Origin of the sequence: Helicobacter enhydrae, from assembly GCF_001693335.1 — a bacterium.
GTDB classification, from domain to species: Bacteria; Campylobacterota; Campylobacteria; order Campylobacterales; family Helicobacteraceae; genus Helicobacter_G; species Helicobacter_G enhydrae.
The window spans coordinates 1,384,114-1,441,784 of record NZ_CP016503.1 but is presented as its reverse complement, the minus strand read 5'-3'; the positions used below and the strand labels follow the sequence as shown (position 1 = coordinate 1,441,784).

General features: G+C 41.6%; 58 protein-coding genes and 5 tRNA genes (2 of these 63 only partly in view). 36 read left to right on the top strand and 27 right to left on the bottom strand.

The window, feature by feature from the left end; genetic code table 11:
• Positions 1-22, top strand: the end of a protein-coding gene (locus tag BBW65_RS06915; RefSeq protein WP_066341394.1) for a hypothetical protein. The gene continues 389 nt to the left of window position 1, outside the view; only the last 22 of its 411 coding nucleotides appear in the window; its start codon lies beyond the left edge, outside the window; the stop codon is at positions 20-22.
• Positions 23-62: 40 nt separating this feature from the next.
• Positions 63-140, top strand: a tRNA-Met gene (locus BBW65_RS06910).
• Here BBW65_RS06910 and BBW65_RS08175 read toward each other — a convergent pair.
• The gene (locus BBW65_RS08175; protein WP_083986202.1) at positions 97-708 is read right to left on the bottom strand and encodes an exonuclease domain-containing protein; all 612 of its coding nucleotides are present in this window, start codon (positions 706-708) and stop codon (positions 97-99) included. The two genes, BBW65_RS06910 and BBW65_RS08175, sit on opposite strands and share 44 nt — an antisense overlap.
• 257 nt (positions 709-965) lie before the next feature.
• Positions 966-1,610 (bottom strand): ribulose-phosphate 3-epimerase, encoded by a 645-nt coding sequence (gene rpe / locus BBW65_RS06900; protein WP_066341390.1) that lies wholly within the window; start codon positions 1,608-1,610, stop codon positions 966-968.
• Positions 1,611-1,690: 80 nt separating this feature from the next.
• Here rpe and BBW65_RS06895 point away from each other — a divergent pair, with 80 nt between their 5' ends.
• From BBW65_RS06895 to BBW65_RS06885, 3 genes are read left to right on the top strand one after another with little or no spacing between them, the layout of a single operon-like run.
• Positions 1,691-2,563: a class 1 fructose-bisphosphatase gene (locus BBW65_RS06895; protein WP_066341388.1), complete on the top strand. Its 873-nt coding sequence runs from the start codon at positions 1,691-1,693 to the stop codon at positions 2,561-2,563.
• Positions 2,545-2,754: a hypothetical protein gene (locus tag BBW65_RS06890; protein ID WP_066341387.1), complete on the top strand. Its 210-nt coding sequence runs from the start codon at positions 2,545-2,547 to the stop codon at positions 2,752-2,754. Before BBW65_RS06895 ends, BBW65_RS06890 begins: the two co-directional genes overlap by 19 nt.
• On the top strand, positions 2,735-3,271 hold the full coding sequence (locus BBW65_RS06885) for a hypothetical protein (protein WP_066341385.1): 537 nt from the start codon (positions 2,735-2,737) through the stop codon (positions 3,269-3,271). The genes BBW65_RS06890 and BBW65_RS06885 overlap by 20 nt, the downstream gene beginning before the upstream one ends.
• Here the strand turns inward: BBW65_RS06885 and flgK are convergent.
• The 4 genes from flgK to BBW65_RS06865 all read right to left on the bottom strand — a co-directional run bounded on the left by flgK (position 3,261) and on the right by BBW65_RS06865 (position 6,054).
• Positions 3,261-5,078 carry a flagellar hook-associated protein FlgK gene (flgK, locus tag BBW65_RS06880; RefSeq protein WP_066341383.1) on the bottom strand — a complete coding sequence of 606 codons (1,818 nt, stop codon included), beginning with the start codon at positions 5,076-5,078 and terminating at the stop codon, positions 3,261-3,263. The genes BBW65_RS06885 and flgK overlap by 11 nt on opposite strands.
• Before the next feature lie 2 nt (positions 5,079-5,080).
• Positions 5,081-5,509, bottom strand: coding sequence for a hypothetical protein (locus BBW65_RS06875; RefSeq protein WP_066341381.1), 429 nt, complete (start codon positions 5,507-5,509; stop codon positions 5,081-5,083).
• Positions 5,510-5,554: 45 nt separating this feature from the next.
• Positions 5,555-5,785, bottom strand: a complete 231-nt coding sequence (locus BBW65_RS06870; RefSeq protein ID WP_083986138.1) for a flagellar biosynthesis anti-sigma factor FlgM — start codon at positions 5,783-5,785, stop codon at positions 5,555-5,557.
• 65 nt (positions 5,786-5,850) lie between these two features.
• Positions 5,851-6,054 carry a hypothetical protein gene (locus BBW65_RS06865; protein ID WP_066341379.1) on the bottom strand — a complete coding sequence of 68 codons (204 nt, stop codon included), beginning with the start codon at positions 6,052-6,054 and terminating at the stop codon, positions 5,851-5,853.
• Positions 6,055-6,205: 151 nt separating this feature from the next.
• Between BBW65_RS06865 and BBW65_RS06860 the strand changes: the two genes are divergently transcribed.
• The 6 genes from BBW65_RS06860 to BBW65_RS06835 are packed head-to-tail and all read left to right on the top strand — an operon-like array spanning position 6,206 to position 10,758.
• The gene (locus BBW65_RS06860) at positions 6,206-6,673 is read left to right on the top strand and encodes an RNA pyrophosphohydrolase (protein ID WP_066341377.1); all 468 of its coding nucleotides are present in this window, start codon (positions 6,206-6,208) and stop codon (positions 6,671-6,673) included.
• Positions 6,674-7,891: an aspartate kinase gene (locus BBW65_RS06855; protein ID WP_066341371.1), complete on the top strand. Its 1,218-nt coding sequence runs from the start codon at positions 6,674-6,676 to the stop codon at positions 7,889-7,891.
• Complete coding sequence (locus tag BBW65_RS06850) at positions 7,833-8,456, top strand: HobA family DNA replication regulator (RefSeq protein WP_083986136.1); 624 nt, start codon at positions 7,833-7,835, stop codon at positions 8,454-8,456. Before BBW65_RS06855 ends, BBW65_RS06850 begins: the two co-directional genes overlap by 59 nt.
• Positions 8,457-9,062, top strand: a complete 606-nt coding sequence (locus BBW65_RS06845) for a DNA polymerase III subunit delta' (protein ID WP_066341365.1) — start codon at positions 8,457-8,459, stop codon at positions 9,060-9,062.
• Positions 9,062-10,192, top strand: coding sequence for a dihydropteroate synthase (gene folP / locus BBW65_RS06840; RefSeq protein WP_066341363.1), 1,131 nt, complete (start codon positions 9,062-9,064; stop codon positions 10,190-10,192). Before BBW65_RS06845 ends, folP begins: the two co-directional genes overlap by 1 nt.
• Positions 10,192-10,758, top strand: a complete 567-nt coding sequence (locus BBW65_RS06835) for a hypothetical protein (RefSeq protein WP_066341361.1) — start codon at positions 10,192-10,194, stop codon at positions 10,756-10,758. The genes folP and BBW65_RS06835 overlap by 1 nt, the downstream gene beginning before the upstream one ends.
• A gap of 1,039 nt (positions 10,759-11,797) precedes the next feature.
• Here BBW65_RS06835 and dnaK read toward each other — a convergent pair.
• The 3 genes from dnaK to BBW65_RS06820 are packed head-to-tail and all read right to left on the bottom strand — an operon-like array spanning position 11,798 to position 14,983.
• Positions 11,798-13,660, bottom strand: a complete 1,863-nt coding sequence (dnaK, locus tag BBW65_RS06830; protein WP_066341358.1) for a molecular chaperone DnaK — start codon at positions 13,658-13,660, stop codon at positions 11,798-11,800.
• Between the two features lie 15 nt (positions 13,661-13,675).
• Positions 13,676-14,182 (bottom strand): nucleotide exchange factor GrpE, encoded by a 507-nt coding sequence (gene grpE, locus BBW65_RS06825; protein WP_066341356.1) that lies wholly within the window; start codon positions 14,180-14,182, stop codon positions 13,676-13,678.
• 9 nt (positions 14,183-14,191) lie between these two features.
• The gene (locus BBW65_RS06820) at positions 14,192-14,983 is read right to left on the bottom strand and encodes a hypothetical protein (protein ID WP_066341353.1); all 792 of its coding nucleotides are present in this window, start codon (positions 14,981-14,983) and stop codon (positions 14,192-14,194) included.
• A gap of 229 nt (positions 14,984-15,212) precedes the next feature.
• On the opposite strand from BBW65_RS06820, the gene BBW65_RS06815 reads away from it, so the two are divergent.
• Entirely contained in the window at positions 15,213-15,815 is a 603-nt protein-coding gene (locus BBW65_RS06815; protein WP_066341351.1) for a class II aldolase and adducin N-terminal domain-containing protein, read from the top strand.
• 57 nt (positions 15,816-15,872) lie between these two features.
• Here the strand turns inward: BBW65_RS06815 and BBW65_RS06810 are convergent, their stop codons facing one another.
• Positions 15,873-16,469: a peroxiredoxin gene (locus BBW65_RS06810; RefSeq protein ID WP_066341349.1), complete on the bottom strand. Its 597-nt coding sequence runs from the start codon at positions 16,467-16,469 to the stop codon at positions 15,873-15,875.
• 197 nt (positions 16,470-16,666) lie between these two features.
• On the opposite strand from BBW65_RS06810, the gene metK reads away from it, so the two are divergent.
• The 12 genes from metK (at position 16,667) to BBW65_RS06750 (ending at position 26,147) form a co-directional block, all read left to right on the top strand.
• The gene (gene metK / locus BBW65_RS06805; protein WP_066341346.1) at positions 16,667-17,824 is read left to right on the top strand and encodes a methionine adenosyltransferase; all 1,158 of its coding nucleotides are present in this window, start codon (positions 16,667-16,669) and stop codon (positions 17,822-17,824) included.
• Between the two features lie 95 nt (positions 17,825-17,919).
• On the top strand, positions 17,920-18,198 hold the full coding sequence (locus BBW65_RS06800) for a DUF362 domain-containing protein (RefSeq protein ID WP_066341344.1): 279 nt from the start codon (positions 17,920-17,922) through the stop codon (positions 18,196-18,198).
• A gap of 134 nt (positions 18,199-18,332) precedes the next feature.
• Positions 18,333-18,746: a nucleoside-diphosphate kinase gene (gene ndk / locus BBW65_RS06795; RefSeq protein WP_066341342.1), complete on the top strand. Its 414-nt coding sequence runs from the start codon at positions 18,333-18,335 to the stop codon at positions 18,744-18,746.
• Positions 18,747-18,754: 8 nt separating this feature from the next.
• Positions 18,755-19,108: a DUF177 domain-containing protein gene (locus tag BBW65_RS06790; RefSeq protein ID WP_066341341.1), complete on the top strand. Its 354-nt coding sequence runs from the start codon at positions 18,755-18,757 to the stop codon at positions 19,106-19,108.
• Position 19,109: 1 nt separating this feature from the next.
• Positions 19,110-19,256 (top strand): 50S ribosomal protein L32, encoded by a 147-nt coding sequence (gene rpmF / locus BBW65_RS06785; protein ID WP_066341339.1) that lies wholly within the window; start codon positions 19,110-19,112, stop codon positions 19,254-19,256.
• Between the two features lie 6 nt (positions 19,257-19,262).
• Entirely contained in the window at positions 19,263-20,243 is a 981-nt protein-coding gene (gene plsX, locus BBW65_RS06780; protein WP_066341337.1) for a phosphate acyltransferase PlsX, read from the top strand.
• Between the two features lie 15 nt (positions 20,244-20,258).
• Positions 20,259-21,254: a beta-ketoacyl-ACP synthase III gene (locus tag BBW65_RS06775; RefSeq protein ID WP_066341335.1), complete on the top strand. Its 996-nt coding sequence runs from the start codon at positions 20,259-20,261 to the stop codon at positions 21,252-21,254.
• 62 nt (positions 21,255-21,316) lie between these two features.
• A complete protein-coding gene (gene hemJ, locus BBW65_RS06770) occupies positions 21,317-21,769 on the top strand; it encodes a protoporphyrinogen oxidase HemJ (RefSeq protein WP_066341334.1) in 453 nt (150 codons plus the stop codon).
• A gap of 1 nt (position 21,770) precedes the next feature.
• The gene (gene argH, locus BBW65_RS06765; protein WP_066341332.1) at positions 21,771-23,168 is read left to right on the top strand and encodes an argininosuccinate lyase; all 1,398 of its coding nucleotides are present in this window, start codon (positions 21,771-21,773) and stop codon (positions 23,166-23,168) included.
• Positions 23,165-23,860, top strand: a complete 696-nt coding sequence (gene ubiE, locus BBW65_RS06760; RefSeq protein WP_066341330.1) for a bifunctional demethylmenaquinone methyltransferase/2-methoxy-6-polyprenyl-1,4-benzoquinol methylase UbiE — start codon at positions 23,165-23,167, stop codon at positions 23,858-23,860. The genes argH and ubiE overlap by 4 nt, the downstream gene beginning before the upstream one ends.
• Before the next feature lie 2 nt (positions 23,861-23,862).
• Positions 23,863-24,471 carry an outer membrane beta-barrel protein gene (locus BBW65_RS06755; RefSeq protein ID WP_066341328.1) on the top strand — a complete coding sequence of 203 codons (609 nt, stop codon included), beginning with the start codon at positions 23,863-23,865 and terminating at the stop codon, positions 24,469-24,471.
• Positions 24,465-26,147, top strand: a complete 1,683-nt coding sequence (locus tag BBW65_RS06750) for a DEAD/DEAH box helicase family protein (protein ID WP_066341326.1) — start codon at positions 24,465-24,467, stop codon at positions 26,145-26,147. The genes BBW65_RS06755 and BBW65_RS06750 overlap by 7 nt, the downstream gene beginning before the upstream one ends.
• Here the strand turns inward: BBW65_RS06750 and BBW65_RS06745 are convergent.
• Entirely contained in the window at positions 26,136-27,959 is a 1,824-nt protein-coding gene (locus BBW65_RS06745; protein WP_199919419.1) for a mechanosensitive ion channel family protein, read from the bottom strand. The two genes, BBW65_RS06750 and BBW65_RS06745, sit on opposite strands and share 12 nt — an antisense overlap.
• Before the next feature lie 319 nt (positions 27,960-28,278).
• Between BBW65_RS06745 and BBW65_RS06740 the strand changes: the two genes are divergently transcribed.
• From BBW65_RS06740 to BBW65_RS06710, 7 genes are all read left to right on the top strand, one after another.
• Positions 28,279-29,952: a hypothetical protein gene (locus tag BBW65_RS06740; protein WP_066341322.1), complete on the top strand. Its 1,674-nt coding sequence runs from the start codon at positions 28,279-28,281 to the stop codon at positions 29,950-29,952.
• Complete coding sequence (locus tag BBW65_RS06735; RefSeq protein ID WP_066341321.1) at positions 29,927-31,375, top strand: autotransporter outer membrane beta-barrel domain-containing protein; 1,449 nt, start codon at positions 29,927-29,929, stop codon at positions 31,373-31,375. The genes BBW65_RS06740 and BBW65_RS06735 overlap by 26 nt, the downstream gene beginning before the upstream one ends.
• Positions 31,376-31,637: 262 nt before the next feature.
• Complete coding sequence (locus BBW65_RS06730) at positions 31,638-32,843, top strand: 2,3,4,5-tetrahydropyridine-2,6-carboxylate N-succinyltransferase (RefSeq protein WP_066341319.1); 1,206 nt, start codon at positions 31,638-31,640, stop codon at positions 32,841-32,843.
• A gap of 54 nt (positions 32,844-32,897) precedes the next feature.
• Entirely contained in the window at positions 32,898-34,040 is a 1,143-nt protein-coding gene (locus BBW65_RS06725) for an SEL1-like repeat protein (protein WP_066341317.1), read from the top strand.
• An 81-nt stretch (positions 34,041-34,121) separates the two neighbouring features.
• Positions 34,122-35,219 carry an NAD(P)-dependent alcohol dehydrogenase gene (locus BBW65_RS06720; RefSeq protein WP_066341315.1) on the top strand — a complete coding sequence of 366 codons (1,098 nt, stop codon included), beginning with the start codon at positions 34,122-34,124 and terminating at the stop codon, positions 35,217-35,219.
• A gap of 107 nt (positions 35,220-35,326) precedes the next feature.
• The gene (locus BBW65_RS08170; protein WP_199919418.1) at positions 35,327-35,521 is read left to right on the top strand and encodes a hypothetical protein; all 195 of its coding nucleotides are present in this window, start codon (positions 35,327-35,329) and stop codon (positions 35,519-35,521) included.
• A gap of 43 nt (positions 35,522-35,564) precedes the next feature.
• On the top strand, positions 35,565-36,665 hold the full coding sequence (locus tag BBW65_RS06710) for an NAD(P)-dependent alcohol dehydrogenase (protein WP_066341313.1): 1,101 nt from the start codon (positions 35,565-35,567) through the stop codon (positions 36,663-36,665).
• A gap of 38 nt (positions 36,666-36,703) precedes the next feature.
• Here BBW65_RS06710 and tmk read toward each other — a convergent pair whose 3' ends face one another.
• The 11 genes from tmk to cas9 form a co-directional block, all read right to left on the bottom strand.
• A complete protein-coding gene (tmk, locus tag BBW65_RS06705; protein WP_066341311.1) occupies positions 36,704-37,285 on the bottom strand; it encodes a dTMP kinase in 582 nt (193 codons plus the stop codon).
• Entirely contained in the window at positions 37,276-37,758 is a 483-nt protein-coding gene (gene coaD / locus BBW65_RS06700) for a pantetheine-phosphate adenylyltransferase (RefSeq protein ID WP_066341310.1), read from the bottom strand. Before coaD ends, tmk begins: the two co-directional genes overlap by 10 nt.
• Entirely contained in the window at positions 37,755-38,315 is a 561-nt protein-coding gene (locus BBW65_RS06695) for a UbiX family flavin prenyltransferase (protein ID WP_066341308.1), read from the bottom strand. The genes coaD and BBW65_RS06695 overlap by 4 nt, the downstream gene beginning before the upstream one ends.
• Positions 38,312-39,163 (bottom strand): flagellar basal body P-ring formation chaperone FlgA, encoded by an 852-nt coding sequence (gene flgA / locus BBW65_RS06690; protein WP_066341307.1) that lies wholly within the window; start codon positions 39,161-39,163, stop codon positions 38,312-38,314. The genes BBW65_RS06695 and flgA overlap by 4 nt, the downstream gene beginning before the upstream one ends.
• Positions 39,160-41,223: an ATP-dependent helicase gene (locus tag BBW65_RS06685; protein WP_066341864.1), complete on the bottom strand. Its 2,064-nt coding sequence runs from the start codon at positions 41,221-41,223 to the stop codon at positions 39,160-39,162. Before BBW65_RS06685 ends, flgA begins: the two co-directional genes overlap by 4 nt.
• A gap of 1 nt (position 41,224) precedes the next feature.
• Positions 41,225-43,678 carry a tetratricopeptide repeat protein gene (locus BBW65_RS06680; RefSeq protein ID WP_066341306.1) on the bottom strand — a complete coding sequence of 818 codons (2,454 nt, stop codon included), beginning with the start codon at positions 43,676-43,678 and terminating at the stop codon, positions 41,225-41,227.
• Positions 43,679-43,680: 2 nt separating this feature from the next.
• Positions 43,681-44,958 carry a serine--tRNA ligase gene (serS, locus tag BBW65_RS06675; protein WP_066341304.1) on the bottom strand — a complete coding sequence of 426 codons (1,278 nt, stop codon included), beginning with the start codon at positions 44,956-44,958 and terminating at the stop codon, positions 43,681-43,683.
• 324 nt (positions 44,959-45,282) lie between these two features.
• Entirely contained in the window at positions 45,283-45,606 is a 324-nt protein-coding gene (cas2, locus tag BBW65_RS06670) for a CRISPR-associated endonuclease Cas2 (RefSeq protein ID WP_066341302.1), read from the bottom strand.
• Complete coding sequence (gene cas1, locus BBW65_RS06665) at positions 45,569-46,495, bottom strand: type II CRISPR-associated endonuclease Cas1 (RefSeq protein WP_066341301.1); 927 nt, start codon at positions 46,493-46,495, stop codon at positions 45,569-45,571. Before cas1 ends, cas2 begins: the two co-directional genes overlap by 38 nt.
• Positions 46,488-46,718 (bottom strand): hypothetical protein, encoded by a 231-nt coding sequence (locus BBW65_RS07800; RefSeq protein WP_083986132.1) that lies wholly within the window; start codon positions 46,716-46,718, stop codon positions 46,488-46,490. Before BBW65_RS07800 ends, cas1 begins: the two co-directional genes overlap by 8 nt.
• Positions 46,708-49,575: a type II CRISPR RNA-guided endonuclease Cas9 gene (gene cas9 / locus BBW65_RS06660; RefSeq protein ID WP_199919417.1), complete on the bottom strand. Its 2,868-nt coding sequence runs from the start codon at positions 49,573-49,575 to the stop codon at positions 46,708-46,710. The genes BBW65_RS07800 and cas9 overlap by 11 nt, the downstream gene beginning before the upstream one ends.
• Positions 49,576-49,759: 184 nt before the next feature.
• On the opposite strand from cas9, the gene BBW65_RS06655 reads away from it, so the two are divergent.
• Positions 49,760-51,268 (top strand): sensor histidine kinase, encoded by a 1,509-nt coding sequence (locus BBW65_RS06655; protein WP_083986128.1) that lies wholly within the window; start codon positions 49,760-49,762, stop codon positions 51,266-51,268.
• Positions 51,268-51,921, top strand: coding sequence for a response regulator (locus BBW65_RS06650; RefSeq protein ID WP_066341299.1), 654 nt, complete (start codon positions 51,268-51,270; stop codon positions 51,919-51,921). Before BBW65_RS06655 ends, BBW65_RS06650 begins: the two co-directional genes overlap by 1 nt.
• A gap of 27 nt (positions 51,922-51,948) precedes the next feature.
• On the opposite strand, the gene mnmA is transcribed toward BBW65_RS06650, so the two are convergent.
• The 5 genes from mnmA to BBW65_RS06625 form a co-directional block, all read right to left on the bottom strand.
• Positions 51,949-52,974, bottom strand: a complete 1,026-nt coding sequence (gene mnmA, locus BBW65_RS06645) for a tRNA 2-thiouridine(34) synthase MnmA (protein WP_066341297.1) — start codon at positions 52,972-52,974, stop codon at positions 51,949-51,951.
• 88 nt (positions 52,975-53,062) lie between these two features.
• Positions 53,063-53,150, bottom strand: a tRNA-Ser gene (locus BBW65_RS06640).
• Between the two features lie 9 nt (positions 53,151-53,159).
• Positions 53,160-53,234: transfer RNA gene (locus BBW65_RS06635), tRNA-Cys, on the bottom strand.
• A gap of 4 nt (positions 53,235-53,238) precedes the next feature.
• A tRNA-Leu gene (locus tag BBW65_RS06630) sits at positions 53,239-53,325 on the bottom strand.
• Between the two features lie 45 nt (positions 53,326-53,370).
• Positions 53,371-53,445: transfer RNA gene (locus BBW65_RS06625), tRNA-Gly, on the bottom strand.
• 148 nt (positions 53,446-53,593) lie between these two features.
• Here BBW65_RS06625 and BBW65_RS06620 point away from each other — a divergent pair.
• The 3 genes in view from BBW65_RS06620 to BBW65_RS06610 are tightly spaced (each overlapping or abutting the next) and all read left to right on the top strand, a layout consistent with a single transcriptional unit that may run on beyond the window.
• Positions 53,594-54,718, top strand: a complete 1,125-nt coding sequence (locus tag BBW65_RS06620) for a succinyldiaminopimelate transaminase (RefSeq protein WP_066341295.1) — start codon at positions 53,594-53,596, stop codon at positions 54,716-54,718.
• Positions 54,718-56,037 (top strand): UDP-N-acetylmuramate--L-alanine ligase, encoded by a 1,320-nt coding sequence (gene murC, locus BBW65_RS06615; protein ID WP_066341293.1) that lies wholly within the window; start codon positions 54,718-54,720, stop codon positions 56,035-56,037. Before BBW65_RS06620 ends, murC begins: the two co-directional genes overlap by 1 nt.
• Positions 55,994-57,671, top strand: the 5' portion of a protein-coding gene (locus BBW65_RS06610; RefSeq protein ID WP_233702021.1) for an endonuclease MutS2. Its footprint extends 563 nt past the window's final position; only the first 1,678 of its 2,241 coding nucleotides appear in the window; it begins with the start codon at positions 55,994-55,996; the stop codon falls past the right edge of the window. Before murC ends, BBW65_RS06610 begins: the two co-directional genes overlap by 44 nt.

Genomic DNA, 57,671 nt, shown 5'->3' with positions numbered 1-57,671 from the left:
CAAAGCTATCGCAGGGATTTGACTTTTTGAAACAAATAATATACAATACGCCTTTTTCACAAGTCAAGGTAGCTCAGCTGGTTTAGAGCGCTGGTCTCATAAGCCGGAGGTCGGGGGTTCGAGTCCCCCTCTTGACACCAATTTCTGATTACCCTTTCTCACCCAAAATATCAAATCCCGTGTTGTTTTCACTTGACGAGGAACATTGACTATACATTTTTTAAATATCTCCAAACAAGTAGAGGCATCGGCATACGCACGATGATTGTTGGGAGTAAAAATCTGCAAATACTCATTCAAGAAGCTCAATCCATAACGCGGTGCGACAATCGTTTTGTGTGCCAATGCGATCGTGCAAAGAGTGGGATTATAAAGCCCGATTCCAAAAAACTTGATATAGCATTGATTCAAAAACTGATAATCAAACGCTGCATTGTGTGCCACAAACACATTATCTCCGATAAATGTTCTAAACTCCCCCAAAACTTCTTTGGCACTTGGAGCAAACCTCACATCCTCAAGCCCAATCCCTGTGATTTCTTCAATCACTTCAGGAATCACTTCCACATGCACCAAATGCTCAAAACGCCCCACCACCTCTCCACTACCTTTGCACAAAATCGCACCAATCTCAAGTAGCCCTCCACAATCAGGATTCACATCTGTTGTCTCAATATCAACAAAACAAAACACCGCATCACGCCACATCTGTTGATACCCCTTAAAAATAGCATTGCCCTCTTGCAAAACAACAGGCAAGCCCACATAATTCAAAAACTCAATACTCTCTTGAGAGATTTCCAAATGTGCCAAAGATATATCTTGTTTCACAAGTGCATCAAACTCTTGATAGGGTATTTTTCCCGCATTCTCAAGTTTTTGCAGAATAATGGGAGTTTGGCTTGATTTCTTGGATTTGGGGCGTTTGGCAGGAGGGGTGTGCGGATATGGGATCAAAATATGTTTCAAGATTTTCTCATTTTACACACAGCTTCTTGATAATCTGTGCTTCCAAAAATATAACTCCCTGCGACCAAAATATCTGCCCCTACATCAAACAACTCTCTAGCATTGAGATCGCTCACCCCCCCATCTACCTCAATCAAACATCGCAACGACGCATCATCAATCATCTCTCTAAGCTGACGCACTTTGTCCAAAGTCGCAGGGATAAATTTCTGCCCACCAAAACCGGGATTGACACTCATCAAAAGCACCATATCCACATCAGGCAAAATATACTTCAATAGCTCAAGAGGCGTATGGGGATTCACAACCACGGCAGGGGAGATACCATAGTCTCGAATCTTTTGCACGATTCTGTGGATATGCTTCTCCTCTTCGATATGAAAGCTCAAAAATCTTGGTGTAAGTAGGGCAAACAAATCTACAAAAAATGAAATATTCTCCACCATCAAATGAATATCTAATGGCAAAGTTGAAACTTGTTTGATTTGCTCCACAATAGCAGGTCCAAAAGTTAGATTTGGCACAAAATGCCCATCCATCACATCAATATGCAAAAAATCTGCCCCACTGACATTGATACGCGACACCTCCTCTTCTAGTTTCAAAAAATTTGCAGACAAAATACTCGGTGCGATTTTCATAAACTTCCTTTATATTTGAGTTTCAATCTCCACTTGATTAAAAGCAGTTATAATTTTGTATTTTATTGCAAGGATTTTAAATGCAGACTATTATCGATTGCTTTTCAGCCTTAGGCGTTCAAATCCGAGATCTTATTGCACAAGGCGACACCCACTACACGCAAACCCAAAACACAAGCGGAGATATTCAATTAGCCCTTGATATACAAAGCGATCAGCTCATCGCAGAGGCATTACTCAAGCTACCAAGTGTCAAAGCAATATGCTCTGAAGAAAATGGAGAAATCACTCCAGCCAACCCCCAAGCCAATCTTTTGGTCGCCTACGATCCTATCGATGGCTCTTCGCTTTTGCCGGGCAACTTGAGCGTTGGGACAATCTTTGGAATCTATCAAGACGCTTTTGAAGCTCAAAATCTCATCGCCAGTGGCTACATCCTCTATGGATTGCGACTAGAAATGGTGACTGCTTATAGACACCTTGAGGGTGCGTTTCTGCAAAGATATGATCTACAAAAACAAGCTTGGAGCGACAAGGAAACGCTCAAACTACAGACACAGGGTATCATCAATGCTTCAGGTGGGACACAAAAAGAATGGACAGACTACCACAAAGCAATGATTGATGAACTTTTCAATTGTGGGTATCGACTTCGCTATTGTGGAGGTATGGTCCCAGATTTGCACCAAATCCTTCTCAAAGGTGGTGGGCTTTTTAGCTACCCCACAACAGCCCAACAGCCGCAGGGCAAATTACGCAAACTCTTTGAGGTTTTTCCTTTTGCACTGATTTTCCAACAAGCAGGAGGAATGGCAACTGATGGAAGCCAAGAACTTTTGAGCCTACCCACACGGCACATACACGATACTTGTGGGTGCTTTTTTGGAAGCCAAAAAGAAATCCAATATGTTTATCAAATCTACAAGGAGCGTCAATGGCTACCCTTCCAATAGAACAAGAAAGACAGGAGCATTTTCAACAAATGCAAGACAAAAAACAAACCATGCAAGAATGCCAAGCCAAACAACAGCAAACTTCTTGCCTCACCTGCAAAGAAGCACCGCGATGCAAAATCCGCGAAGAATATGTTCAGGCAGTTTATTTGTTTTTGAACGAAGGTCAGAATGCGGACTTTTCTTTTTAGTCTCATCATTCTGATATTGCTCACCTCTTGCAGACAAGATCCATTTGCCAAAGCCCTAACACTCTACCAAGACAACAAAATCCAATCGAGCCTCCCCTACTTTCAAGAATCTTGCAAAAACGGCACACTCAAAGCTTGTAAAATCCTCTCTACGCTCCTGCTGCAAAACCATCAAAGCCCGCTCCAACCCCTACAATATGCTTGCAAACTCGGTGATGTCCCCTCTTGCCAAATGGGTGCCAAACTCTCCTACACTCAAGACAAACAACAATTTCTAGCCTTTGTGGATTCTGGGTGCAAATGGGGCAATCCGCAACTCTGCTTCACTCAATCTTGGTATCTTTACAATGCACACGATATAGACGCAAGCCTAAAATACGCAATCAAAGCCTGCTATGGTGGGATCATCAAAGCCTGTATTTTGGGGGCTTCCATCTATCGAGATCAAAAACTTGATGATGAAGCCCAAAAACTAGAAGCGCAAAGAAAAAAACTGCGATCTTTACCTACTGCTTAATCCCAAGCAAAGTATCAATCATTTTATCAATCGTGCTGACAACTTTTGCATTGGCTGCATATCCACTTTGGTATTTGATGAGATTGACCATCTCCTCATCGACGCTCACTTGTGAAATGCTTGTGTATTCATTTTTGACAGCTGAAAACAATGCCATTTTGGTATCTAGCGTCGTTTTGACTGCTTGAGTTTGTGAAGCCATTTCGCCCCCAAAAAGCTGGTAGCATTCGGCTAATTGCATTTGTTGGATCGAGTTTTTGGAAAATGCAAATGGCAACTCATCATATTGCATTTGTTGCATCATATTTGCCACATCGATATTTCCTTTTGAAGGAGAAACCCAGGGTCGGATTTTTGAAGGATCTTGAGAATAAACTGCATTGATAGAAATGTTCTGAGCATTGTTGCCATCAAAAAATCGATTCATACCCAAAGCACCGGGCAAATTGCTGCCATTATCCTGCAGTCCGATATAGATGTTGTCTTGTTTTTTGGGTGTGATTTGCAATTTCCCCGTTTGAGGATTGTAACTTGCCATAAAAAAGTCATCGATGTCATTTAGAGAATCTTTGTCTCCATTGTCATCTGTGTTGGCATTGATTTGTTGGACAATATCGCCAAGGGAGGTAGAAGGGGTGATGATGATACTCTTGGTCCCGATTTTATCGCCATCGGCATTGTAAATCACAATATCAAAAGATCCGGGGTGGATGTTGTATTGACTATCTGCCAAAGCTTGATCTTTGGTCAAGTTGAGTGCATTGCTCTCAAGGCGATTTGTTGCACTTTGGGCATAGATGTTGTTGGTCGCCTCAATGAAGCCATTGGCAAAGACATTGAGCAAATCAATATACTCTTGCATTTTTCCGGGCACACTTCCATCATTGCCATCAGCATACAATCGGATCAATCCACCGATCTTTCCATCGTAGAGATAGTTTGTAATATCCACAGGTCGATGATCTTGAGTTTGGAAAAACACATGATTGAGATTATTGCCCGTTGCAGATTGCTTGAAAGTGAGCGGGTGAAAATTCTTGCCATCGATGATATTAAACCCCTCTCCCACATTAAAAGCATAATTCTCTCCATAATCCACGCTTTGAGAATCAACGCCTATGTTGGTTTTGAGATTGGATTTGAAGACATTGCCACCAATCAATTCGCGTAGCTCAAACTCAAGTTTATCTCTTTGATCTCTCAAATCGTTAGCATAATTTAAGTCTTTGTGATTCTCTTTGATACTCAATTGTTCGTTGATCTTGGCGATTTGTGCCCCTATGCGATTGACTTCCTCAATCCTCAATCCCAACTCCTCACTTGCCTTTTTTTGCAAAGACGCCAAATTGTTGTAAGAAGAATGAATGTTTTTGAGCAATACATTTGTTTTTTCCAGCAAAAGTTGCTTTTGAGCAGGGTCATTGGCATTTTTAGCCAATTCTTTCCAAGCGTTGAAATAACTTTGCAAATCCTCATAAATCCCCACACCCTCCAAATCCGGAAACATCGCTGTCGCTTCCCTCAAGCGATCGTATTGGGTTTGATAGAACTCTTTTTCTTGAGCCACACGCTCATATCTTTGGAACACAAACTCATCGTGAGCGCGCATAATGCTCTCAACCTGCACCCCCGTTCCAATATGATAATCCCCTTTGTCCAAAGGTCTCTGTGGCTTGAGGATGACTTTTTGACGCGAATAAAACTCATCACTTGCATTGGCGATATTGTTCCCCGTAGTATCCACCATTGCCTGATGTGCCTGAAGTCCTGTGTAAGAGGTGTTAAGAGATGTCAGAATCCCACCCATTATCACACCTCAACCATCAAGAAGCTTTGCTGTGGCTTTGCATAGCCACCATATCCCGAACTCTCGTGTGGCACAATTTTCCTAAGCAATGAGGTATAAAACTCATTGACAGCATACACACTCTTGGCATAACCACTATTGATGTCTTTGAGGATTCTAAGTTTTTCTTTCATCACTTCTAGCAAATCCCTCACTTCACTATCAAGCAAATCAGCAAGAGATTTTTCTGGATTTTGATTACGCAAACGCAACATCTCACGATCAATCTGCCCTTTGGCATCCTCAAAAGATTTCACCAACGCATCTTTGATAGACACCCTTTTAAAAATTGCATCATTTCGTGCTTGGGATAGATCTTGAATATCCTCTTGTGTCAAAGCGATTAAATGTTCGATTTTGCTAATTGCGTCTTGTAAGTATTGATATAACATAACTCAAATCCTTTAGAAGCCCAAAGCGAGTGCTTATGGGTATTTCTAACGATTAAGCAAATTTAGTGCCATTTTTTCTGCGGTTTTTTGTGTATCGACTTTATATGTCCCTTCTTTGATTTGCTCTTTGATTTCTGCTGCACGATTGTTAATCTTTTCTTTTTGCTCAAGTTTTTCTGTTTTTTTCTCACTTGTCTCTGTTTTGTCTTTCAATCCAACCCTTGAAGCTTGTGCATAATTGCCGCCAACCCCAATCTTTGTGCGATCGCTAATCATTTTAGCCTCCTTAAAATATTGATAACACTAAAAAAGTTCTGCTCAAATATCGACGCTTTTTGAATTTATTTGAATTTTTTGTCCATTGCTTGTTGAAACTCTTGCATTGTTGCCACACCATTGGTGTCTGCATTGGGTGCAAAAAACAAGCGATCAATCGCTCCAGCACTATTTTGATCGCTATAAACATAAATCATCAATGCCAACATCAAAACACAAAAGCAACTAAAACAAACAAAAGGAATGATCCAAAATTTCACTTCGCTCAAACTCTAGTTCCCTCACATTCTTAAGTGTTATTGCAAAAACAATCCATATATAACTTGATTATAAAAATGCAATAGTATAAAATAATAACCAAAAATCATAAGAACTACGACATTTTCCCTAATTTGTCGCACAATCTCAAAAGGAGAAACTATGGAAGAGAAGAAATATCGCCCAAATGTTGCAGCAATCATATTGTCTTCTCAATATCCTAATGACTGCAAAATTTTTGTCGGACAACGCAAAGACTTGCACGATGTTTGGCAATTTCCACAAGGTGGTATCGATGAGGGAGAACAAGTCCGAGAGGCTCTTTTGAGAGAATTATGGGAAGAGATTGGCACACGAGAAGTTGAAATCTTAGGAGAATATCCCAAATGGCTCCAATACGATTTCCCACCCCAAGCTCTCAAAAAATTCTATCCCTTTCAAGGGCAACGCCAAAGGTATTTTTTGGTGCGTCTCAAATCAGACAGGCAAATCAACATTCACACAGAAAATCCAGAATTTGTGCGTTATGATTTCGTCCCATTGAGTCAAATCTTCAAAGTCATCAAGCACTTCAAAAAACCACTTTACAAAGAAGTGTTGGATTATTTCAAACAAGAGGGGTTTCTATAAATGCTAATCGTCCAAAAATATGGTGGAACCAGCGTTGGCAACTGCGAACGCATCAACAATATCACCCAAAAAATCATCAAAGCCAAAAAGGCAGGACACCAAGTTGTCGTTGTCGTTTCAGCGATGAGTGGAGATACAGATAAACTTGTGCAATTTATCCAGTATTTTCAACACACAGACTACCCTATCCCCAATCCAAGAGAGAGCGATGTGGTCTTGAGCAGTGGAGAGCAAATCACGCGCGCACTTGTGGCAATCGCCCTAGAATCCCAAGGATACAAAGCCATATCACTCAGTGGCAAGGAGGCAGGGATCATCACAGATGGCATCCACACAAAAGCTAGGATCGAACAAATCCAAACAGATAAGATTATAAATCTACTTCAAGAGGACTACATTGTGATTGTGGCAGGGTTTCAAGGAGCGACTACAAAGGGTGCAACCACGACTCTTGGAAGGGGTGGAAGTGATCTCTCAGCCGTGGCAATCGCAGGGGCGATCCAAGCAGATGTTTGTGAAATCTACACCGATGTTGATGGAGTCTATACCACAGATCCACGCATTGAGCCACAGGCAAAAAAACTAGACAAAATCAGCTATGAAGAAATGCTAGAGCTTGCAAGTATGGGGGCAAAAGTGCTTCTCAATCGTTCTGTAGAAATGGCTAAAAAACTCAATGTCAATCTCATCACACGCAACTCTTTTAATGACAATGAAGGAACTTTAATTACAAGTGAGGAAAACATTATGGAACAACCAATCGTTAGCGGCGTTGCTTTGGACAAAAACCAAGCGCGCATCAGTATCAGCAATCTCAATGATGAGCCCGGAATTGCTGCCAAGATCTTTGAATCCCTTTCAGCCCACAACATCAATGTGGATATGATTGTTCAAACCATCGGACGCGATGGCAAAACTGATCTAGATTTCACCATCCCCAAAACAGAAATCGCACTCACCCAACAAATCCTCAAAGATTTCTCCCATTTGTATGATCAGATTGACTGCGATTACAATATCGCCAAAGTGTCGATTGTCGGGGTGGGGATGAAATCACACTCTGGCGTTGCAAGTTCTTGTTTTAGCGCTATGGCAAAAGAAAATATCAATATTATGATGATTGGCACAAGCGAGATCAAAATCTCAATGATCATTAGCGATGAATACGCCCAAACAGCCGTGCGTGCATTGCACAAAACCTACAATTTGGATCGCTAATATGGAGGAGATTTCAGACTGGATTTTGCAGACGATTCGCAAAGAAAACGAGCTTCAGGGCAAAAAATACGGGTGGCTTGAAGAAAATTATCTCAATCTATCGCTTCTGTTTTCCAATGCCCTAAGTTTCATTTTGCGTGGCGGGACTTTTATCATTGTCACAGACAACCAAAGGCTTTGGTTCAAACACTATATGTTAGCCAACATCAACCACCCCAAAAACAATCGCCCCTTTTTGCCATTTGTGAGTATGGAGGGATTTGAAAATATTTTGCCGATACAAAACAGCAAATCAAGCCAAAATGTCCAACTTTTCAAAGATATGCTTGATATGACTTTCAAAGAATATGCGTTTTTTTATGTGGGCAAAAACAACCTCTCCCCAATCATTGATCTTGCATTGGAAAATGAAAATAGCTTTTTGTGGATGATTGGAGAATCTATCAGCAATTCTTTGAGGATTGATGAGGATGATATTTTGGATGTCAAGCTTTTGCAACTTTACAAACTCTTTGATCTGAGCCTTAGTGCAATGATTGTTGAAAAATTTTCACTTGAGTTTTAAATGACGATTGGGCAAATTTATCTCACACAAAATCCAAACGCTATCTTAGAATCTCTACAGATTCCCAAACACCAATTACGCGTGTTTCAAACCCAAGATTTCCAAATCACCCACGCCCACGAAGTCATCAATGAAGCCTATATCGCTGATGACCAGCTCAAAACCATCGCAATCATTGCAAACTCTTTCAACCTCCAGTCCCAAAACGCACTGCTCAAGATTCTAGAAGAGCCACCCCACAATACGCGATTTTTGATTTTTACGCCCAACAAAAATGCGTTGATTCCGACGATCCGTTCGCGTATGATGCTGACTAGAGAATCACACAGCACGCCACTCACCCCCCTTGATCTCAACCTCAAATCACTCAATTTCCAACAAATCCTAGATTTTCTCAAGCCCCTCAACTCTTACACCTCTAGGCAAGAAGGACAGATGCTCATCCAGCGTTTGCTCTACACCGCCCACACCCAGCACATCACACTCACACAAACCGAGCTTGATTTGTTTGACAAAGCCATCCAAGCCAACACACATTATGAAAAAATCACCCTCACACTCACACCACTACTCCTTGCATTTTTGCAAAAAACAAGGAAACGCTAATGTTTATCCAACGCATTCACCCCAAATCTTTTGCACATTTTTTGAACTCTATCCGACCTGATTCTACGGGCTACAAAATAATGGTGCAAAAATCTCACGAACTCGCCTTTGTCATCTTTGGCATTTCCCTTCCAGCGATGCATATTCTCAAGCAAGAAGCACTGAGTGCAGGAGCGGAACTTGCCACACCCAAAGATGCCATACTATGCCAAAAAGCAGAATTTGATGTTTTGCTTTTTGGCACACGCCCCCAGATTCTTAGAATCATTCGGAAATGCCAAATCCAACCATTCGATCTCAAATCCCTTGCCCACACCCTGACCCAACACCTCACCGCCCCCCATTACCCGCCTGAACTTATGGCTATCCTTAACCTCACGCCAGATAGCTTCTATAGCGGGAGTCGCTTCCAAGCACAAGAAGCCTTGCAACACATACAACAGCTCATCGCTTTGGGGGTGCAGATCATTGACATCGGTGCAGCAAGCTCAAGACCTGATAGCCCCTTGATCTCTAGCCACCAAGAGATAGAACGCCTCAAGCCTCTTTTGGATTTGTTGCCTGTGATTCCTAGCCATATCAAATTGAGCATTGACACCTACAACCCCCACACGGCAGAATACGCCTTGTCGCGGGGGTTCCACATCCTCAATGATATTTTTGGATTCAAAAATCCAGAGATGATTGCCATAGCCCAAGAGTTTGGAGCCAAAGTGGTTTTGATGCACTCCAAAGGCACACCCCAAACGATGCAAACGCTCACAAACTACAACAATCTTTTTGAAGAAATCGATACCTTTTTCACACAACAGATTCAAACCCTTCAAGCACACCACATCCACGATATTATTTTGGATATTGGTTTTGGGTTCGCCAAAGATTTGCATCAAAACATCGCACTCATTCAACACCTTGAGCATTTCAAACATTTCCACTTGCCACTCCTTGTGGGAGCAAGTCGCAAAAACACCATCGGACTTCTCACCCAGCAACCCGTGCATCAGCGTCTAAGCGGCACGCTTGCGCTGCACCAAATCGCCCTACAAAATGGAGCAAACATCCTAAGGATCCACGATGTGCAGGAGCATATCGATATGATCAAAATCCTTCAAGCATTGGGAGAAATCTAATGGCAAAAGTCTCCAAATCCATCATCAAAACCCTACTCAAGCACGGATTCACTCAAGAAGATCTAGACGCCAAAGACGCAGAGAGTATCCTCCAAATCTATAAAAAAGGGATAGAGGGCTATGTGCAAAACTTCTCAGCCCACCACAAAAAAGAGCACACACCACGCGAGACCAAAAGCCCTTTTGGACATCTTGAGAGACTAGAAGAAGTCTATGATCTCCCAACCAACTATTTCACCCACTTCAGCCAAGAAGACATCGTCCTGCTTTTGCACAAAAAATTCCGTTCTATCCCTATCAACAGGATCCAAAAAATTGTCAATATTTTGATGGTTTGTTTTCAAGAGAGGATTTTGGGTGAAATCTATGAAAAAACCCACGATCTGCCACGAGAAGAGCAAGAAAATATTATGGAAATCTATGAGATCCAAAAAGACAATATCGCACATTTGGTGCAAATCAATGACAGACTGCAATCTGCAAAATTCAGAAAACAACTCCAAGAAGTCATCTCTATCAAAAATCAAATCCAAAGAATCCAAAATACCGAGGAAGATGAGGATTGAGGCATCATCACGATGTATGAAGTAGATTTGGTTTAAAGGCTCTACGCTCTTTGGTATTTCTCTTGTTGTTAAATCTTGGTTTGAGTGAAGTCACACTTTTGGGTGACTCTAGAATCTGTGAGGATTTCTTTGCAAGTTGGCTTGAGAGACTCTATACTCTTTGGTGATTCTAGATTTGTTTTCTAGTTTTTGAGATTGGATTTGCACAAGCACGCTTCTTAGTCATTGAAACTTACTTTGCTTTTTTCTATAAGGGGGACAAGGGGGTTTATTGCGAGGCACCCCCCTTATCCCCCTTAAAATCCCCCAAACCCCTGCCCGCTTTTTGTGTGTTACCCAACGATAGAGTGCAATGTTTTTGTTTGATTGTGTTTGGTGGTTTTTTGATTTGAAACTAGATTCTAGTTTCTTGTTTTTGTTTAGATTCTTTAAATTCTTAGAATCTTTAGAATCTTTGTGAAAGCATTTTTGATTTTTGATTCTTTGGATTCTTAGATTCTTAGAATCTCTTTACAATCTTTTAAAACTCTAAAAAACACAAAAAACCTCACTATTTCAATATAAGCACAAACAACTGCTAACCAAACTAACATTGTAGAACCAAAAAAGATTCCAAGTCAATGTAATCTTGAACAAGCCTTGCTAATGCAATGCTGGGGTTATGGGGGTTGTTAAGGGGGATAAGGGGAACGCTTGCTATAAGTTCCCCTTGCCCCCCTTAAGAGAGATCCTAGGGGATTCTAGGATTGTATAAAGGGTGCTTTGCTCAAAGCCAACTCAAAGAAAGAGAATCCCAAGAGATTCTGGAATCGCCAAAAGTCACATTTTCCCAACCCAACTTCAAAAGAAAAAATCAAACCAAGCTTGAGAAAGTAGAAAGTGTGCTTTTGCAAAAGTAACTTGAAAAGAGAATCCAAGAGTTTCTAGAATCACTACAAAGTAGGTTTAAACATATAAAAAGGGATTTGGTGAGAAAGTGAGTGAGAAATGGAGAAAGGATGAGGGGGGGGGGAGAGTGGGATGAGAGGAAGCCTCCTCTTTATTCCACCTCTGCATCAATGACATCGTCGTCTTTTTTGCCCTGTTGTGCATTCCCCTGATTGTTTTGACTCGCTTGAGCAAGTTTTTGAGCCACTTGACTCAACGCTTGGATTTTTGCCTCGATCTCTTCTTTGGTGGCACCTTCATTTTTTGTCGCATCTTCTAGTGCTTTGATCGCCCCTTGGATCTCTTCGACCTCGTTGTTTGCAAGATTGGCTTTGTTTTCATCAAGGCTTTTTTGTGTCTGATGTGCCAAAGCATCTGCTTGATTTTTGAGCTCAATCAACTCCTTACGCTTCATATCTTCCTCTTTGTGAAGCTCTGCATCTTTTACCATTTTTTCAATCTCGCTATCACTCAATCCACTAGATCCACTGATTTTGATCTCTTGAGATTTGCCGGTATTTTTATCTTTGGCACTCACAGTCAAGATTCCATTGGCATCAATATCAAAGGTGACTTCGATTTGAGGGACACCACGAGGTGCAGCAGGGATCCCTGTCAAATCAAATCTTCCCAAAGATTTGTTGTCTTTTGCCAACTCCCTCTCACCCTGCAAAACATTAATAGAAACTGCAGGTTGATTATCCTCATAAGTTGAGAAAATTTGAGATTTTTTGGTGGGGATTGTCACACCACGCTCTACAATCTTGGTGCAAATCCCTCCAGCAGTTTCAATCCCCAAACTCAAAGGTGTCACATCAAGCAAGAGGACATCTTTCACATCTCCTTTAAGCACTCCACCCTGAATGGCTGCACCGATTGCAACAACTTCATCAGGATTGACAGATTTATTGAGCTCTTTTCCGATAAACTCTCTCACTCTTTCTTGCACCTTTGGAACGCGTGTAGAGCCACCCACCATCACAACTTCATTGATGTCACTCTTGCTCAACCCAGCATCTTTGATGACAAAATCAATCTTTTTGATCGTTTCTTCAACCAAGCCATCAATCAAACTCTCAAATTTTGCCCTTGTGAGTTTTTTGACAAAATGCTTAGGACCACTTGCATCAGCAGTGATAAAAGGCAAATTGATTTCTGTCTCATTTGCACTGCTAAGCTCTTTTTTGGCGTTCTCGCTTGCCTCTTTGAGTCTTTGGAGTGCCATCACATCAGATTTCAAATCAATCCCACTCTCGCTTTTGAACTCTTCAACTGCCCAATCAATGATTTTGTTATCAAAGTCATCTCCACCCAAAAAAGCATCTCCACCGGTTGCAAGCACCTCTACGACATTGTCCCCAGTTTCTAGCACAGTGACATCAAATGTCCCTCCACCCAAGTCATACACCACGATCTTTTCAGATTCTTTTTTGTCCAACCCATAAGCAAGAGCCGCACTTGTTGGCTCATTGATGATACGCAACACATTGAGACCGGCAATCGTTCCTGCCTCTTTTGTCGCCTTTCTTTGAGCATCATTGAAATAAGCAGGCACCGTGATGACAGCCTCGCTCACCTCTTCGCCAAGGTAACTCTCCGCATCTTCTTTGATTTTGCCTAGAATCTTGGCACTGATTTCTTGTGGTGTATAAACCTTATCTCCGATTTCTACAGCACACGCACCATTGCGATCTACGATCTTATAAGGCAATCGCTTCTCTGCCTCTTTTGCCTTGTCTTCATTAAACATCAAGCCCATAATTCTCTTGATCGAATAAATCGTTTTGAGAGGGTTGGTGACTGCCTGTCGTTTTGCCGGATCTCCGACTAAAATCTCGCCTTTATCAGTGAAAGCCACGATAGAAGGTGTTGTATTTTTTCCTTCTTTGTTGGCAATGATTTTTGCCTCATTGCCCTCATAAACTGCCATCGCCGAATTTGTTGTTCCCAAATCAATCCCAATTACTTTTGCCATTTTTTACTCCTTAATTTAATTTTTTGCCACACTTACCATTGCTGGTCGTAATGTGCGTTCTTTGTATTTGTAACCCTTTTGCAAGGTTTGGACAATATGCCCCTCTTCCACTTCCTCACTTGGCACTTGCATAATCGCATCGTGCAGTTGTGGATCAAACTCACCCTCTTGGGCAATCACCTCAATGCCGTGCTTTTGCACGACTTTGATTAGATTATCTAGCGTGAGCTTGATCCCCTCTCCAATCGCTTCTTGCTGTGCTTCTTTGGCAATCTCCAAAGCTTTTTCAAGTGTATCAATCACTGGGAGCAAATCCTTTGCTATCTCTTCATAGCAATACTCCAATGCCTGATATTTTTCACGCTCCAAACGCTTCTTGACATTTTCAAAATCTGCATAAACACGCAGATACTCTGACTCAAGAGCTTTGAACTTTTCTTCAAAGTTTTCTTGCTCCACTTCAGCTTCTGCTTGAGACTCTTTTGGTGCAGTCTCTAGTTCTTGATTCTCATCTGTTTGCATTCTACCTCCTTATAAAATTGAAGAATAATCACACTCAAGCTTTCCACAATAAAGCATTTTGACTTTTTCTCCTGCCACAAAGGCTTCTCGCACAAAAGTAACATAGCCTTTTGGGAAGATTTCATCAAAATAAACTCCATTCCTCAAACGATTGAAGATTTCCCCACGACTCAGCTCAAAAAACAACCTCTCGCCGTGAGAGTTTTGGAGAAAACTAGCAATATGCTTAACACCCAAAAAGATGAAATGCTTTTCAAGCAAAGAATCCAAAGATCTCAAAAACTCATTTGCCTGCACTTGTGAAGCAAATGATTTGATATCTTCAAGCCTCATCCCCACAAGCTCTTCAGCGAAACGATGCAATGGTGCTCGATAACGCAACACGACCTCTTGCTCTTCTGATCGCTCTACATCTGCAAATCGCAAAACCAAAAACAGATTCTCGTGATTTTGTACCTCAGTCAGTTTGAAATGATTGAGAAACAAAACACCCACAAAGCAATCTAGCTGTTTGCTCTTTGCCTCAAGATCCAAACAATTCTCAAAGCAAGCAATCTTGTCGCTATCAAACATTTCACGCCAATAACTTTTGAGAGCGAAGTGCGTAGGGATACGCCCACTGCTTGCGTGTGATTGAAGCAACAGCCCCTCATCCATCATTGACTTGAAATAATTGCGAATCGTTGCAGAAGAAACCTTCATCTGTGCCAATTCTTTGGCAGATTGAGAACCGATAGGCTCTCCGCTTTTGAGATACTCTTGAATGACATACTTCAAAAGGATTGTTTTCTTCTTGATCATTTTCTTCACTTTCATATTTTAAGTAGCTTAAAAACTACGAGCAAAATTATAGCTCATAAAATTAGCAATTTTCTATTTACTTTGCTAAAAATTGATAACTTTAGTCAAAAAAATAAAGAAAGTTTATATAGATAGACTTAATTTTTATAAGTTAAGATATATCAAATATGAAGTTTTTTTCAGATATAATGTCTTTTGATATTTCACAACCATACGATTAGGATTTTCTATGAGCGCGCATTTCAACGATATTGACCAAAAGCTAGTTTCTGCGATGAGGGAAGTTTCTCTCTCTATGTTTCGCAAAAACTTTTTTGGGATTTTCCATGGATCCATCTCTGCAAGACTGACCTACAATCAATTTGTCATCAATCGGCGTCAAGCAGTCTTTGACAACATCAATCAGCATAGTTTGATTGTTTTGAACACACAACCAGATTATCGTTGGAATGAGGCAAGTGTTGATGCAACAATCCATTCACAGATATACCAACAATACAAAAATGCCAAATTTATCGCTTATGCGATGCCTCCTCATAGTGTCGCCTATTCGCTCAAACACGACAAAATCCATCCTATTGATTTTTTTGGCAAGCAAATCTTAGGAGATGAGATAGAGATATGGGACCCCCAAAACTATGACACTTGGTATCAACGGGCATCTCAAGAGATCTCTGCACACATTGCAAAAAACAACAAAAAATTTCTTGTAGTGAAAGGCTATGGGGTTTATGCCTTTGATCGCGATCTTCACGCATTGGCAAAAAAAATCGCACTAGTAGAAAACACTTGCAAAATCTTACATCTTATGCAAAATGCTATGATTGAATAACCCCCCCCTCATTGCTCCACCCACCATAGAGATCGATGGGGGAGACATTATCAGAGATTAAAGCTTGTCTGCGTTGTCTTTGAGATATTCAGCAACGCCACTTGGATTTGCTTTCATACCTTTATCGCCTTTGTTCCATCCAGCAGGACATACTTCACCATTCTCTTCAAAGAACAAAAGAGCATCTACCATTCTTAGCATCTCATCAACATTGCGTCCCAATGGGAAATCATTGACTACAGAATGACGCACAATCATATTACGATCAATCAAAAATGAACCTCTCAATGCAATAGCATCTCCAAAAAGCACATCATATGATCTTGAAATAGAGCGTGTCAAATCAGCAACCATTGGGAATTGCACTTGCCCAATACCGCCTTGATTGATCGGAGTGTTTTTCCAAGCCAAATGAACAAACTCAGAATCAGTAGAGACACCGATCACATTGAAACCTTTTGCTTGGAAATCTTTGACTCTCTTGTCAAAAGCAATGATTTCTGATGGGCAAACAAAAGTAAAATCCTTGGGCCAGAAAAAAAGCACGGCACCATTTTTTCCGATGTTTTTTGATAACTCGAAATTATCAACGATCTGATTATCTGCCAAAACTGCAGTTGCCTTGAAGTCAGGGGCTTTGTTTGTAACTAACATTGTCAATCCTTTGTTATTGTATTTCAGTAGATAATAATTTTTATCATCTAACCGAGCAGAATAATTATATTTGCAAAAAGAAAATGATTACTTTATTTTTGTTTGCTTTGTTGATATTTCACCAAACAAACATATTTGTCTTATTGTTTAGATTTATAAGGATATAATGCAAAAAAATCAAAATACAAGGTGTTTTTATGAAAAATGAGTTCCTTTTTACTTCAGAATCTGTGACTGAAGGACATCCAGATAAAATGGCAGATCAAATCAGCGATGCGATTTTGGACTACATCATCGCACGCGATCCCAAGGCAAGAGTAGCCTGTGAGACACTTGTCTCCAATGGTTTTTGCGTCATTGCAGGGGAGCTAAAGACTAGCACCTATGCACCAATGCAAGAGATCGCACGGCAAGTTGTCAAAGAAATTGGATATACAGACGCACTCTATGGATTTGACTACAAAAGTGCAGGAGTTTTGAATGGCATAGGAGAGCAAAGTCCAGACATCAATCAAGGAGTAGATCGTAAAGATGGTGAGATTGGTGCAGGGGATCAAGGGCTAATGTTTGGATATGCATGTCAAGAGACAGATGTTTTGATGCCTCTCCCAATATACCTAGCCCATCAGCTCACTTTGGGACTTGCTCAAAAACGCAAAGATGGCACCCTGCCTTTTTTGCGTCCAGATGGGAAATCCCAAGTCACTGTGAAATATATCGATGGCAAACCCGTAAGTATCGATACAATCGTGATCTCTACACAGCATTCACCCGAAGTGACACAGCAACATATCAAAGACGCAGTTATCGAAGAAATCGTCCATCAATTCATCCCTCATCAATACCTCAATGATAATATTCGCTATTTTGTCAATCCAACAGGGCAATTTATCATTGGCGGACCTCAAGGCGATGCCGGACTAACAGGACGCAAAATCATTGTCGATACTTATGGTGGAAGTTGCCCTCACGGCGGAGGGGCTTTCAGTGGAAAAGATCCTAGCAAAGTCGATCGTAGTGGAGCCTATGCCGCAAGATATGTTGCAAAAAACCTTGTAGCAAGTGGTGCCTGTCAAAAAGCCACGGTGCAAGTTGCGTATGCTATCGGAGTTGTAGAACCTGTTTCAATCCTTGTCAATACCCACGGAACAGGCAAAGTAGAAGATAGCAAGCTGTGCGAATGTGTCAAACACATATTCAAGCTCACGCCAAAAGGAATCATCGAAAGTCTAGATTTGCTCAAACCTATTTATAGAAAAACATCGGCTTATGGGCATTTTGGTCGCGAACTTCCGGAGTTTCGTTGGGAAAAAACCGACAAAGTGGAAGAAATCAAAGATTTTCTCAAAATATAAACCAAAAAGAGAAAATTCAAGTTTTTATTTACAAAACTTTGACTATACTCACAATAAGGTTCAAAATGAGAATCTAAAAAATTTAAGGAGTTAAAATGTCTGTAAAAATTACTGATATTTGCATTGCTTGCGGATCTTGTATCGATGAGTGTCCTGTAAGTGCAATCGTAGATGATGATGATAATCCAAATGGCGAAGGAATCTACTATGTATATCCTGACAAATGCGTCGAGTGCGTAGGGCACAACGAAGAACCCGCGTGTGCAAGTGCTTGTCCGACAGATGGATGTATCGTGTGGAGTGCAGTTGGCACAACAAGTCGTGATGAAATTGGTGGCGACTTGAGGGATGGCTCACACCCTGTAATGGGATAATCTGCTAGGGGCAATCCCCTAGTATAAAAGATTGTTTTTCTTTATATCGCTTAGTTTTAAGTCAAACTTAAATTCTCTTTGGCTATAATCCCAAGTTTATTTCAAATTTATATCTTACTTTAGGAGAATCATATATGGAGCAAACATTATCCATCATCAAGCCCGATGCCGTTGCCAATCAAACCATCGGAAAAATCATCGAACGCTTTGAGAGCAATCATCTAAGAATTGCTGCGATGAAAAAAATCCAGCTTTCTCAAACACAAGCTCAAGATTTCTACGCAATCCACAAAGAAAGACCTTTTTTTAATGATTTGGTTCAGTTTATGATCAGTGGTCCTGTTGTTGTAATGGTGCTAGAGGGCGATAATGCCGTTGCTAGAAATAGAGATCTTATGGGTGCCACAAACCCCAAAGAAGCAGAAAAAGGCACGATCCGTGCTGACTTCGCACAAAGCATTGAAGCCAATGCAATCCACGGAAGCGATAGCTTAGAAAATGCAAAAAACGAGATAGCGTTTTTTTTCAAGGCTGAAGAAATTCTATAGAGTTCTATGTGAAAATCGAATTCAAGAAAATCACCTCTACTCCCAAATCTTTCCATTTCCAATCAGATGGTATGAGTTTGGAGGGTGAAATTTGGAGAGATAGCTCCAAGCTCTACAAAATCAAGGCAAAACTAAATGGAAACATTGTTTTGACCTGTGACAGAAGTGGAGAAGAATATGAGCAACAAATAGAAGAAGTTTTGTCTTTGTGTATTTCAAATGGGATTTGGGATACACAAAGCCAAAATCAAAACGATGATTTTGATGTCATTGAGTTTTTTGATGGCTTTGTTGATTTTGAATACATCTTGCAAAGCGAGATGGATTTGATTCAAATGCAATATCACACACAAGGAGAATAAAATGGCAGTTCCAAAAAGAAGAGTGAGCAAAACGCGTGCGGCAAAAAGAAGAACTCACTACAAAATCACTTTGGCAAAACCAATCAAAGATAAAGATGGTAGCTGGAAGCTCCCTCATACAATCAACAAATTTTCAAAGCAGTATTAAACAAAAATGAAGATTATCATCGATGCAATGGGGGGTGATTATGGGGTGCAACCAATCATACAAGGGTTAGTCCAAGCACTCAAACAGCGGTGCTTCACTCCTATTGTCGTTGGTGATGAACATCAGATCAAGCCTCTTATCCCCGCCTCCATATCTCATCAAATCCAAATCCACCATACTGCAGATTTTATCAAGATGGAAGAACCTGCCTCTAGTGCTATCAAACGCACAGAAAGCTCGATCTATTTGGGAATGGAAATGTTGAAAAACGATCAAGCAGATGCTTTGATTTCTGCAGGACATAGTGGAGCAAGTATGAGCCTTGCGACATTGAGGATTGGGCGTATCAAAGGTGTTTCGCGTCCTGCAATCTGCACGCTTATGCCCACAAGTCAAGACAAATACACGCTTTTGCTTGATGCGGGTGCCAACACAGACTGCAAACCTGAATATCTTGTAGATTTTGCACTGATGGGCTATGAATATGCCAAAAGTGTGATGGGGATACAAAACCCCAAAATCGGGCTTCTCAGCAATGGTGAAGAAGACACAAAGGGCAATGAGCTCACAAAAGAAAGCTTTGCTCTCTTAAAATCGTTGCCTTTTTTTGCAGGCAACGCAGAGGGCAAAAACCTCTTTGATGGCAATTTTGATGTCATTGTTTGTGATGGGTTTATTGGTAATGTTGTGCTCAAAACTAGTGAAGGAGTCGCACAAGCCATTGGCAAGATTCTAAAAACAGAAATCAAAAAGTCGTATTTATCAATGCTTGGAGCTTTTTTGATGAAGGGTGTTTTTGCCTCTCTCAAGAAAAAAACCGATCATTCCGAATATGGCGGTGCACCTTTGCTAGGTGTCCAAAAACCTGTGATCATCAGTCACGGAAGTAGTAATGCTAGAGCAATTGAATGTGCAATTTATCAGGCAATTTATACGATTGAGAGTCGTGTTTGCGAAAAAATTGAATATGCTTTTACCCAAAAATAACTAAGGAGTTTGGATATGGTTTATGCTTCACTCAGATCGATTGCCTCTTATGTCCCAGATCGTTGCATCAGCAATGCGGATTTTGAAAAAATAGTTGATACAAGTGATGAGTGGATCACCAAACGCACGGGGATCAAAACACGCTATTTTGCTTCAGATGATGAGGCTTCAAGTGATTTGGCTACAAAGGCGGGTCGTATTGCTATCCAGCGTGCAGGTCTCAAGCCTGAAGACATTGATATGGTGATTGTCGCAACTTTGAGTCCTGATTTCATTGGGATGCCTTCCACTGCCTGTATCGTTGCACATAATCTTGGGATACGCAATCGCCCCTGCTTTGACATCACAACAGCCTGCAGTGGATACATTTATCTACTCTCCTTAGCCAAAGCCTATATTCAATCACAAACTTACAAAAACATCCTAATCATTGGGGCAGAAAAAATCAGCTCCTATCTAGATTTCAAAGATCGTAGCACCTGTGTTTTGTTTGGCGATGGTGCTGGAGCGTCTGTCATCGGTGCCACAGAAAACAAAAATGAAGCGATTTTGGATGTGCATATTAGTGCAGATGGACAATATAGTGACTTTTTGATCACCCCTGCTGGCGGGAGTCGCAGTCCTTTTAGCCAAACCAATCTTGACGCTTCACAGCAATTTATCAAAATGAAAGGAAATGAAACTTTCAAAGTCGCAGTCAAAACACTCGCAAAAGATGTAGAAGATATTCTAGAGAGAAACCACATCGCACCTCAACAAATCAAATATTTCATCCCCCATCAAGCCAATCTTAGAATCATCTCGGCAGTAGGTGGTATGCTTGATTTCACACCAGAACAAGTCTATATCACGGTAGATCGCTTCGGCAACACTTCAGCAGCCTCGATTCCGATGGCTTGTAATGAGGCTTATGAAAAAGGTGGGATCAAAAAAGGAGATCTATTGCTCTTTGATGCCTTTGGTGGAGGACTGACTTGGGGTTCAGCCCTTGTGGCTTTTGGAGGAGACTGATCCTTGTGCCCATTGTTTCCACTTCAATGGATCAATGCTCAATTACATCATAAGGAGTATCAATGGAAGAAATCTATCAGTGGCTCAAAGTCATACATATCGCATCTTTTGTTTCCTGGATGGCGATGCTGTTTTATATCCCTCGTCTTTTCGTTTATCACGCTCAATATCGGCACAATGAGGGCTTTTGCTCTGTGGTGACAATCCAAGAAAGCAAACTCTATTACTGCATTGGTTATCCTGCGATGATTGCGACTTTTTTGAGTGGTGGGGCTTTGATTTATCAAATGGGTGGTGCAGAATTCCTCAGACACGCTCCTTGGCTCCATATCAAAATGTTTTTGGCTCTGCTGTTGTTGGCATACCATTTCCTCTGTGGCTATTTTATGAAGCAATTTGCCAAAGGCACTTGCACCAAAAGTCATAAATTTTTCCGGTTTTTCAATGAAATCCCGACGCTCATCCTCATTGGCATCGTCTATCTGGTGATTTTTCAACCTAGTTTTGGAGGATAAAATGGCGAAATTATGGTCAGGACGCTTTGAGCAAAACACTTCAGCCCTACTTGATGCATTCAATGCCTCTATCCCTTTTGATCAAAAACTTTGGCAACAAGACATCATCGGCTCCAAAGCACACTCAAAAATGCTCCACAAAATTGGTTTGCTCAACGAAGCAGAACTTCAGCAAATTTGGCAGGGGCTTGATGCAATCGCTCAAGAAATTACTGATGGGACTTTTGAGTTCAACCTTGGCGATGAAGACATTCACATGGCTATCGAAGGGGCACTCATCTCAAAAATCGGCGACACAGGCAAAAAACTCCATACGGCACGATCGCGTAACGATCAAGTTGCCCTTGATTTTCGCCTCTATGTGTTGCAAAGCAATCAAGAGATTCGTCAAAAGCTTGTTGCCCTTATCCAAACGCTTCTAGAGATTGCCTCACAACACACCCAAAGCATTATGCCCGGGATGACACATCTCCAACACGCCCAACCGGTCAATCTCGCTTTCCACCTCATTGCTTGGTGTTGCAATTTCAAACGCGATATCCAACGACTGAGCTCAAGCTTTGAACGCCATTGCTACTCCCCTCTTGGTGCTGGTGCTTTGGCAGGAGTGCCATATCCGACAGATCGAGAGAGTGTCGCTCAAGATTTGGGATTTATCGCCCCTACCCTCAATGCGATGGATTCTGTGAGTGAGAGAGATTTTGCACTGGATCTACTCTATGAGATCGCTATGATGATGATGCATATTTCAAGAGTGGCAGAAGAGCTGGTGCTATGGAGTAGCTATGAGTTTGGTTTTGTAAGCTTCTCTGATGCATTTTCTACCGGTAGCTCCATTATGCCACAGAAAAAAAATCCCGATGTCGCAGAACTTCTAAGAGGCAAAAGCGGCAGGAGTTATGGCAATCTCATCAGCCTCCTAGTCGTGATGAAAGGCTTACCACTAGCCTACAACAAAGACACGCAAGAAGACAAAGAAAGTGTGTTTGATAGCGTAGAGACTGCACTTTTGAGCCTTGAGATTCTCACGCGTTCGCTCAAAGATCTCACCTTTCATACGCACAAAATGCTTGAAATGGCAAAAATCGGACATCTCACTGCGACGGATTTGGCAGACTTTTTGGTGCAACAATGCCAAATCCCCTTCCGAGAGGCACATCACATCACAGGCAAAATCGTTGCCTATGCCGAACACAAAGGAGTGGATTTGAGCGAACTCACTCAAGAAGAGCTCATAAGTCAAGATTCTAGAATCCAAATCGGAGTCAAAGAAGCTTTGGGATTGCAATCATCAGTTGATGCACGCAATTCCCTCGGAGGCACTTCCACACAGCAAACAAAAACCCAAATCGCCTCGCTCCAAGAGTGGCTACACCTTGAAATGGAAAAACTCAAATGAGCAAACAAGACACTATCATCAAGATGTTTAATGACATTGCACCAAGCTATGATTTGACAAATCGCATTTTGAGCTTCGGATTGGACACGAAATGGCGTCAAGAAGGTTGCAAACGCACTCTCAAAACGCTAGGCAAATCAAGCCATCTCCATATCGCTGATGTCGCCTGTGGAAGTGGGGATATGATATTGCAATGGCAAAAGCTCACCACTCATTCCCAATACATTGGCATAGACCCCGCTCAACAAATGCTCCAAGTGGCACAGACCAAAATCACAAATTGCCAATTCATTCAAGCTCAAGCCCAAAGCCTCCCCCTTGATTCTGCAAGTGTGGATATTCTATCCATTGCCTATGGCTTACGCAATGTGTGTGATTACCCTACCGCACTTCAAGAGTTCTATCGCGTCCTCAAACCCAATGGCACCCTTCTGATTTTGGATTTTATGCAAAACCCAAACCCCAACTTTTTGCAAGCCTGTGCCAAATTTTATACCCAAAAAATCCTGCCTATGATTGGGGGCTGGATCTCCAAAAACAAAGGGGCTTATGCGTATTTGCCAAACTCGATTGAAGATTTTGCTTCACCTGAGAGGCTCATCGCCCATTTGCGTGAAACTGGATTTGCACACATCCAACACCAATATGATTATTTCCACATCTCATCAGCGTTTATCGCAACAAAGGAGTAACAATGCGTTTTTTGATCATTTTGCTTTTGGGCTGGACTTGCCTATTTGGCACAAGTTTGAAATATTTTGGGGGCGGAGACTTTGTCGCTGGATTTGAGAATCTTAGTCTGCAAACCAAAAATGCTCCTCAAGAATCTTTCTCCTCTCGCTCTTATAGCCTTGGTATCAATGGTGGAGTCGAGCAATTTTGGGATAGTGACAACTACATTGGCGGTAGGATTTTGGGAGAATTTACGATGGGGCTGGCAACCCCAAATGTCAATGGCACCAAAATCGCTGGACTTTTTAGCTTTATGGGTGCGATGGATTTGATGCTAGATTTCCTCCCGCTTGGTGATTCTGATTTGGGGATTTTTGGGGGATTTGAGTATGGGCTCCTAATGCTGACAAGCTCTGAAAGCTACAAGGACTACAAACTCTCAAGCGAAACACATAGTGCTTTTTGGCGTATTGGCGTGAGTTTATTGATACAAAAAGAACAACGCATTGAGTTTCTCTACAAAGCCCCATTAAACCCACTCAGTCTTCCTGAAAATGTCAATGGCATCAAACAGCACAAAGTGTTTAGCGGTGGGCAACTTTCTGTAGGATTTAAAGCACTCTTTTGGTAAATCAAGAACTGCTCATCCACTCTGCACAAGAGTATTATCAATACCTCCAAGACAATCAACTTGGGGTAGAAGAGCTTAGAATCAAAAGCAAAATCCCTACCCTTGCGGGCATCACTATTTATTTGGGGCAAAAAATCTTTGGTCTTGATGGTTTGCTTGTGCGTTTTATGCAACAAGATTATGCTATTGGCGAAGAAGAAAGTATCAAGGTGGAAACCTATGATGAAAAGGGTGCCATTCTTGTGCTTCATATCGCAGAGGCACAGCTTCTAGAGCAAATACACCAAAACGCACATCAGCTCACTTTGATTACGGATTTGAAGTTTTTGGTCGCAAACACGCGTGATTTTTTTGCACATTTTGCCATCCATCTCCCCTCCACACCACAGCAACCCCTCACACCCGAAGAGTTGCCAACAGATCGCTTGAGCATCGAGCAACAAAAAGCGATTGGCAAAATTTTCTCTGCACCTTTAAGCTACATTTGGGGGGCTCCAGGCACAGGCAAAACCCAACGAGTCTTGTTTGAATCCGTGCTAATCCTCATCAAAAGACAAAAAAAGATTGCCATCATCGCACCCACCAATCACGCTCTAGAACAAGCCCTCAAAACAATCATCAAAAAAGCTGATGATTTGCAGATTTCACGCAATCTGTTTTTGCGTTTTGGGATTCCTAGCCTTGAGTTTTTGAGCCACTTTCCAGAGGTTTGCGATAGTGGATCCATCCGCCAAGATCAATTGAGCCTATTCACTTACAACAACTCCAAGGATCGCATCAAAGAAGCAAAAGTTTTTGCAATGACGCTTGATGGCTTCATCAAACGCTATGCCAACCTCAAATGCCAATTTGATCATATCTTTTTGGATGAATGTGCCTTCGCCCCACTGATCAAAGCAGTCAGCCTATGTGCCAACTCCTCCCCAATCACAATGCTAGGCGATCACAAACAGCTAATGCCTGTTTGCGAAGCCTCCCCCAAAGATTTGGAACTCCACCCAAAAATCAAACTTTGGAATCTCAACGCCCTTTTTCTAGAGACGCTTTTCACCCACAATCAAGATGAAATCCTAAACCAAAAACAGCTCCATTTCCAACATACCCAAACTTCCATCCTACGCCACACCTACCGCTATGGCAAAAACCTTGCACAAATCCTCAATGATTACATCTATCACAACAAACTTAGCGGAGAGGGGCATAGTCAAATTTGGCTCTGTGATACGGCAAGATTCCTAGACACCCAAGAACTCTCTGCAGCAAACACGCCCCCAAGTAAGCACACAAACCCTCAAGAAGCCCTAGCGGTCAAAAAACTTCTCCACAAGCTCCGAGGCGATTATGCCATCATCACGCCTTTTGTCAAACAAAGGCAACTTTTGATTCAGCATTCTGTGCATTATGAACGCATTTTCACAATCCACAAATCTCAAGGGCAAGAGTTTGATTGTGTGATTTTTTCACCCGTCCAACTCCACTACCACCTCACAGATTCTGCCAACCCTCAAGCACTCAACGCACTCAATGTCGCCATCTCACGCGTCAAAAAACATCTGATTTTGGTTTGTGATGCAAAGCAATGGCAACAAATGCCACAGCAATTCATCACTGCACTCATCAACGAAGCGATCAAAAACCACACAATCATCACCCCTGATTTGAGCTTAGATTTTTGATTGCTTGAGCCCAAACCCTCGCTCTATCGTATCTGGCAAACTCTCCACATAGATACTTTGGCTTGGGAAAGCAAAGCTTAGATTGTTTTTTTGCAAAATTTTCATAATCTCAATCATCACTTCTTGACGCACTGCAAGCCATTCCCCCCAAACCACAGTCGTAGAAAAACAATACACCAAAATATTGATCGAACTTCCTGCAAACTCATCAACCACTACAAACAGATTGTTTTTGTAGCCTAGCAAATCATCCAAAGACACGATGTTTTTTTTCAGATCCATTTCATAGTGGCTTAGTGGTGTATGTTCATCTGTAGCCTTGGCGATTTTGGGATGTGCGTTGAGCATTGCTTTGATGTCCTCAACACATTGCAAAATCTGCTCAGGGGTGGAACTATAAGTCAATCCAATCTGCATTCTGATACGCCTACCGACTTTGCGACGATTCCAATTACGCACACATTCATTGGCAAGTAAAGAGTTTGGCACAAAAAGCAAAGCATTATCAAAGGTGCGAATCGTCGTGCGTCTAAGCCCCATTTCAACCACCGTGCCTTCGATATTTCCACACACGATCCAATCCCCTTGATTGAAAGAGTTGTCAAACAAAAGCACCACAGACGCAAAAAAGTTTGCCAACATATCTTTGATTGCCAATGCAACAGCCAACCCCCCAATCCCCAATGAAGCAATAATCGCTGAAACATTGAAGCCAAAATTTTTCAGTAGCACCAAAATCACAATCACAATGATCATAAAGTAAATAATCTTGAGCAAAAGATTGATCACTTCACGCCTAAAAGTGTCTTTGTTTTTCTGTGCCAAACTCCCTAGCAACGCGATTCCATACCCCCTAAATAGCAAAATACTCAACCAACCAAAAGTCAAAATATAAGCACAATTGATCCACATATCAAATTTTTTGAATGGGGAATGAGGATAAAACAAAATCGCCGTAGCAACATCTACCCCAAAAATCAATACGAGCCACAAAATAGGCATCGCAATCTGCTCTTTGAGCTTGTCTTGAATATCTTTGCTTTTGAACAAATGTGCAAGATAGCCGATACCACGCACGATCAAACTAGACAAAACCTTACGAGCAAAAAACGACACCAATATCACCCCAATGCTCAAGGCAAGTTTGCTAAATATGGGCTCTTGCAAACCTTGAGGGAACAGAGTCGCGAGATTCTGAAGCACCCAAGCTAGACTGATTTTGGTCCAAATGCTTTGGGGGATCAAATCTGCGATATTAAATTGCAAAAACGACAGAATCTCTGCATAGCTACTCATCGTGATTTTGAAAGTTTGCAACGCCTGTTGCAGTTGTTGCTTCTGCTCAGCACTTAACGCCTGTAGTGGTATCACTTCAAGATTTTGAATCTCCTCTAGATGATTCTGCAAAATGCTTTTGATCTCTGTGTGCGTGGTGAAAAGATGGTTTTTGCTCTGCAATTTGATGATACCTGCAATCAGCTTTTTTTCTGCGAGTAATGTGTTGAGGCTGATAGTATTGAGTGCGACAAGATAGGCATTTTGTATCTGTTCGTTTGCTTCAATCTCGTTTTGAAGCACTGTGATCTCACTATCTTTGGAAAAAGGTGCGATCTCTTCTCTCTGTGTGCTTAGAGCGATCACCTCACGCATTAGAGCAAGTTTTTGCTTAGAGATTCTGATATTTTCCTGCGTATAATCTGCTTGATTTTTGTTGTGGAAATTTTGTAGATTGAGCTCCACCACTTCATCGATCACACCCTCAAGTCCGGCACACATCAAAAACAAAGGGAACAACAACACCAAAAAACGCATCAAAACCTCCAAAATAAAAATTATACAAAATGCTATCGCATTGGTGGCAAACCACGCACCCCCCCCCATCCAACAACTTAAGCTTTTATACAAAATAAATTTCTAACAATCAAAATCAATAGCAAAATATTCAATGGTAACAAATGACACATTTTGCAACCAAACCCCCTGAAATACGACGCAATGATCTATCGTTGTCTTGCAAAATTCAAAAGATCCATACGCTCTGAAAAACAATTTTTTGTTTTTTATGCACTTTATTGTTACCATCCATTAACTTTTTATATAATCTAACAAAATCACCCAAAAGGAGTTTCTGATGTATCCAACAAATAACCCTCTCTCCCATTCTTTCAAGCCTCTCATCGCCACTTCGTTGGCTCTAGCTTTGAGTGTAAGTGTGACTAGTGCAGCCAATTGTCCCTCCACAAGCCAAAATCCTATCTGCTATGGCACTGGTGGCACAGCGAATACACCATACACCGGTATCACTTTTGGAGATAAGTCTGGTTTCAAAGAGCTCAAATACAATACCTCTACTTCTATCGATAATCTAACTTTTCAACTTCAAACAAGCGGAAATATAGGAGAGACTCTAGCAGGGAACAATCTCACGCTCTCTTTAGGTGGCAATCAAGCAATCTTTCAACTCACCAACACAGGAGCAGGACTTCAAATAAAGAATCTCGAAGTTAATTTTGAAGGGGACGCTAGACAAGGGACTTTCGCACGCAAGATGAATCTCAATTTCAATGGAACAACACAAAACACTGCTTTCAAAGGCAATATCACTATTAGGGCTGGGAATTCTATCAACGACAAGGTGGAAGCAGTTTTTAGTAAAGATATGGAAGGAAATCTCAAAGTAATGGGACGAAAAGTTGACCAAAAATTCCTTTTCAATCAAATTAAAACGACTTTTACTTTCAAAAATGGGGCAAATTTCAAAGGAAGTTTAGAAAACTATAAAGCCGAAGGAGGTGTGAATTTTATCTTTGAAGGTAGAGGAAATGTAGAGGGCAATATCAAGAGTTATGGCTATATACAAGGTTTGGAAGCCTTTGCAGGTTACAATACAAATGTCAATAACAATTTCACTTTTAAGGGTAATGAGAATAAAATCATAACCACTACTCTTGGAGAGATTTTGGCACAATCTGGAGCATCTCGCAATGCTTGCAACAAAATCCTTTTTGCAGACAAGGGGCAGATTGGAGAACAAGACAAATTAATCAATATCGTTGCAAAACCAAACTTTTACTATGATAATTATCATCCTAATGCAACAGCAAAAGCACAAAATTTCATTTTATTCAAAGGAGAAGCCACTCTCCACCTTAACAAACTTGAAACAGCTCATAAGGACTCTTATCGTCGCAATATTATCAGCCTTGAGGGTAGTAATAACACATTAACTATTCAAACCATTGATTCAGGTGTAGCAAATTCAGCAGGCAACACTCTAAAAGGACATAATCTAATCGGCAAGGGATTTTTAAACAATGCTAGTGAAGCCAAAGATTTGAGTGAAACTACCACAGCTACAAGCCCCACCACTGCCAACATTGCTAGAGGCACGCTCACCGTTGGCACAATCAAAGGAGGTGGAACAAATAAGATTTTGATTCAAAATTTAACAGTTACAACCAAAATAGAAGCCAATGGTGGAAGTAATTACATCAATAGCAGTCAAGGAGTTGTAAAAATCGTAGGCAATGTAGAGGCAACAGGTAGTGGTATTAATGAGTTTTCTCTCCATTCAAGCACCCTTACACTTCAAGGCACAAACAATGTAATCACCACACTTAGAGGCAGTGGAAGCAATAGCATTGATATTGGAAGTGATACAAGTCAAGCAACAAATGGCTTCAATCTTTTAACCATAGGAAAGACAGATGCTACAGGACTTCAAGCAAATAATTTGCTTTTCAAAGTTTTCGCAGATCCCAACGCACCTGACGCAACACTTGGGGGGGCAAACTTCAACAAATAGAGGTGGCACTCACGCCTATTCTGATCGCATTATCGTAGAATCAGGAACAGCAGGAGTGCATTACATCATAGCTACAGCAAAAGGTGAAAATCTAAAATCTATCAAATACACACAAGGCAAAGGCACAGAGGAAGTGAGCAACATCGCAGTCGCCACAGTCAAAGATGGCACAAATATCACTTTCAAAGGTGCAACACAATTTTTAGGCTTTGAAACTATCAGAACCACACTTACAAATGGTGTTAATACAGATAAAGATGGCAAAGTGGGTAGCAATACTCACAAAACCTACTTCATTCAATCTCTAAGCTCTACAGGCATCACCCAAACAAGTCAAGACATCACAGCCTCTACGATGGGTTCGACTTATGCTCTTTATCTTGCTAATTTCAATTCTTTGAACAAAAGAATGGGAGAGCTAAGAGATACTACAAATGCTCAAGGAGTATGGGCTAGAGTGTTTAATGGTTCTCAAAGCTTAAACTTTGGTATCCAATCTCAAACAATCTATACAACCATTCAAGCAGGTTATGATTATGCTGTAGGCTTTGAGGGAGCTAATAACTACATAGGGTTTGCTCTCTCTTATGCCAACTCTACTACAAAAGCAAAGAATGTGAGTGAAATCAATGGAACTAATAGAGGGATCACTTCTATGACTTCCAATGCCATAGAGTTTGCTCTCTATAATGCCTATGTGCAAAATGGTGCTTCTTCTCTCAATGGGTGGAGCAATGGTTTGTATAGTGATAGCATTCTCAAGTTTAGCTATATCACAAGTGATGCGAAGCTAGTAGGAGCGACAGCAAGTGCTATGAGTAACACTGCTTTCACTCTAAGTGAGGAAGTGGGTTATCGTTTCTTGCTAGGAGATCAGCAATGGTTTATCACTCCTCAAGCAGAAGTGGCATTTGGATACCTCAGTCGTGGTAACCTCAATCAAAAGAATGGGATCTATACACTCAATAGCACTCAAGAAAACATCATCACTCTAAGCAATAGGATAGGTTCTGATGTTGGATATACATTTGATATTCCAAAAGAAAAAGGATTCCAAGCAAAGCTTTATCTAGGGACTTACTTTGTTTATGATTATCTTATCGGTGGAGAGATTAATTCTAGAACAGGTATAGGAACTCAAAGTGTTCTTACTCCTTTCACTTCTTCTGCAAAAGGAGTGATCAATGTAGGGACAAATCTTGAAGTCAAAGACAACACTAGAATCTACTTTGATTTTGAGAGAAGTTTTGGAGGCAAAGTAGTGACAGACTATCAGATCAATCTAGGAGTGAGATATGGGTTTGGGGAGAAAGGGAGAGGGGTGAAAGTGGTGAAAGGTAGAGGAGCAGAGCAAGTAGAAAAAGACAAAATGATAGAAATAGAAACAAACAAAGCTCCTTTGAAAGTGCAAGGGGATATGTAGGGGGAAACTCAAGGGGGGCAAAGTAAGCTTGCTTTTGGCAAAAGCGAGATTCTAGAGGATCCACCAAACAAGTCTCGCCAAAAACAGATCAAAACACAAGAGCATAGTGTAGTGCTGATCGCAAGATACAAGCAGAGAACATCTAGTGTGATTTCCACCTAGAGATCAAAATACCAAAAGTTTGGCATTCAAATCTTGATAAACACAAAAGGCATATCAGAATTTGATAGAATGTGCATAAAATTCAACTTTGGAGAAAACAATGAGTATCGAAAATTTCAATCAAACCATCCAAGAAATCCAAAACTCACCTTCTTATCGCACCCCTATCGGCTTTGGGATCGCACGCATTGACATTGGCAAAACAAATGGCAAAACGCTTTGTGCCACTTTCCCTGTGCTCAATTGGGGCGAAAACCTCAAAAGCTTTGCTGTGTTTCTCAAGGCAAGTCAAAAAGCAATTCCTCTACACAACAGCGAGAGTGAATCCATCTTTGCAATCAATCAAGAGTTCATCACAGAAGCCCTCAATCTATTCTCACCCTATTTGGCTCACGCACAAAGCGATCCGACCACACACCCAAACATCCAAGTCTTGCTAGAGCTTCAAAGAGCACAAAGGCAAGAGGGGCTGTTTGTCAAAGGAGGCAAAAGCAAGTTTAGATTCTGTGTCATCTATCAAGATGTGCCTTGCCAAAGCGTTGAAACCGCATATATGAAGCTCCTTGCACTCTCTTTGGGCAAAGCTCCTCTTAGAAGTCTTGTCTTAGATGGCATTTTTGGTTTGCTTGAAAATGTCGCTTGGAGTGGCAACAAGCCCTATGAACTGAGCTATCTTAGAGAACGAGAGATAGAGCTCAAAATGAGAGGGGAGTTTCCTCATATTGACTTCGTTGATAAATTTCCACGCTATTTGATGCAAGTCATTCCTCAATACGACAATATCCGTTTGCTTGACACAGCCAAAACGCGTTTTGGTGCGTATCTTGGCACTGGGGGCTATACACAAATGCCTGGTGCAAGTTATGTGAATTTCAATTCTGGTGCGATGGGTGCTTGTATGAATGAAGGGCGTATCTCCTCCTCTGTAGTTGTTGGCGAGGGCACAGATATCGGTGGTGGAGCAAGTATTTTGGGTGTGCTTAGTGGGGGCAATAGTGACCCAATCAGCATTGGCAAAAATTGTCTGTTGAGCGTCAATAGCTCTACAGGGATTAGCCTAGGTGATGGGTGTATCGTAGATGGAGGCATTGCGGTTCTAGTGGGGACAATTTTTGTAATCACGCAAGAAGAAGCAGAGAAAATTCAAGCGATCAATCCTGATTTTGAAATCAACCAAAACGGACTCTACAAAGGCAGAGAGCTTTCCAAAAAGAATGGAATCCATTTCAGACAAGATTCTCAAAGTGGCAAAATGGTTGCTTTCCGCAGTAATCGTGAAATCAAGCTCAACGAGGCTTTGCACTAATAGTGGAATGCCTTTTGCTTTTTGGCTATCAAATCCATAAGTTTAGGAGTTAATATGTTGCCAAAGATTTTTTTTGCAGTGATTTTGGGAGCGAGTTTGCTATGCTCTGCAGAGGGAGATCCCAATCAAACACCCCCTCAAGAGCAAAACAAGGAGCAATCCACTCAAGTTGCCAATGCCCAAACTCCACAACCCAAAAATGAAGAGAATCAAAAGTCAGAAAACACGACACAAGAGAGTGCCGCTCAAAACAAAGTACCAAACAACGCACAAGCCCAAAGCACTCCACCTGCCCCTCCTGCTCCTCCAAAACTTACAAGAGACATTGCACCAACTTATGCTGACAATTTTGCACGCGATCGCTTCCAAGCTAAACCAACGCTCAATGCCGCCGTCGATCTTGCCAAAAAAGGCAAAATGAAACAAGCCCTCAAGCTTTTCTCCCAATCTTGTGAGGAGGGCAACCCTGCAGGGTGCTTCGGTGCAGGATTGATGTATATGTATGGACAAGGAACACTCAACAATCAAAACAAAGCAATGACTCTCTACCAACAAGCTTGTGCCGGTGGAGACGCAGTCGCTTGCACCAATTTGGGCATCCTCTATGATGATGGCAATGCAGGTGTTCCAATCGACAAAGCAAAAGCTCTCCAATATTACCTCTTGGGGTGTGATGGTGGAGACACAATCGCTTGCACCAATTTGGGCTGGATGCAAGCCAATGGTGTCGGCACTCCCAAAAACTATCAACAAGCACTCAACTCTTATTATAGGGCTTGTAATCTTGGCAGTGAGCTGGGGTGCTACAATCTAGGGCTAATGAGCAATACCTACAATGTCTATGGGATCGACAAAGACAAATTGGGAGCGATTGATATGAACTACATCGCTTGTTCTCAAGGCGATATGATCGGCTGTGCCAATTTGGGCTATCTCTATGCCACTGGCGATGCGGGTTCCCCTATCAATTATTTCAATGCAGCAAAATATTTTGATATAGCTTGCCAAAATGGCGTTCTTAGTGCGTGCAACAACTTGGGAGTGCTTTTTGACAATGGACGCGGAGTCTTGCAAGATCGCCTTAGAGCAATGGATCTCTTCGCCTTTGCGTGCCAAAACGGCTTTGAAACAGCTTGTCAAAACTACAGGATTATGAACTCCAACAATAGTGGGCGTATCAAATTGTTTGGCAGATAGCCACCTACGCCCTGCGTTGTTGCCATCTATACACTCTCACTCATTATCATTTCTTGAAATTTTATACACCAAGGAAATGATATGAGACAAACAAACCTCACAGAATTCAAAGAATCACAACCAATCAGCTCCAAAGGCTATGCCGTTTTTTCCAAAGATGGCACATTCCAACCCTATGAGTTCAAGCGTCGTGCCGTCGGAGAGTATGATCTCCTTATTGAGATTCTATATGCAGGGATTTGCCATAGTGATATCCACACCGTGCGTGGAGAGTGGGGAGACAAGCAATACCCCCTCATCCCCGGACATGAAATCGCAGGAGAAGTCATTGCCGTAGGGAGCAAAGTCTCCAAGTTCAAAGTCGGCGATTGGGTAGGAGTGGGCTGTATGGTCAATTCTTGCCAAACCTGCGAATCGTGTCAAGAAGATGAAGAACAATATTGCGAAAAGGTTATTTTGACTTATGGATTTGATGATGTTTTTAATGACAATGACTACACTCAAGGTGGATATTCTAATAATATTGTCGTAAATGAAAATTTTGCGATTCTGATCCCCAAAACTGCTGATCTCTCCAAAGTCGCTCCTTTGCTCTGTGCAGGGATCACCACCTATTCTCCCTTGCGTGCAACTAATGTGGGCAAAGGAGATGAAGTGGCTATCGTCGGACTTGGAGGACTAGGGCATATGGCAGTGCAATATGCCTCAAGTTTTGGTGCCAATGTGAGCGTGTTTGCAACAAGTGAAAACAAAAGAGAACTCGCCTACAAACTTGGAGCCAAAAACTTCATCAATGTGAAAGACACTCAAGAGCTAGAAAAATACACCAAACACTTCCGCGTCATCCTAAGCACCGTTGCTGCCAATTACGAGATTTCAGACTATATCAAAATGCTCAAACCTAAAGGTGAGATGATCATCGTGGGACTTCCATCATTCCACAATCCTGCGACTTTGGACACAAATGTATTTATTTGGAATTTCAGACGCAAACTCTCCTCCTCGTTGATTGGGGGCATCAAAGAAACGCAAGAAATGCTTGATTATTCGGTGCAAAAGGGGATTTATCCGATGACAGAAAACATCAGCATACAAGAGATTGACAAAGCTTATGAGCGTGTGCTAAAAAGCGATGTGCAGTTTAGATTTGTCATCGATATGAAAAGCCTCAAGGGGTAGATTCTCTCTCCCCCTCTCCTCGGTATGGTCTCTTTTTTTGGCATTGAGCCTTTGTATCAATGTTTCTTTTGGGATCTTGAGAATGATGGCAAAATGGGGCAAAAGGAGTGCTTTTTGACAATGGACGCGGAGTCTTGCAAGATCGCCTTAGAGCAATGGATCTCTTCGCTTTTGCGTGCCAAAACGGCTTTGAAACAGCTTGTCAAAACTACAGGATTATGAACTCCAACAATAGTGGGCGTATCAAATTGTTTGGCAGACAGAACAATGATTCTTATAAATTTACTTTAGATTTACTCTAATGTAATAGAAGAGTCAGCGAAACTTGTAAGAAAGGAGGATACGATGAAAGAAATAAATCTACAAGAATTTCAAGAATCAAGACCTATCAGTTCCAAAGCTTGGGCAGCTTATTCAGATAAAGCGGATTTCAAACTTTATGAGTTTAAGCGTCGTGCCGTCGGAGAGTATGATGTCCTTATCGATATTTTATATTCGGGAGTTTGCCATACTGACATTCATGTTGTTCGTGGGGATTGGAATTGGAATGTGAAATACCCTCTTGTTCCCGGACATGAAATCGCAGGAGAAGTCATTGCCGTAGGGAGCAAAGTCACAAAGTTTAAAGTCGGCGATTGGGTAGGAGTGGGCTGTATGGTCAATTCTTGCCAAACCTGCGAATCGTGTCAAGAAGATGAAGAACAATATTGCGAAAAGGTTATTTTGACTTATGGATTTGATGATGTTTTTAATGACAATGACTACACTCAAGGTGGATATTCTAATAATATTGTCGTAAATGAAAATTTTGTCATTTCTATCCCAAAAACTGCTGATCTCTCCAAAGTCGCTCCTTTGCTCTGTGCAGGGATCACCACCTATTCTCCCTTGCGTGCAACTAATGTGGGCAAAGGAGATGAAGTGGCTATCGTCGGACTTGGAGGACTAGGGCATATGGCAGTGCAATATGCCTCAAGTTTTGGTGCCAATGTGAGCGTGTTTGCAACAAGTGAAAACAAAAGAGAACTCGCCTACAAACTTGGAGCCAAAAACTTCATCAATGTGAAAGACACTCAAGAGCTAGAAAAATACACCAAACACTTCCGCGTCATCCTAAGCACCGTTGCTGCCAATTACGAGATTTCAGACTATATCAAAATGCTCAAACCTAAAGGTGAGATGATCATCGTGGGACTTCCATCATTCCACAATCCTGCGACTTTGGACACAAATGTATTTATTTGGAATTTCAGACGCAAACTCTCCTCCTCGTTGATTGGGGGCATCAAAGAAACGCAAGAAATGCTTGATTATTCGGTGCAAAAGGGGATTTATCCGATGACAGAAAACATCAGCATACAAGAGATTGACAAAGCTTATGAGCGTGTGCTAAAAAGCGATGTGCAGTTTAGATTTGTCATCGATATGAAAAGCCTCAAGGGGTAGATTCTCTCTCCCCCTCCCCCCTCTCTCCCTTCCGCTACTTATCCAAAAATCTTTGAAGTGATATTTTGTTTGATTTCCTCAAAAATCTCATCGGGACGCAAACTCGCATCAATACACACAAAAGGCACCCCCAAAGCCTCACAAGCAAAGATAAGGCGTTCTTGAATCTCAAGCAAATGCTCCACCCCTCTCTCCTCGATATGGTCTCTTTTTTTGGCATTGAGCCTTTGTATCAATGTTTCTTTTGGGATCTTGAGAATGATGGCAAAATGGGGCAAAATGTCAGAAGTCGCGAAGCGATTGAGTGCCACCGCATCCTCCAAACCAACCTTTTGGGCATAAGCCACTCCTGAAATCAAACTCCGATCAGAAACCACCATTTTGTCGAGATTGGGCAATACAACCTCTTGGATATGTTGAGCACGATCGGCTAAAAACAACAGAAACTCTGCCTTTGGTGAGAGTGGGCGATTTGCTTGGAGCAAGATATGACGCAACTCTACTCCCAAAGCACTTCCACCCGGCTCAAGCGTGAAAATCGCATCAGGATAACTCTCTTTGAGCAAAGCAATCTGCGTGCTTTTACCTGCGGTGTCAATCCCCTCAATGGCTACATACATTCAATCTCCTTAGACTTCAAAAATTCCACAACCTCCATAGGCACAAGGTGAGAGATTTTACCCCCATATTCGATGATATTTCTCACCACAGAGGAGCTGACAAATGCGTATTGCAAGGTGGGCATAAGATACAAAGTCTCTAGCTCCTCATCTAGAGATTGATTGGCATAACTCATTTGCAATTCGTATTCAAAATCACTCACCGCACGCAAACCCCTAATCACAACTTTTGCCCCCTGCTTCCTTGCAAAATCCACCAACAGCTCATCAAACCCCACAACAGAAATATTGGGATACTCTCGCACACAAGCTTGCAAGATCGCACAACGCTCTTGAAGGCTAAAAAGTGGCGATTTGGAAGCATTGCGTGCCACAGCCACAACCACCTCATCAAAAATCCCCGCACTACGCAACAAAATATCCAAATGCCCTTTTGTGCAAGGATCAAAAGTTCCGGGATAAATCGCTCTCATCGGTCACTCCAACGCAAATACAAAGAGTTTGGCACCCCCAAAACATCAAGCCATTTGCCAATGATGAAGTTTTCCATCGATTGCAAATCCTGGCTTTGAGCATAATAAGCCAACACAGGCGGTGCGATGATCACCCCCAAGCCTGCAAGCTTGCTCATATTTTCTAGAGCAATGCTAGAAAATGGCATCTCTCGCGGTGCTAGAAGCAAAGTTTTTCTCTCTTTGAGCATCACACTCGCACATCTTGAAATCAATTCATCAGAGATTCCACAAGAGATTTTGGCAAGCATATTCATACTAGTAGGGATCACAGCCATCACATCAGCTCCAAAACTCCCAGAGGCAATCCCTGCATCGATCTCTTGCTCATTGTAAATTTTCACATTTTCTTGAAACAACACATCCATCAGATCTTTGCCCTCTTCTTTTTGTGCCACGATACACGCAGAATGCGAGACTACCACGAAGCACTCAAAATGCTTTTTGACTTCTTGCAAAAATCTCACCCCAAGCCTCACCCCACTTGCACCACTAATCCCAAGAATCAACTTTTTCATAACACCCTAGCCTTTCCTTTGGCAATGATTTTGACTTTGATATTTTTTTTGCTTTGTGGATTCCTTGCGATGATTTCCTCCCCCACACTGCCATTTGCCATCGCTTCCAAAACCCCCTCTATCGCCACCGCTCCATCTTGCAACACGACATCCAAAAGATCGCCTTTTTTGACCACCACCACGGCTTTGACTTTGTTTGATGGGATGATGTGATTGGCGCGCACGAAACTACGCGTTTGCAATCCATTGATCACAGAAAAAGAAGCAATGCTTTCACTATCAAATTTCACTTTTTTGATTTGCGTGTTGCTTGAGCTTAGAATCACCCCCGGACGCATATCTTGCAAACCTACCGCCACATCCATCTCCCCCACCACCTCGCACAAAAATGGATTCTCGCGTCCTTTTTCATCGACCAACAGCACCACGAAACGATTTTTTTTGGGTTTCTTGTTTTCCCATTTGACATCTAGCATTTTTTGTTGCGTATTTTGAAACATAGGCTTGAGGATGACATTTTGGATTTGCAAATGACGCTCGGAGTAGTCTTGCTCTAGCGTTTGCTTGATTTTTTCTTGAATCCTTGCAAGTGAAGTGGGGGTTTGATAGACAAAACGCACATTTTGGGTATCAAATCGCACCTTCACCCCATAACGCCCAAAAAGCTCCTCGATCTGCACAGCAGGGATTTCCAAATCAAACTTATCACCAAATGAAGCGATCTTGAACTCTTGAATGTTTTTTTGGATTTCTTGAGAGGAAATATAATCTTGAGAGATGTAATAAACACTAGGCAAAGCCTGTGCCCACACGCCAAATGCAATCAAAAAACCAACAATCTTTTTCATTCTTTCTCCACAAAAGAAAGCAAAATCGTGCGTTCATTTCCTGCAAAATTGATTCTCCCGCGTGCCTCTTTGCCCTTGCCTACCAACTCTAGCACACGCCCCACCCCAAAGATTTTATGCACGACCCTATCCCCCACTGCGATGGCGTTTTTGTCAGCTTGAGCTTCCAAACCCTCTGTTTCAGTGCGTGCGACCCCATAGGTGTTTTGGAGGAATCTTGAAGGAGGCAAGCTCGCACTTTTACCTTGGAAAAAACGCCAATCCACATAAGTGATATAAAGCTCACTTTTGGCACGCGTAAAAGCCACATAGCCCAATCTGCGTTCTTCTTCTAGCTCATCCTCATTGTCTTTGCTCAGAGGGAAAATCCCATCCTCAAACCCTACGATAAACACATAGCCAAACTCTAAGCCCTTGCTAGAATGCACGCTCATACAAGACACGCACTCTTGCTGCATATCATCTAGATCAGAACTCAAAGTAATATCATTCAAAAAATCCTCCAAGCCATACTCACCCTTTGTGCCAAACTCCTCTCTTAGCAACGCATAAAGCTCCTCAAGGTTTGCTTTGCGATCCACCTCATCTTGAGTGTTTGCAAATTCACTCAAAAGATCCACTTCTTTCTGAAAAGTTTCCAAAAACCCCTCCACCCCACTCTCAAACTTCTGCTTCAGCACCTCAATCAGCTCAAAAAACTCCTTGAGCTTTGTGTAATTTTTCTCTCCAACACACTCAATCGCCCTTGTAGCATCTGCACAAAACTGACGCACAGAGAGCCTGTGGCTCCTTGCAGATTGTAGAAGTTTCTCCTGTGTGACTTTCCCCAAACCACGCTTGGGCTTATTGATCACACGCATTAGAGAAAAATCATCATCTCCATTGATCATCAGACGCAAATAACTCAAAGCATCTTTGATCTCTGCACGCTCATAAAACCGAATCGAACCGATAATCTGATAGGGGATCTTAGCCCGTGACAATCCATCCTCCACATTGCGACTGAGGGCATTGAGACGATAGAGCAAAGCAATCTCCCCATAAGGCACCCCTTGTGCCTTGAGCTCCAAAATCTTTTGTGTCACAAACGCGATCTCTTCTTTGTGCGTAGCAAAATTCAACACCTCCACCTCCTTGCCACACTCCCTAGTGGCTTGGAGGGTTTTGCCCAGTCGCTTTGTGTTTTTGCAAATCAAAGCGTTGGCAAACTCCAAAATCTGAGGGGTTGAGCGGTAGTTTTGCTCCAATTTGATGAGCTTGGCTCCCGCAAAATCTTTTTGAAACTCCAAAATATTGCGGAGATCTGCCCCACGCCAACTATAAATACTCTGATCATCATCTCCCACTACGCAGAGGTTGGAATGTGCTGATGTCAAAAGTTTGAGCAAACGATACTGCAAGACATTGGTGTCTTGATATTCATCGACCATAATGTATTCATACTCCTTGCTCACGCTCTGTGCCAAATCCTCGTTTTCTGCAAGAATCAAATAAGGTAGAAGCAACAAATCATCAAAATCAAGCAAATTTTTTGTTTCCAAATATTCTTGATAATCTGCATAAAGCTCGGCAATCTTGCGTGATTGTGGGGTTTTTGCCTCATTGATGACATCAATGGGCAACAAGGCTTGATTTTTGTAAAAAGAAATATAAGAGGACAGAGCCGACGGGGAAATCGGGGATTTGAAGTCTTTCAAGATCTTTTTGACATCATCGCTATCAATCAACACAAACTGCTCACTGCGTTTCAAGAATCCCATATAATGCTTCAAAAAAATAAGCCCAAATTTGTGAAATGTGCAAAGCAAGGGGTAGCTATCGTGTTTGCCTTGGAGCATCGCAAAGGCTCTTTGACGCATTTCAGCCCCAGCCTTGTTGGTAAAAGTCAAGCACAAAATACTGCTAGGCAACACGCCCACCTCATCGACTAGATACGCCAAACGCGTCGTGAGTGTTTTGGTTTTCCCACTTCCTGCACCTGCAAGGAGTAGCAACGGACCTTGTATGTGCTGAACGGCTTGGACTTGTTGTGGATTGAGCGAGGATAGGAGCAAACTCATTTTATGGCTTTTGTGAAACTTTTTGGGGTTTTGGTGGTTGCTCTTGCCCCTTTTCAAGCGCTTCAATCAACTCTGAAGTGTCGATTTTGAAATCAAAAAACTCTGATACGAAGTTTTTATCATCTAGTGTCGCAAACAAACTAGAAGCCGATCTGAGATTGCCGATTTGCTGATAGAGCAAAGCAAGGGCGTAGCGACTTTCAAAACTCACAGGAGATTGAATCTTTGAAATCTGCAACAAAGCCACTGCGTTGTTATAATGTCCCGCACCAATCGCTGCCACAGAGCCTAGAAATTTTGTCCGTGCGTCGTTTTCTCCAAACTTGTCAATCAAATCATTGTAGGTAGAAAACGCTTTTTCAAACTCACGATTGTAGATATATGCTAACCCCAATGCTTGTAAAATACCATTGACAGATTGATCTTCGACCACCAAGCGATCTTGAAGTTGTCCAATCACATAAGAGAGATTCCCTGTCACAAAAGCAAGATACACAAAAAGCTCTCTAGCAAGACTTCCACCATAATACAAAGAATGCAGATTAGAAAAATCACCCTTTCTAAATGCCGTAGAAAATCTCAATGAAATTTTTTGCAAATCTTGTCCATAATTGAGGGCAACTTGTAACATAATATCTGTCGTCAAATCTTTGTGAAAAATCTTATCAAGCTCTTGGAATGCTTCTGAAGCCTTTTTGATATCCCCACTATTCATCGCATTGACTGCGTCAAATGCAAAATAGATTGCTTTTTTCTTGGCAGTTGTGTTGGGGAATGAGAGACTGCTACTTGTGCCACTTACAACATATTCAAACAATGCCTGCAAGAAGCGTGATTCGTCTTGATTGAGAGAATCAATGCTTTTGAAATCTGTCGCGATAGAAGCAGAGATCCTTGAGGTGTCTTGATAGATAAACTGCCCAGCCATAATGGCAAAAATCCCTGCAAAAATATTAGTATTGTCCAGAAAGTATGCACGACTAAAATACGAATAAGCTTTCTCAAAATCCCCAAATTGTGCATACAAAAGCCCCGTATCATAATACAAAACAGAATATTGCGGGTATTGCTTGGCATTGCCTTCAAAATATTTCAATGCCTTGCGTAAATCGCCACTATACACCTCTCTGATCCCCTCTGCGATGTTGCGATTGATTTTTGAAATCGTGCCCCCACGCTTATAAAAATCTACAGATTGTTCCAATAAATTTGCACCAAAATTAAAATTCCCTTCGCTCAAAATCTCAAATGCCTCATTGGCATTGAAAACCTTGTATGGGGCATAATAAAACAAAATCTTGTATTGCAAGGAGCGGTGATGTTCAAAATTGCGATCCCAGAATTTTTTTTGTGCCAATTTGACATCAAATAGATTCTCATTGAGACCTGTCACGATTTTGTAGGCTTGAGGGATTTTCAACTCATCGAGCTGTTTGAGTGTGGCACTTGCTGAGCCAAACTTCCGTGCTTTGATATCCACAAGCTCCTTTGCCCATATCGCTTGATAATCCTCAGGGTGAGCAACCAAATAATCTCGCAAGGTTTGCTCCGCCTTGGCATAGTCCCCTACGCGTGCATAGAGCATCCCCAATGCAAACTTGTCTTTGGGATTGCGACTTTGCTTGAGTTTCTCTAGTGCGTTGTAATCATCGCCAAACACCAGAAACATCTCTGAAGCAAGTTGATCGCTCTCTTGGATATAGCTTTTGGAATTGGGGTTGAGCAATGGCGATAGGGCTTCAAAATATTGATTCTTGTAATACAGCACCTCTGCATACAGATAAGAATAAAAAGGAGAACCATACGAATAAGGCAGATTGGTATAAGCCACATCGATATAATGCTTGAATTTCTCCATATCCCCTAGTTTCAAAGCACTATATCCTGCATTGACGGCACTCAAGCTCACATCCTCTCCACCAGCAATCGCTTGATCAAAAGATCGAATCGCTTGAGAGTATTTTTTTTCCACAAGCTGAATCGCACCTAGATTGTAGTTTGCCAGAGATTGAGAATAAAGGGCGATTTTGTCAAACACCTCTAGAGCGTCATCAATATGACCATTTTCATACAGAATGTTTGCTTTTTGGATCAAGCTCTCCAATTCTTGATTGGGCAGTTGCAGACGGCTCAGTTGCTCATCGGCTTGAGATTGCAAAACCACACCAGCCCCGCCCCCTATTGGTGCATTGTTTTGTTGAGCATTGGCTTGTGCTTTTGAAGTTTGTGCATTGCCTGATTGAGAGGCTTGTATGTCATCTTGAGTGCTAGAATCTTGCCTGAAGGCTGAAATCACCACAAACAACAATGCCACTCCAAGTATCCCCAAAACCACATACAAGGACATTTTGTTTTCTTTGGTTTTGAGATTGTCTTTGATTTTGATTGCTATATGCTTGAGTTTGTCTTTTAGCCCTTTGAGCTTCTCAACAAAAACCGAAATCTTTTCTTTCATCGTTACAAATACTTCCTCAACACTTCAGGAATGCTGATGCTCCCATCTGCATTTTGATAATTCTCCATAATCGCAACCAAAGTGCGTCCCACAGCAAGAGAGGAGCCATTGAGCGTGTGGGCTAGATAGTTTTTTTTGTCTTCTTTGTATCGGATTTTTGCCCGTCTAGCTTGGAAATCTCTTGTGTTGGATACAGAGCTGATCTCGCGGTATTGATTTTGACCGGGTAGCCATACCTCAATATCAATCGTATTGCTCGCACTAAACCCCAAATCGCCCCCACACAACTGCACCAACCGATGCGGAAGCCCAAGCTCTTGCAAAATCCCTGAAGCAGTTTGCACCATATATTCCTGCATACTATCGCTTTGGCTTGGGTGCGTGATCGCCACAAGCTCGACTTTGTCGAATTGGTGTTGGCGTATCATACCCCTTGTGTCCCTCCCTGCACTCCCAGCTTCTTTGCGGAAGCAAGGCGTGTGGGCAGTCATTTTGATCGGCAAATCTTGCGATGGGATGATGACATCGTTATAAAGGTTTGTCAGAGTGATTTCAGAAGTTGGTATCAGAAACAAATCGTTTTCATTTTTACTTCCATCTAGCTCCTCCACCCCACCTGAGAGCTTGAACATATCTTCTTCAAACTTGGGCAATTGTCCCGTGCCAAATAGGCATTTGGAGTTTGCAATCACAGGTGTGGCAACCACCTCAAACCCCCTACGCTCGTTGTAATCTAGCATAAAGTTAATCAATGCGCGATTGAGACGCGCACCCTCCCCTCTAAGCACACTAAAACGGCTTTTGGCTAGTTTCACCCCACCCAAAAAATCAATCCAACCATTTTGATCAGCAAGTTCCCAATGCTCTTTGGGGGCAAAATCAAAAGTCTTGGGAGTGAGTATCCTAGCAAGCTCGACATTATCCTCTTGGCTATCACCCCTTGGCGTTTTGTCATCTGGAATATTTGGCACATTGTGCAAAATCGTCATCAAACCCTCTTCTGCCAAATCCACCGCACCGCTGAGCCTAGCGATATGCTGTTTGTTTTCTTCTAGAATCTTGCGAAGCTCTGAAGTGTCCTCGCCTTTCCTTTGGCACTCTCCGAAGCGTCTAGAGTTGGCATTTTGCAGAGCTTGGAGCTCCTCTAACTCTTGCTTTTTGCCCTTGTATTCCATAGAACGCTTTTTGAGTTCTTCTAGGATTTGCTTATCTACTTTTTTGATTTCTAGTTTTTCTGCAATGTGTGCAAAGTCGTTTATAAGAAGTTTCAAATCAATCATCATTACTCCCAAGTCATTTGAAGTCCGTATCAAAATTTTACTCTAATTCTTTAATGCTTGCAAAAAATTGCTCCAACTTCCCACCAACATCCGCACACAAACAAGACAATGCAAAGCAAATCCGAGATTTGATGTTGAGACTAAAATATCTGGACAATTTGATTCTGCAAATCACTCTATGATAAAATAGAGATTATCAAAATCCCCTTGACAAAGGGTGTTGAGAAGTTGTAGAATACCAAAATAGAGTATTTGCAGAGTGGCTAAAATAAAAGGTTTTCGGTCCTTGCAGGGTAACTGCTTAGCATCCCCAAAACCGAGAAATCAAAACAATGTTAATTGCACGGGTTTGCGTGCTTGTTCAATTTTACTTTCTTCTCCCATCAAGATTCTCATATGATCAAATTGTTTTTCTGTTAAGATGATTGCACGGATATGCCCACGCTTTGGCAGAAAAAGTTGAAGTCTTTCCATATAACGATTGGCACTAGCGATCCCTTTGCAAATCCTCACATAAACAGAGAATTGCAACATAAAATACCCCTCTTTGATCAGCTTCTGGCGAAATTTGGTCGCCATATTCCTCTCCTCCTTGGTTTTTGTTGGCACATCAAACATCACTAGAACTCTCATAAACTTCTCTTCCATTGCTCACCTCATCTAAAATCGGAAGTTCAATTTGTCTGCATTTGCCACAAATCATATTGGCTACACTCCACACACTGCGTGTAATGGCTCGATGCATAGGATAGAATTTGCCACCTACAAGCACTTTTGTATTGAGAATATTCACAAGCTCGATGCGATGACGACGCTCAAAAGTATCTTCAAAATCCAACTTCAGCACTAGCGAATCCACAAACGCACGATAAGGCTCAATCAAATCATCTGCAAGATTAAAAGGATTGAACTGATTGTGGTGAAAAATCCCAAGAGAAGGCAACAAACCCGAACCAATGAGATTTCTAGCAATAGAGCCCCTTATGACTGCATAGCCATAATTTAGAGCAGAATTAATAGGGCAAATCTCCTTGCGGGAAAAACCCTTCCCAAAGAGTGCAGGGAAATACAATGCGGAGGCTTTGGCTTCGTTGTTTGTCGCATCTGCAAGTTTGACTCCTTTTTGCAAGGTTTGAAGTTTTGAGGCGATTGGTAGCTTGTTTTCTTGAATGAGGAGTGTGCCTTGATTCTTGATTTTGGCTTGAATAATTTTTTGCCACATTATAGCCTTACTCTGTTTGCTTTGATTGATTTGATATTCCAAAATTTGAGCATTGCGATAATGAGTCAAAAAAGGCAAAAAAACTCCACTAGGCAAATGAGAATCATCGCTGACAAACACAGCAATCCGATAGCGTGCAAATGCCTCCAAAAGAGAGGAACTTAAAGCGATCTGTGGAGTATCAATCACGATAGTGTGAATGTCTTGCAGAGGGATGGACGCTGATTTTTCTCCGTGAATACAGAGCTGATTGTCTCGATGCGAAAGTTTGAGTGCAGAGCTCAAAAATAATGTCCGATACGCTTCATCAAACATTTTTGGAGCTTTTTTTAGTTTGCATTCCCTGCCGTTTGCTTGGCTTGGCTTCTTTGACTTCTCCCAAAGGTGAGACTACGACTTTGGAGAAATGTTTGAGTCTTTGGATTCCACAACTTGTCCGTGCAAATACAATTTTTTCTGTTTTCTTATCTTTATCAGTGAAAAATCTCTCTTCATCTGTATTTGCAAACTTATACTTGCTAAGATGCTCAAAATCCATTGTTCCTGTAGCAGAACCTGTTTTTTTTATAAACCGCTACGATTGGCTCTTCCATCTCTTTTGTTTGGATTTTGACACAATCATTTTTAGAAAGCGAGAAGCAGAACTCATAATTTTCATCCATCTCTAGCCAATCTTTGATCACCCCATCTTTTTTACCAGCAACAATTGCTTTGTTAGGCAGAACACCTTTGGCAAAATCAAAAGTATAAATAGGCACTGCATAAAATCCTCCTTGGAGTTTATGCCTAAATATATCTACACGCACCATCTCGCCATTATCTACTAGTCCCCCATTGATTTCCCTAATCTTTCCAAATGCGATTGCCTTTTTTACTCCCTCTTCACCACCATAAGTTGCATAATATGCTTCCCTTTTACGAATTGTTTCCTGATGTAATGCTCCACTCACCTTGTGCGATACGCTATGTGAGACTATGATTTTTTGGATAGATTCTTCAACTTTGTTTTTGAAATCCTTTGTAGGATAACGCAGAGCAAGTTTGGTTTTGTATTCTGCCTCACTTAGTTTTTGAGCCTTGTGTGCAGAATCTTTGTAGCCCAATTCTTTTTCTTTGAGAAATTGGCTGTATTTGTTGATCGTGCTTGGATTGATACAAGCGATGATGATAGCATCTTGTGCGTGATGGAGGTGGTGTTCTCGATTTTTATCAACCAATCCCCAATAACTCCTTAGTGCAGAAGTCAGCGATCCAGAAACAATTCTAAGATGCTCTTTTTTGTTGGCAATAGGCTCAAAATCCAAATAATTTTTGACATAAAGACTCACAACTCTTGCGATATAGCCAGTATCGACCAAATTGCGTGTCAAAAATGAAGCTCTATCCCCGCATTCTCTATCTTTAAAAAGTTTATTGACAAGCTTTTTCTTTTTCTTTGTGCTAAATTTGCTCTGATAAACAAACTTGACATAGCTCTCCCAACGCCCTTCCTGAAAATACTCATAAGGTGTTTGGTTGCGTTTGTTTTGATTCTCTGTTTTGAAGCAGAGGATTTTGTTGTCTTGAGAATCATCCAAACTTCGACTCAATGGGAAGCAATGATCCACTTCTACAAGATTGGGATCTTTGAGTGCCCCAGAAGGTATCTTTTTGCCCGAATACAAACAATACTCATTTTGCTGAATCCAAAGTTTGCACTTGAGTAGATTTTTGCTATTTTCTGCCATTCCTAGCGTCTTGAGCTGATCCAAAGCCTGAACACTCAAAGCTTCATTTTCTCTCTGTCTCCTCTCGACTTCGCTACGCTCCTTTTTGCTTTGACCCACCTCCCTTGTAAGCTCAAGATTGAAATAATGAAATTTGCCATATTTTGCAATCAAGGCATTGACAACTTTTCTAAACTCACTCAAAGCCCGATTGACCACAGGGTTTGGAATATCAAAATAGCTATCCTCTTTTGCCAACTCACAAAGTGGAGGCAAAGAATCTTTTTTGCAAATATTTGGCACTACAAACTCTCCCCTTTGTTGCAAAATCCCTACAGCCTCATCATAACGCTTACCCTCTTTCATAAGAGGCAGGAGTTTTGCCAAAGCTTCAAGGCTGAGATTGATATGTGTCGCAAACTGGAGTTTGGCATCACAAATTCTTGAAATTTGCTCTTGGGTTAGATTGAGATTTGCAAGTAATTTTTGGATAGTTTCCCAATCCTTATTGGCTCCCAAAATTGCTGCAATTTCATCTTGTATGTGCCTAGGGAGCGTTGGGTTGGCTTTCAAAAGTTTGTGGGTAGCCTGAAGTTCTATAAATTTTGTATTTTGCTCCACCTTTTCTTTGCTATAGGTCAATTCTCGAAACTCAAAGGCTTCAGGAAGTTGCAAAATCTCTCTAAGCTTGGCATAACTCACCCCAGATTTAAGCTCATAGGCTTTTGAGAGAATCTGATCGATCAACACAGGAAGCTCCCATTGCACCCCTGTTTGATTGGAAATATAAAGCAAAGTATTGATGATTTTGCTCACAGCGATAAACTCTTCTGCACTCGGAGCACCTTTACAAGCCCGTTTTTGCGATGGCAAATGCACACAATGACCAATTTTGTCAGCAAATCCCTTCAAAGGACGCTGATAAAAAATCAATCCTTCTTTTTGGCTTTTGCTTTGTGCTTGTTCATCTCCAAGAAGCATTGAAACAAAGCTGTCTGTGACTTTTGTATTGCCCAATTTTGCTTGTGTTTGCAAAATCAACTTCAGCTCTGCCCTAAGCTCACTACGCCCAACACAACGCTTGTAATCCCCTTGTTCTGGATGATTTCTAACATTTTCCCACTGACCAATATATCCCTCACGAGGCTTTTGGAAAAACTCCTGAACCATCATCTCGCCAACACTACGATACTTAAGCAAAAGGGCTTGATTTTGTTTGACTGCTTTAAGCACCTTACCTTTTTCATTGTCTTCGATTCCATAAGTCAAATCATCATAGCCTCTGCGTTTGGCAATATGCAAAATCACCCTTGCAAGCTCTGCATCACTCAATCTCCTATCCAAACCCTCTACCCTTAATTGCCAAGGAGACAAAAAGTCTTTGCGAGTGTCAAACAAAGCCGCAAGCATTTGAGTGTCGCTCAACATACCTTCAAGTTTGATGTCCAAAGTAGAGGCTAGAAATTTTTTAACCTGCAAAATCCTAGCTCTTTTGCGTCTAATAGATCTCCTAGCACTTCTTGCTATGCGTCTAGGAAGTGCAAGAGAGCTTTTGTCTTTTGGGTGTTCTGCTTTGGTAAAAATCCTCACTCCACTATCAATAATGTCCAATCTTTCCCCCTCCTCTTGGATAAGAGCCCATCCAATACTTGCAATCCCCAAATCTACGCCAAGCGTTCTGATTTTCATCACAATTCCTTCAATAACATTGTTTAGCAATACATTCAACATCATCACATCACTATGTCATTAATTATAATCTCAATTTCAGCACAAATCTGCTTAACACCGACATTTTGTCACCATATCGCCGATTAAGTTAGAAAAAAGTTATAAAATAAAAATCCATAAGCCAACTGCGACAGGACACCAAATGTTGAAACTCTCGACCATCAAAAACAAAATTTTGGGTGCATCACTTGAATACAAAGCAAAGATTTTGATTCTCAACATTTGTATTGGGCTTATTCTCGTCACTCTCACGATGTTATTCTCTCTCTTTGGCTTGAAATATGACTATGATTCCCACTTCATCAATCAAGAACAAAAGCTCAAAGATTTGATTGTCATACAAAACATCTATTCTGACCTTTTGACCAAACTTCTGCGTGAGCAAGATCCCCAAAAAGAACTCCAACTTCTCAAACAAGCTTGGAGTGAGTTTAATGCAATCAATGAAAAAACCAACCTTTTTACGCATTTCAAAGATTTTTATGCAAAAGTTTTTTTGAGTCATCACAAAGAATTGGAAGAGCTCAAAAACTCAGAGGCACAAATCAAGCAAATCATCGGTGAGCGTTTCGATGACACAAGCATTTTGGCACAAGAGGAGATTTTGGCAAACCTCAACACCCTCATCCACAAAACAATCCAGCTCCATATCCAAATCCTCAACCTCAAAAAACAAGCCACCGATTCATTGTTTTTGTTCTCCTCAAGTCTGCTGATTGTGATTGCGTGTATTATTATTTTGATCACACTTGTTTTTGCCCAAATGATTCTTGTGTCTATCAAAAACATCCACCACTCTCTCAAACTCATTGTTTCAGACAAAACCAAACAACTACGCCAAATCAACGATGACCTGCAAAAAACCATCAAAAAAGAAGTCGCTGATTCCAAACGCAAAGATCAGATTATGCACCAACAAGCAAGACTTGCTTCAATCGGTGAGATGATACAAAACATCGCCCACCAATGGCGACAGCCACTCAACACCCTTGTTTTGATCATCCAAAGTTTCAAAAGCAAAGCAGACAACGACAAGCTCACCAGAGAGTTTATTGACACCCAAACCAAAGATGCCCTAAGGATTGCCCACAATATGTCAGAAACGATTGAAGACTTCCGCAACTTTTTTCAACCTAGCACGACAAAGACACATTTCTCTTTTGCCAATAGTCTGCAAAGTGCGTTTAATATCGCCAAAGCCCACTTGCAACACCAAAACATCGGTATCCAAACCGCGATCCCTCAAGATTTTTCAATCTTTGGGTATGAAAATGCATTTACACAAGTTTTGCTCATCCTCATCAACAACGCCAAAGATGCGATTCTCTCACATCAGATTCCAAAAGGCATTATTGAGCTTCAAGTCTCAACAGAAGAGCAGTATTATTGCATCCAGATCAAAGACAACGGGGGAGGGATCCAATTCCAAGACAAAGAAAGGATCTTTGAGCCGTATGTGACAACCAAGCACAAATCCGTAGGAACAGGGGTGGGACTCTATATGGCAAAGCAGATTCTAGAATGCCAAATGGATGGCAAAATCTTTGTTGAAAATATACATTGGTGCAATAGAATCACACAAGAGGAATACTTTGGTGCAATGTTTTCAATCAAACTTCCTATGACGATTATCTCACCTAAGGAGTCATAATGCAAAATCTCAAAACCCTCACAATCCTATATGCCGAAGACGAGCAAGACACGCTCAAGATTACGGCAAATATTTTGGAAGACTATGTCAAAGAAATCATCGTAGCTAGAGACGGACAAGAGGCACTAGAAATCTTCAATGCTTGTAAGGTGGATTTGATCCTCACAGATATTTTGATGCCAAGACTCAATGGTCTAGAGCTCATCAAAGCAGTGCGTAATGGTCACAAAAACCCCTCGATCCCAATCATCATCACTTCAGCACACGCAGAAGTTCAATACCTCCTAGAAGCGATCAAGCTACGCACCGATGGCTATATCCTCAAACCTATCAATATCGAGGAGCTACTCTCAACGCTCAATCGCGTTATGCTCCCAATCTTGCAACAAGAGATGATCCAAGCCCAAACTTTGCTCATCAATACAATCTCTACCTTTATAGGAGGGAAAAAAATAGAAATCATTCGCTATTTGCTTAATAATGTCGGAGAGGATCATATTTTTAGAGGTTCTTATCAAGACATCATTGAGACGCTCAATGTCAGCAAACCCACCGTTGTCAAGACATTCAAACAGCTCATCGATACAGGGATCATCACAAAGATTCGCAACAAAATCTACAAGCTCCACCCCAATGTCATCCCACAAGACTAGTTGCGTTGGGAAGCACAACGCTTCTGCCTACACAATCACTCCACCACCAAGCACACATTCTCCTTGATACACGACAAGAGCCTGTCCTTTGGCAACCCCAAATACATCTTCATACAGCTCTGCTTCGATCACCCCATCTTTGAGTGTGACTTTTGCTTTGCTCTTTTGGCTACGATAGCGGATCTTGACCTCATACTCCCCATCTGTGAATTGATTGAGGCTCTTATTGACTGCCTTGACGCGATTGACTGCGAGTTCTTCTTTTTTGCCCACGATGAGTTCATTTTTTTGAGCATCGATCCCCAACACATAATGAGGCTCTAACGCCCCTTTGACGCTAAACCCCTTGCGTTTTCCCACGGTGTATTGCATATAGCCTTTATGTTCGCCCACCACATTACCTGCAGTGTCTTTCACAACCCCCTTTTGATCCACTTGCAAAGTCTTTTTCAAAATATCAATATAATCTGTCTCAACAAAGCAAATTTCTTGTGATTCTTTATAGGTTTCAAGTGTCCCAAACCACGGCATCGCTTCAAATGCCTCTTTTTTCACATCGCTTTTGAAATAATCCCCCAATGGAAAAATCAAAGAATCAATTGCGTGTTGAGAAATCGCATAGAGAAAATAACTCTGATCTTTACTAGGATCTTTAGCTTGAGCGATCCTTTTGATCCCATTGATCTCTTCGATGCGTGCATAGTGTCCTGTTGCGATTTTTTCACACCCCATCTCCATCGCTCTATCCAAAGCAAGCCCAAACTTCATCAAAGGATTGCACAAGGCACAGGGATTGGGTGTCTCTCCTCTTTGGTATGAGGCGATAAATTCATCATAAACTTTTTCTTTGAATTCTTTTTGAGCATCGATGACTTGAAACTCGATTTCTAGTTTTGAAGCGACTTTCTCGCAATTTTGGATAAACATTTGATGTTTTTCTTCTTTGCCGTGCAGTTTTAGATAGATACCTAGCACTTCATGCCCTTGTTTTTTGAGCAAATATGCACAATAAGAACTATCCACTCCCCCGCTCATCAACAATGCAACTTTCATTTTTCGTCCTTTTATGTTTTGATTTTAATTTATAGTAAAGTTTATAGCATAGTTTTGAAAAATAGGCAAATTTAAGGCAAATTAAGGATGGCCGGGAGAGAGGGATTCGAACCCCCGGAGGTGTGACCCTCAACGGTTTTCAAGACCGCCGCTTTCGACCACTCAGCCATCTCCCGATGAAGCTATGGAGGCGACACTCGGATTCGAACCGAGGAATCAAGGCTTTGCAGGCCCATGCCTTACCACTTGGCTATGTCGCCATTTTGGTGCCCGAAGCCGGACTTGAACCGGCACGAACGCAATGTTCGAGGGATTTTAAGTCCCTTGTGTCTACCATTCCACCATCCGGGCTTCTGTCACTCTTTAAATGGTTATTATTGAGATTAATTCACGATATGGAGCGGGAAACGAGGATCGAACTCGCGGCCCCAACCTTGGCAAGGTTGTGCTCTACCACTGAGCTATTCCCGCAGATTGTCTGCTGATTGAAAATCAAAAAGTGGATTTTAACAATCTTTTATTAAAAAATCAAGACAACTGCACAAATATTCTTGATAAATTCGAAAACATTTCCATTGTATTGATAAAATTTCAAATATTTTTTAACCAAAGGGCATAAATGCTAACAAGTTTCAATCCCTACCCTTTTGAACGACTTAATCTTTTGATCAAAGACATCAAACCCAATACACCCAAAATCACCAATCTCACCATTGGAGAGCCACAATTCCAAACCCCTCAAGTGATTCAAAATGCACTCAAAGACTCTGTTTCCTTGCTCAACAAATACCCCAAATCAAAGGGTGAGGATTTTTTGATAGAAGCTCAACTTGATTTCATCGCACATCGTTTTGGTGTCCAACTCTCAAGTGCAGAAATCATCCCTACTTTTGGGACTAGAGAAGTGTTGTTCAATTTTCCACAATTTTTGCTACACGGCAAAGAAACTCCCACAATCGCTTATCCAAGCCCTTTTTATCAAATCTATGAAGGGGGAGCAATCGCAAGTGGAGCCACTGCGATCTTGATGCCCCTCACTGCAGAGAACCATTTCAAACCCTCGCTAACACAAGAGGATCTCCAAAGGGTGCATCTTGTGATTCTCAACTCCCCAAACAACCCAACAGGCAGTGTGCTTGGAATCGATGAGCTACAACAATGGGTGGAATACGCACTCAAATACGATTTTGTCGTGCTAAACGATGAATGCTATAGCGAAATCTACCAACACACCCCTCCACCAAGTATCCTTGAAGCTTCCAAACTTGCCAAAAATGACACCTTCAAAAATGTCCTTGCCCTCAACTCTATTTCCAAACGCTCCTCTGCACCGGGGCTTAGGAGTGGATTTATCGCAGGAGATAGAGAGATTTTGAAGTTTTATCGCCAATATCGCACTTATTTGGGCTGTGCTTTGCCATTGCCACTGCAACACGCAAGTGCAAAAGCATGGCAAACTTCAGGCGAAGAGATCAGAAAATGCTACGCACGCAATCTAGAAATAGCTCAAGAATTATTCTCTGAGATTGTCATCTCCCCCTACACTTTTTATCTTTGGCTCAAAGTCAAAGATGATCTAGCAATCACCAAAAAGCTCTATCAAGAAGCTGGGATTTTGGTTTTGCCCGGGCGATTTTTGGGAAAAAACGGCGAAGGCTTCATTAGAGTGGCTCTTGTGTATCCTGATGACATTATGCTCCCCGCCCTAAAAACCCTCAAAACTTTCTTAGATCAGGAGATTTAATGTTTCAAAAAATACATTTTGTCGGAATAGGTGGGATCGGAATCTCTGGTCTTGCCAAATACTTGCACTCTCAAGGTGTGCAAATCACGGGATCAGACATCGCCCACAACAAACTCACTCATAAACTCTTACAATCTGACATTCCTATCTCTATCCCTCACTCTGCCCACTCTATCACAGATCAAGATCTAGTCATCCACTCTGCGATCATCAAACCCTCCAACATCGAACTTCAAGAAGCACAGCAAAAAGGGATCCCCATCCTCTCACGCAAAGAAGCACTCAAAGAAATCCTCAAAGACAAAAGGGTTTTTAGCATTTGTGGGGCTCATGGCAAAAGCACAACAACAGCAATGCTTAGTAGTATTTTGCCTCATTTTGGTGCAATCATTGGGGCGGAGAGCAAAGAGTTTGATTGTAATGTCAGAGCGATCCCAAGCGATAGTATCGTCTTTGAAGCCGATGAATCCGATCAGAGCTTCCTCAACTCCAACCCCTATTGTGCCATCGTCACAAACACAGAGCCTGAACACATGGAAAGCTATGATTACAATCTAGAGGCTTTTTATGATGCTTATTTGCAATTCCTTACCAAAGCCACCAAACGCGTCATTAATATGGAAGATCCTTTTTTGGCTACTTTGGATCTTGAAGCCATACGCCTATACCCCCAAGAAGACATCAAAGAGATTGAGTTTTTTCTCAAAGACGATGAGCCTTTTACGCGTTTCCGCCTCAAAGATTTGGGGATTTTTGAGGTGTGGGGGTTTGGCTACCACACTGCACTCAATGCCTCTATGGCAATTTTGGCTGCAAAAGAGGAAATATCCCTCTCACAAATACGCACCAATTTGACACATTTCAAAGGGATCAAAAAACGCTTTGACATTGTCTATAAAGACACTCAAACAATCATCATCGATGATTATGCACATCATCCCACAGAGATCAAAAGCACCCTACAAGCGATTGGCACCTACACTCAAATCAAAAACATCTCTCCGATTATTTGCATTTGGCAACCCCACAAATACTCTCGCTTTTTGGACAATCAGCAAGAGTTTATCCAATGCTTTTGCGCTTGTGACAAATTGGTCATTTTGCCCGTGTGGCGTGCTGGAGAGGAACATCAAGAGATTGATTTTGCCTCACTTTTTGCCTCATACAACCCAATCCTCGCTCACTCTATCACCCAAAAGCAGGGGGTGGTCTATCTGCACGATGAACATGGAGAGATTTTTCAACAATTTGATTCAGGATTGATTGTGGGGTTTGGTGCTGGAGATATTACCTATCAAATCAGAGACAACAATGCCTGATTCACTCATCAAAAAATTAGATTTGGAAGAATTTGTAGAAAAATTCCAAACATATTTCGCACGACACAAAGGCATTGAGATTGGCGGCAACACGGACTTGCACAAACGCTTACTCCAAGAGCTTGAATCCTTTTTGCTCCCCTCGCTTCCAAAAGTGCAAAATCTCGACAAAGCACTCTTGCACATCCAAAAAATGGGGGTACTTCATCTTGAGGAGATTATCGATTTTTGCAAAATCATTTTGTTTTTTCAAACCCTCAAAAAAGCAAGCTATATCCCAAAAGATGGGCGTTTGGAGCAATGGCTTCAACAAATCACACTTCCTGAAAAACTTCAAGCGATTGCTCATTATTTCAATGATGATGGAGAGATCAAAGAGGGGATTTTCCAAGAAATCGATTCGCTAAGAGAGCATTTATCAAGACTCAAAAAAGACATTGCACAAGCCCTCTCTAGTTTGCTCAGAAGCGACAAGCTTAGCCCCTATCTTGTCGATCATCAGATACACTATGTCAATGCCACAGAATGTTTGTTGCTCAAGGCGGGTTTTCATCAAGTGATCAAAGGTATGGTGCTTGCAAGATCACAGGGCGGGTTTTTTTATCTCGCTCCACAGAATCTTGTCCAGCTCAAAGAAAAAGAGGGGCGTTTGCAAGATTTGTTCAATGACTGCATTTATCGACTTTGTAAAGAAATCAGTGGGAGCTTCCTGAAGCATATTTTGTTTTTGAAATTCATCAATCAAGCCTTTGATTTTATCGACCACATCAACGCACGTAGTCGTTTTGCCAAAGATTTCAATCTAGAATTTTTGTTCCCAACTCAAACCAAAGACATCATTCTACGCAACTATGCACACCCCAATCTCAAAAACCCAACACCCCTGCATCTTGAGTGGCGAAAAAGCCTACTCATCATTACAGGCGTGAATGCTGGTGGGAAAACAATGCTACTCAAAAGCGTTTTGAGTGTCGCACTTTTAAGCAAATATTTGATTCCTCAATCTCTCAATGCCCATCAATCCAAAATCGGACATTTCAAAGAAATCCATGCAATCATTTCAGACCCACAAAACAGCAAAAACGACATCTCAACTTTTGCAGGTAGAATGCTACAAGTCTCACATATTTTATCCAAACAAACCCCCCTTGTTGCAATTGATGAGATTGAGCTAGGCACAGATGCCGATGAAGCCTCAAGCCTATACAAAGAGATTTTGGAGACACTGATTGAGCGTGGAGCCAAAGTCATCATCACCACGCACCACAAACGCCTAGCCTCTCTTATGGTTTCACACCCACAGACCCAACTCTACGCAGCTATTTTTGATGAAAAAAATCAAATCCCCACTTTTGGCTTTTTGAAAGGAAGCATTGGCAAAAGCTATGCCTTTGAAACAGCATCGCGTTATGGCATCCCTGATGCTATTTTGCAAAAAGCCAAAAAACACTATGGCAAGGACAAAGAAAGGCTCAATGAACTCATCGAACGCTCCACTTCTCTTGAAATGGAGCTAATGGCACAAAAAAACACCTTGCAACAAGAAATCCACAAAGCCAAGCAAAAACAGCAAAAGCTCGATGAAGCACTCACGCACAATGCCCAACAAAACGAAGCATTGCAAAACCACCTAC

Coding starts and splice junctions, on each gene's coding strand:
- argH (WP_066341332.1), top strand. CDS start 21,771: ATGGCGAAATTATGGTCAGGACGCTTTGAGCAAAACACTTCAGCCCTA.
- cas9 (WP_199919417.1), bottom strand. CDS start 49,575: ATGAAAATCAGAACGCTTGGCGTAGATTTGGGGATTGCAAGTATTGGA.
- BBW65_RS07800 (WP_083986132.1), bottom strand. CDS start 46,718: ATGGATTTTGAGCATCTTAGCAAGTATAAGTTTGCAAATACAGATGAA.
- cas2 (WP_066341302.1), bottom strand. CDS start 45,606: ATGGAAGAGAAGTTTATGAGAGTTCTAGTGATGTTTGATGTGCCAACA.
- BBW65_RS08175 (WP_083986202.1), bottom strand. CDS start 708: ATGTGGCGTGATGCGGTGTTTTGTTTTGTTGATATTGAGACAACAGAT.
- plsX (WP_066341337.1), top strand. CDS start 19,263: ATGAAGATTATCATCGATGCAATGGGGGGTGATTATGGGGTGCAACCA.
- BBW65_RS06720 (WP_066341315.1), top strand. CDS start 34,122: ATGAGACAAACAAACCTCACAGAATTCAAAGAATCACAACCAATCAGC.
- BBW65_RS06810 (WP_066341349.1), bottom strand. CDS start 16,469: ATGTTAGTTACAAACAAAGCCCCTGACTTCAAGGCAACTGCAGTTTTG.
- BBW65_RS06890 (WP_066341387.1), top strand. CDS start 2,545: ATGGCTACCCTTCCAATAGAACAAGAAAGACAGGAGCATTTTCAACAA.
- BBW65_RS06850 (WP_083986136.1), top strand. CDS start 7,833: ATGAATACGCCCAAACAGCCGTGCGTGCATTGCACAAAACCTACAATT.
- BBW65_RS06885 (WP_066341385.1), top strand. CDS start 2,735: ATGCGGACTTTTCTTTTTAGTCTCATCATTCTGATATTGCTCACCTCT.
- BBW65_RS06815 (WP_066341351.1), top strand. CDS start 15,213: ATGAGCGCGCATTTCAACGATATTGACCAAAAGCTAGTTTCTGCGATG.
- tmk (WP_066341311.1), bottom strand. CDS start 37,285: ATGTATGTAGCCATTGAGGGGATTGACACCGCAGGTAAAAGCACGCAG.
- cas1 (WP_066341301.1), bottom strand. CDS start 46,495: ATGTTTGATGAAGCGTATCGGACATTATTTTTGAGCTCTGCACTCAAA.
- BBW65_RS06745 (WP_199919419.1), bottom strand. CDS start 27,959: ATGCGTTTTTTGGTGTTGTTGTTCCCTTTGTTTTTGATGTGTGCCGGA.
- rpmF (WP_066341339.1), top strand. CDS start 19,110: ATGGCAGTTCCAAAAAGAAGAGTGAGCAAAACGCGTGCGGCAAAAAGA.
- folP (WP_066341363.1), top strand. CDS start 9,062: ATGTTTATCCAACGCATTCACCCCAAATCTTTTGCACATTTTTTGAAC.
- coaD (WP_066341310.1), bottom strand. CDS start 37,758: ATGAGAGCGATTTATCCCGGAACTTTTGATCCTTGCACAAAAGGGCAT.
- BBW65_RS06855 (WP_066341371.1), top strand. CDS start 6,674: ATGCTAATCGTCCAAAAATATGGTGGAACCAGCGTTGGCAACTGCGAA.
- BBW65_RS06685 (WP_066341864.1), bottom strand. CDS start 41,223: ATGAGTTTGCTCCTATCCTCGCTCAATCCACAACAAGTCCAAGCCGTT.
- mnmA (WP_066341297.1), bottom strand. CDS start 52,974: ATGAAAGTTGCATTGTTGATGAGCGGGGGAGTGGATAGTTCTTATTGT.
- BBW65_RS06895 (WP_066341388.1), top strand. CDS start 1,691: ATGCAGACTATTATCGATTGCTTTTCAGCCTTAGGCGTTCAAATCCGA.
- ndk (WP_066341342.1), top strand. CDS start 18,333: ATGGAGCAAACATTATCCATCATCAAGCCCGATGCCGTTGCCAATCAA.
- BBW65_RS06695 (WP_066341308.1), bottom strand. CDS start 38,315: ATGAAAAAGTTGATTCTTGGGATTAGTGGTGCAAGTGGGGTGAGGCTT.
- BBW65_RS06860 (WP_066341377.1), top strand. CDS start 6,206: ATGGAAGAGAAGAAATATCGCCCAAATGTTGCAGCAATCATATTGTCT.
- murC (WP_066341293.1), top strand. CDS start 54,718: ATGTTTCAAAAAATACATTTTGTCGGAATAGGTGGGATCGGAATCTCT.
- BBW65_RS06755 (WP_066341328.1), top strand. CDS start 23,863: ATGCGTTTTTTGATCATTTTGCTTTTGGGCTGGACTTGCCTATTTGGC.
- BBW65_RS06655 (WP_083986128.1), top strand. CDS start 49,760: ATGTTGAAACTCTCGACCATCAAAAACAAAATTTTGGGTGCATCACTT.
- flgA (WP_066341307.1), bottom strand. CDS start 39,163: ATGAAAAAGATTGTTGGTTTTTTGATTGCATTTGGCGTGTGGGCACAG.
- BBW65_RS06835 (WP_066341361.1), top strand. CDS start 10,192: ATGGCAAAAGTCTCCAAATCCATCATCAAAACCCTACTCAAGCACGGA.
- BBW65_RS06875 (WP_066341381.1), bottom strand. CDS start 5,509: ATGTTATATCAATACTTACAAGACGCAATTAGCAAAATCGAACATTTA.
- BBW65_RS06775 (WP_066341335.1), top strand. CDS start 20,259: ATGGTTTATGCTTCACTCAGATCGATTGCCTCTTATGTCCCAGATCGT.
- BBW65_RS06845 (WP_066341365.1), top strand. CDS start 8,457: ATGACGATTGGGCAAATTTATCTCACACAAAATCCAAACGCTATCTTA.
- BBW65_RS06800 (WP_066341344.1), top strand. CDS start 17,920: ATGTCTGTAAAAATTACTGATATTTGCATTGCTTGCGGATCTTGTATC.
- hemJ (WP_066341334.1), top strand. CDS start 21,317: ATGGAAGAAATCTATCAGTGGCTCAAAGTCATACATATCGCATCTTTT.
- dnaK (WP_066341358.1), bottom strand. CDS start 13,660: ATGGCAAAAGTAATTGGGATTGATTTGGGAACAACAAATTCGGCGATG.
- ubiE (WP_066341330.1), top strand. CDS start 23,165: ATGAGCAAACAAGACACTATCATCAAGATGTTTAATGACATTGCACCA.
- BBW65_RS06680 (WP_066341306.1), bottom strand. CDS start 43,678: ATGAAAGAAAAGATTTCGGTTTTTGTTGAGAAGCTCAAAGGGCTAAAA.
- rpe (WP_066341390.1), bottom strand. CDS start 1,610: ATGAAAATCGCACCGAGTATTTTGTCTGCAAATTTTTTGAAACTAGAA.
- BBW65_RS06870 (WP_083986138.1), bottom strand. CDS start 5,785: ATGATTAGCGATCGCACAAAGATTGGGGTTGGCGGCAATTATGCACAA.
- serS (WP_066341304.1), bottom strand. CDS start 44,958: ATGATTGATTTGAAACTTCTTATAAACGACTTTGCACACATTGCAGAA.
- BBW65_RS06730 (WP_066341319.1), top strand. CDS start 31,638: ATGAGTATCGAAAATTTCAATCAAACCATCCAAGAAATCCAAAACTCA.
- BBW65_RS06725 (WP_066341317.1), top strand. CDS start 32,898: ATGTTGCCAAAGATTTTTTTTGCAGTGATTTTGGGAGCGAGTTTGCTA.
- grpE (WP_066341356.1), bottom strand. CDS start 14,182: ATGCAAACAGATGAGAATCAAGAACTAGAGACTGCACCAAAAGAGTCT.
- BBW65_RS06650 (WP_066341299.1), top strand. CDS start 51,268: ATGCAAAATCTCAAAACCCTCACAATCCTATATGCCGAAGACGAGCAA.
- BBW65_RS06620 (WP_066341295.1), top strand. CDS start 53,594: ATGCTAACAAGTTTCAATCCCTACCCTTTTGAACGACTTAATCTTTTG.
- BBW65_RS06740 (WP_066341322.1), top strand. CDS start 28,279: ATGTATCCAACAAATAACCCTCTCTCCCATTCTTTCAAGCCTCTCATC.
- BBW65_RS06820 (WP_066341353.1), bottom strand. CDS start 14,983: ATGATCAAGAAGAAAACAATCCTTTTGAAGTATGTCATTCAAGAGTAT.
- BBW65_RS06710 (WP_066341313.1), top strand. CDS start 35,565: ATGAAAGAAATAAATCTACAAGAATTTCAAGAATCAAGACCTATCAGT.
- flgK (WP_066341383.1), bottom strand. CDS start 5,078: ATGGGTGGGATTCTGACATCTCTTAACACCTCTTACACAGGACTTCAG.
- metK (WP_066341346.1), top strand. CDS start 16,667: ATGAAAAATGAGTTCCTTTTTACTTCAGAATCTGTGACTGAAGGACAT.